The following is a 56,768-nucleotide window of genomic DNA, read 5'->3' on the forward strand; positions in this document are numbered from 1 at the left end:
GGTTTGGGGGGGTCTTTAAAGGGCGGACCTTTTTGGAGCATTTCTGTTAGCGTGGCGGCTTTAGCGGGGTCCATTTTGGCTAAAATTTTACCCATGTCCTTGGCTTCTAGGGTTGAGAGAATTTGGGCTGCTTGAGCGGGGGATAGGTCTTGTAAAATGGGCGCAGCCTTGGAGTCTTTCATTTTAGCATAGGTGCTGGCCAATTTGCTCTGGCTAGCCGCTTTGATTTCCTTGAGCAATTTTTCATTTTTAGCGATCAAGGCTTTGAGCTTTTTTTCGTTTTCCTCCTGCGTTTTTTTAAGGTTTGCCTCTTTATCTTCAAATTCTTTAAGTTTAATCCCTAGGGCTTTTTCGCGTTCCACCACTTTAGCGCTGCGTTGATCAAGCAGGCTTTGGGTTTGGTTTTGGAGAGTTTGGAGTGTGAGGGCACGCTCTTGGAGGGCCTGCAGTTGGCGATCGATCTCGGCTTTACGGGATTCAAAAATCGCGTTGCACTGCAAGAATTGCTGGGCGGGAGTTTCTTTTACTTGGGCGGGAGTTTCTTTTGCCAAGAGAAATGCGCCCATAAACCACACACACCATCTAAACATGCGCTCCCCTTTGGTTTTGGATAAATACACTCGCGCCAATGGCATCCATCTCTTTATGCTCTAGTTTTTTCAAGCGTGCTAACTCTTTTTGGGTCTGTAAAGTCTCTAAATAAAGAATTTTCTCATACTCCATGCTAGCCTCTTTGTAAGCTTCTTGCAAACGCGCCCCCTTTTGCTCTAGCTCGGCGATTGCGATCTGTGTCTGCGTGAGCGCGTAGCGGTAATTATGTTTCAGAGCGTTGAGCTGGGTAAAGCCATGCATACCTCCTTGGGCAGGCACGCTTAAGTCGCATAATTGTGCATTTAGGGCATGCAGTTCCTGCTCTTTATGCGCGATCTGAGCGCGGTTGTTGGCGATGTCAATTTGGGCGCGCTGCATGGCTTGGCGTTTGATTTTGAGCAGGGCTTTAAATTGGCTCATCGTAAAATCATTTTCTCTCGCTTGGGACTGGTGGAGATCGCACTGATTCTCACACCCACAAGCTCTTCTAGGGCGTTGACATAAATTTGTGCTGCTTGGGGCAAGTCCTGAAAATGGCATGCATCTGCGCTGCGTGTCCAGCCTGCAAAGCGTTTATAAAGGGGTTTGACTCCTTCTAGGGAGTGGGGCATGTGGCTGATAGTTTGCCCCTCTTTTTCATAACCCACACAGACTAGAATTTCTTCCAAGCCATCTAAGACATCTAGTTTCATCAAAACTAATTCTGTGCATCCATTGAGGCGACAGGCATAGCGCACTGCGACAGCATCAAAATACCCACAACGGCGCGCACGCTGGGTAGTCGTGCCAAATTCATGCCCTTTTTCACGCAACCACTCTCCCACAGCTCCTTTTTCTTCGCTAGGAAAAGGGCCATTGCCTACGCGCGTGCAATAGGCTTTAGCCACTCCAATGATCTTGTCAATGTCTTTCACGCTCAAACCACTCCCACTACACGCCCCCGCGCTAATCGTGGTAGAGCTAGTAACAAAGGGATAAGTGCCAAAATCAATGTCAAGCATACTCCCCTGTGCTCCCTCTAGTAAAATGCGCTTACCCTCTTGCACTCCCTCCCAGAGCATGCGCGTTGTGTCAGCGATGTAGGGGATAATAGTAGGCGCATAGGTGTGCAGATAATTTTCTAGCATCGAAGTGTCGTGTAAATGGGCGAGGGTAGCGATTTTCTCTTGTAAAATCTTAGGCTGGAGTAAATCCCCCATGCGCAAACCCACACGCCCAATTTTATCCTGATAGGCTGGCCCGATGCCCTTGCGTGTCGTGCCAATCGCGCTTTGGGCTTCTTGGCGACTCTCTAACATTTGGTGGTAGGGCAAAATCAAATGAGCGCGCTCGCTCACGAATAATCTGCCTTGTAGGTTGTCAAAGGGGGCAATTTCTTGAACTAACGCGTCCAAAGCAATCACCACGCCACTTCCAATGACATTCTTGCACTGAGGGTAGAGCACACCTGAGGGGATGAGGTGCAGGGCATAAGTACGTCCTTTAGCCACGATGGTGTGCCCTGCATTGTGCCCCCCTTGAAAACGCACCACAAAATCGTAGTCTTGTGCCAAGCGGTCTACTAACTTACCCTTGCCCTCATCGCCCCACTGTACCCCTACAACCACATCAGCCATCTTGATCCTTAACTTCTAAATTAGACAAAGAGCGATTGCACGCTTTCATTATGGTAAACACGGCGAATCACCTCTGCAAACAGGGGTGCAACGCTCAAAATCGTGATTTTTGGGTGAGGACCTTTGAGCGGAATCGAGTTACTCACCACCACCTCATCAAGATCACTCTCCTTAATGCGTTTGAGGGCATTGCCACTCAACACCGCATGCGTGCCCAACGCCATCACAGAGTGCGCACCTTTTGCCTTGAGCATACTAGCGGCCTTACAAATAGTTCCAGCTGTATCGATCATATCATCTACCAAAATCACATCGCGCCCCTTCACTTCCCCAATGATATTCATCACTTCTGATTCATTAGCTCTTTCACGCCGTTTATCCACGATAACCAAATCCATGCCAATTTGGCTAGCAAAATAACGCGCGCGCGCTACGCCCCCAATATCAGGGCTAGCCACCACGGGGTTCTTAAAATCCTTAGAACAAATATAATCTCTAAAAACAATCGATCCGTAAAGATTATCCACAGGAATGTTAAAAAAGCCCTGGATTTGCCCGGCATGCAAGTCCATAGTGATCACGCGATCGATGCACACGCTCTGCATCAAATCGGCCACCAGTTTGGCGCTAATAGGCACTCTGGGGGCGGCTTTGCGATCCTGTCTGGCATACCCAAAATAAGGCACAACGGCGGTGATGGAGTTGGCCGAAGAGCGGCGCAACGCATCTACCATGACCAAGAGCTCCATGAGATTATCGTTCACGGGTGCGCATGTGGGCTGCACAATGTAGACATCTCGGCCTCGCACCGATTCGCTGATTTGCACATTGATCTCTCCATCACTAAAACGCCCCAAGATGGCTTTAGAGAGCCCGACACTGAGATGTTTGGCAACTTCCTTACCAAAGCTAGGGTGTGCACTCCCGCAAAAAATCTTAAAGCTCCGTGTTCGCATACACATTCCTTTCATGGGGTGAAATAGGTTTTTCCCTTTTCCTGGAGTTCTTGATAGATCGCTTCAAAGTCCACACCATAAACGCGGGTATCGCCAATCACGCTGATAAAATTCGTGTCCTTATAAAAACGGGGCACTAAATGCCCGTGCAAGTGCGCGCTGATGCCCGCCCCCCCCGCATCCTTAAGATTAAAACCTAGATTGATGCCATCTGCCCCAAAAGCATAGAGTAATTGCACACCCTCATACATGCGCTTTTGTAAATGTTGCCAATCTTCCAAGCTCAAAAGTTCTGGGCTATCCACATGTTGGTGAGGGATCACCATGAAATGCCCTGGATTGTAAGGGTAGCGATTCATCACCACAAACACGCGCGCATCGCGATGCAGGACATGGTTACTTTTGTCTAAATGGGCCGTCTGACTGATGGCGCAAAACACACAACCCTGTGTGTGTGTGCCTTGTAGATAGGAGCTTCTCCATGGCGCGTAGAGTCGGTGCATGGTTGTCCTTTAAATATAATTGGGCGCGTCGTTGGCAAATAAAATAAGGTCTTGTGCCAGCGTAACGCTTTGGAGGGTTTGTTCTAATTGTGCCTTATCTTTTAAGAAAATCTTTTGAGGTTTGTGGATAGCTTGACCCAACACTTGAATGTTGAGCTCCCCAGTAATGATGGCGATGTCAAAGACCTTGTCGATCGCCTCGCCTAGCGTGGTATTAGACGCTTCATCGCTTTCTACCAGGCCTGGGGTTACAATCACCTTACGCCCTGGATAAAGACTACACAAACGCACCCCCTCTAGCATTCCCTTCAGATTGCCATTAAAACCATCGTCAATGATGATTTTGTTATGGGTATGCAGGACATGCAGGCGATGGGGGACGGGATTGAGTTTAGCAACTAAGCGTTGTAATTGTGCAATGGGGATACCAAAGTGAAAACCAACCATGACGGCCAAACTGATATTTTCCACATTAAAAACCCCTAAAATTTTGCTCTCAAAGGGAACCCATTTTTGATCTAAAAAGAGCTCAAAACGCGTGCCCTCCAAAGTGGCTTCCACCTGCCTAGTTTGGCCTGGATAGAAAGTAATTTTATCTTGATGTGCGGATAAAAAAGGTTCCAAAGCTTGACTCTTATAACAAAACGCCTGCTCTAAGCGCGCCGAATCGAGCAACTCGGCCTTGGTCTGGGCTACATTCTCCAAGGTCTTGAAATATTCAATATGCTGTTTACCCACTTCGGTGATGATGGCATAATGGGGTTGTAAAAATGTGGTGATTGCCTTGATATCTCCGGGTTGGCGCGCGCCCGCCTCCGCAATGTAGAGTGTGGCATTTTCTCCTAGATTTTGGTTAATATCACGACTCAAGCCCAGCAAGGTGTTCACACTTCCCGAGGCGCTGTAGGCAATGTATTTCCCCTGGAGGATCTGTTGTAGATAGCTTTTGACACTGGTTTTTCCAAAACTCCCCGTGATGGCGATGATTTTCAGATCAGACATACGCGTGAGCTTGTCTTGAGCCAAACGCACATACCCCTGTGCGCAACTTTTTTCAAAACCCCAAGAAGCCCCATGCACCAAGCACATCAGCACGACATAACGCCAAAAAGGCATTTCCCCCAAAAAATGTGCTACTAGCATGTCCAAAAGCAAAAAGAATAATAAGAGTGCGAAGAAACGCAACACGCGCGGAGTGAAAACGAGTCTTTTATCCAAATTCACAGCCCACAAGACCAGCCACGGAATCTGTATACCAATAACATAGAGAGCAAAAAACATCTTGATATGATTCAAATGGCTTACATGAGTCATAACAAAGATAGCTAGGGGCAACAATACATGGTAAAAATGCCAACGCCTTTTATGGTGTTTGGTAAGCACCCGTGCAAAGCTGTAGTGATACCATTGTAACAAAGTCATCAGGTAATAATTCAACCCTATAATAAACACCCATACTGCCCCTAACTCTAATGTCCCCATGATCACCCCTGCTTGGCCATGTATGGCGCGCTAAAATATTCCAAACAATGCTGCTGTACCAGGGCCCCCTGTTTTAAAAAAAAGTAATGATCTCCGGGCATAATGACCAAGCGGTTGTTAGGAATTAAGGTTGCAATCTGCTGCCCCGCTTTCAGAGGAGTTGTGTGGTCTTGTTCTCCCCATAAAATCAAAGTGTTCTTGGTGCAGGCGCTAAAATGTGCCCTAAAGTCCTCTTGAATGGTGTATTTAAAAGTTTCATACATGGCTGGATTTAAGCCTTGTGCGTCTGCACTTCTCAGCGTGCGATTGCTCACCCCTAATGCACGCAAACCTTTGGCCAATCGAATCTTTAGACGGGTTTTAAAAGACTTAGGCAACACAATCCCCGCGCTACTGAGCAAAACTAAGTCCTGACTGTAGCATAAAGTGGCGACCTTGCCCCCAAAACTATGCCCCACCATTAAATCTGGGACAATGCCTAAGGATTGGAAAAAAGCGTCGATGATGTGGGCGTAATCCTGTGGAGTGAGAAAAGTCTGGTTGGGGCTTTTACCAAAGCCGGGCAAATCGAGGTAAAAGTGCTGGTAATCTGTAAAATGGGTCTTAAAGGCGTGCTGCATTAATTCCTTAGAGCTCCCCCAACCGTGCAAAAACACCACGCTCTTAGGCGCGCTTTTATTATGCAGATCATAGGCAATCTCAAAATCGTGCCCTTGATATACTATCTTGCGTCTGGCCATCACTTGTTTTTTTGAATTTGGTTGATGTAGTGGTAGGTGATGGGAATGGGGGGGCTCTTGGGCAAGAGGACATTCTCGAGCACATCGTTAAAATTCTCAAAGAGATAGTGCGCTAAACTTCCCGGAATAGGGTTAATTTCGTTTAAAAAGATTTGATCGTCTATCACAAAAAAATCACAACGGATAATTGCCCCCACGAAAAAAGGTTCGTAAATGCGCTGGAAAAGTGCGCGCATTTGCGCTTCGAGCTGTGTGCTGATCTGTGCCTTAGCCACTTTCTGGGTGCGCCCAAAATCTAAATACTTTTCCTCAAATCCCAATAGCTCCTTCTTTTGGGGTTCCTCCACAATGGAAAAGATGTAACTGCCCCCCTCAACCATACAACCTGCCAAATTGTATTCTTTAATGCCCGCCTTGAAAGGCTCTATAATCACCTGATTATCAAATTCAAAGACCTCATCTAAAATGTATTCAATATCCTTAGACTCTTTGATCACGCCAATCCCAATTGAACTCCCCAAGCGACTGGGCTTGACAATGAGAGGCAACTCCAAAGTCTTGAGCGCATCACTTTGGTGTTTGTCCAGGAAGACATAGGGTAATACCTTGATTCCCCTCTCTTGGGCAAAAACCTTGGTGAGGTATTTGCTGTAACTGAGAATGCAGCCCTCCACTCTAGGCCCGATGAAAGGGATTTCAAAAAAATCCAACAGAGAGGCGAGTTTTCCATCCTCCCCATCGCCTCCGTGTATGAGATTGATGAGGGTAGAAAATGCCACCTGCTTACCCCCTAACAGACCTTGGGTGTAGAAACCATGGGGTTTTAAGAAGAGCTCAGGGCATTTGCGGTACTGACCGCTAGCAAAAAAACGAGAACGCATCTCCTTAGCCGGAATCAAGTAGAAGCGATGTGTCCCATCCAAGAAGATAAAATGCCCAATCTCTGCGCCCAAAACCTCCTTAAGCGCGATTGCACTGACGATACTAATTTCGTGTTCGTAGCTCTGCCCCCCGAACAAGACCCCATAAACCACAGACATCCTTTTGATCACGATAAGACAATCGCGCCCATTATAGCCAAATCCCTCTAAAGATTGCCTACAAATGCGCTAGCATTCTAAAGGTTTTTTAGGATAGAATGCGCCTTTGCAAACCTTAATTTTAAGTTGTGATTCTATGCAAACTAATATCTCCAAGGCGCTCTATGAAGCAAAAAAATTTCTCAAAGACAAGGGTGTGCGCACTGCGCTTGAATCGGAGCTGCTCTTAGCCCACCTGCTGGGTGTGGATCGGGTGTATCTGCATATACACGCGCAAGAGGAGCTTGATGATTTCGCTATGGAGCGCTTTATGCGCATGATCAAAGCCAGAGCCAGAGGCAAACCCATCGAATACATCACCCATGAGGTGAGCTTTTATAGTCGCCTTTTTTTTGTGGACGAGCGTGTCTTGATTCCTAGACCAGAGACGGAACTCTTGGTCCATCAGGCTTCTGAACTTATCCAAGAGTATGGCATTAAAAATGTGATCGATGTAGGAACAGGGAGCGGAGTGGTGGGCGTTAGCCTAGCTCTACAACATCCAAAAATTAGTGTAGTGGGCACGGATATTTCTATGGAAGCACTAGAAGTAGCCAGTATCAATATCACCACCTTCAGCCTGCAGGCGCGTGTTTCCCTAATGCACACCTCGCTCATCCAAGGTTTAGAGATTCCTGCACGCACTTTGGTAGTGAGCAACCCCCCCTACATTCCCCTAGACTATCCCTTAGACGATTCTGTGAGTTACGAACCTGAAATCGCACTCTATGGGGGTGAGGAAGGCGATGAAATTCTCAAAGCTCTCATCGATGAGGCTGCGAGCAAGCGGGTGAAATTCCTCGTCTGCGAAATGGGTGCGGATCAAAGGGCCTCGTTGAGCGAACATCTCGAGTTGAGAGGCTACCGCGGAACTTTCTATGTTGACTATGCCAAACTCGATCGCGGGTTTGTAGCCACACTCAGGAACTAATTGCGTTCCTTATAGTGCATGTACTCAAAGCTTTTGAGTAATGTGAACTTGTCATGGGCTAGCATCCCTAGGGCGGGCAGGGCAATACCGTTGAAAGTGTTATTTTTGACGATCGTGTAATGCAACATGTCTTTAAAGACAATTCGATCGCCCGCTTTCAAGGGGGTTTCAAAACAATAAGGGCCGATGAAATCCCCAGCTAGACAGCTTGCTCCCCCTAAAAAGTAGCTAAATGCCCCTATCTCACATGCCTCCTCTATGCTGCCATCTTTAGCTACCTTGAACAGATCTGGCTTATAGGGCATTTCCAAACAATCGGGCATGTGATTGGTGATGCTCACATCCAAGATCGCAATCTGTGCCCCATTGTGCACAATATCCACCACACTAGAGAGCAAAAAGCCGCTCTGCCAGCCTACTGCTTCTCCGGGTTCACAAAAAATCTCTTTGAGATTGGGATAATCTGCTTTGAGTGCTTGCACCGCTGATATCAAGACCTCTAGGGCATAACCCTCCTTAGTGATATGCTGCCCTCCGCCCATGTTCAGCCATTCCATCTGTACTAGAGTTGCACCAAAATGACGGCAGACATGCTCCAAGGTTTCTTGCAAAGCAGGCGCGTCCTGTTCACAATGGGTGTGGAAGTGCAATCCACTCACTCCCTCTAAACCATAGTGTGCCATACCCTCCACGAAGGCCTGAGGGGTGATACCCAAACGGCTATGGGGTGCGCAAGGGTTATAGATTATGGGTTGTACACGGCTGTGGAGAGGATTAATGCGCAGACCCATTTTAATGGGAGAAAGCCCCAATTTTTCTAGCTTCTTGTTTTTAGCGAACACCAAATCTTTATAGGTGTGGTATTGGGCAAAAGAATTAAAGATGATATGAGTTGCAATGGGCAAAATCTGCGCAATATCGCCGGGTTTAAAAGCAGGACTAAAGACACAGATTTCTTTGCCACTCTCTCTGGAGCCAAATTCTTCATAGGCTAGTAAAGCTTCATACACGCCACTTGCGCAACAACCATGCAAACTTGCACGCACCCACTCAAAACTCCGCCAGAAGGCAAAGCCCTTGAGTGCGAGTAAAATTTTGATGCCTGCTTCTCTCTGTGTTCGCTCCAAAATGCTTAAATTGTGCTGCAATTTCGCCAGTTCAAGCACATAACAGGGTGAGGGAATCGCGTGGTAATCTAACATTAAAGACTTTTAACAGGCAAGAATTGCTTAATAATGCGCTCAACATCTAAAGGATTGGATTTAGAAATGAAATCATCAGCATGCAGGGAGCGCGCCATTTCTTCATTGCTACTCCCACTCATCGAAGAATTCACAACAATGGGAATCTTTGCTGTCGTCGAGTCTGACTTCACACGCCTAATCACTTCAAATCCACTCGCTTCTGGCATCTCTAAATCCGTGATGATGAGTCCAATATCCCCAACGATCGTGTCTTTATCAAAGAGATAGTTTAAAAGCTGCTGCCCATTGATAAAATCGATGTGCTTGATGCCCAATTTGTCTAAAATCACCTGCATGGTCTTGACTACGCTGGGGGAATCGTCGGCAAATAAAACCACTTTATCGCTGTAGAGTTGTGAAAGTCTACTCAACTCTTCATGGCTCTCCTCCTCAATCCAAGGGAAGACATCGGTGAGCATCTTTTCAATGTCCACCACCTGCACCAGCCGCCCATCAAAATAACGGGTGCGACTCACTAACTTGGAATTACCCGTATTGCCTCCCACGCCCGCACTCTGCTCGATCTCTGTCCATTTCTTATTGAGAATACGATCGGCCTCATAGATTCGCACCCCAATGGTCCAGCGTGAAAACTCGCAAATCATAATAATATCGTTTTCATCGGGGCTTTTCTCGATTCTAAAGGGGCGCAGGTCTTTCTGCTTATTATTACTATCGTAGTAAAACCACTTCTTCATGTCAATGAGGGGAATTGTCAACTCCCTGATGATAATGAGCCCTTCGACCAGTGAGTTAGGTTCATGACTAATCATGGTCAAACTTCCATTGTATTTCACTACCTCGCGGATTTTAAAGACATTCACGGCATAAAGGTCTTTATTCTTGCCCAATCTAAAGCACAAGAGTTGCAACTCATTATTGCGGTGTAAATTAGTAACTTGATCGATATGGGCGAGGTTATTGGCCATAAACTCTCCTTAAACAGAATAAACGCATTATAGCATGGCTATACATTGAACCTAAAATGCATCACATCCCCATCTTGCACAATGTAATCCTTGCCCTCAATGCGCAACGCACCCTTTTCCTTGGCTCCTTGTTCTCCCCCGTAGGCGATAAAATCTTTGTAGGCAATGGTTTCAGCGCGGATAAAACCTTTTTCAAAGTCCTTGTGAATCACCCCTGCAGCTGTTGGTGCCTTAGACCCTTTGGCAATGGTCCAGGCGCGCACCTCCTTGACCCCAGCCGTGAAATAGCTCATCAGCCCTAGCGCATCAAAACCCAGGCGGATAATCTGATCCAACCCGCTCTGCTCCACGCCCAAACTCTGCAAAAACTCCTGTGCCTCCAGTTCCTCCATGCTCACAAGCTCTTCTTCAAGTTTGGCACACAGCCCCACAAAGCCCGTCTTCCTCGCTTTGGCTAGTTCCTGCACGCTTAAGGCATGCGCATTCAACGCACTCACATGCGCCTCATTTACATTGGCCACATAGATCATCGTCTTGGCACTTAAAAAACGCAGCTCTTGGTCGAGTTCTAAAAAAGTGGGGTGATCCTTTTGTGCGAATGCACTCGCGGGCCTTAATTCATTTAAATGCGCTAAAAGCGCGCGCGCAAGCTCCAACTGTGCCCCTGCCTCTTTAGAATTCTTAGCGAGCTTCTCTAGGCGTTCTAAGCGTTTTTGCAAAGACTGGATGTCGGCTAGAATGAGTTCGATTTCAATAGTTTCAATGTCCGCTAAAGGGTTGATCACAGAGTTGACATGCACCACATCGCTATCTTCAAAACAGCGCACCACATGCAAGATCACGGCGCATTCACGCACATGCGCTAAAAACTGATTTCCCAAGCCCTCACCCTGAGAAGCCCCCTTGATGAGCCCAGCGATGTCTACAAACTCTACGCTTGAGTGTTGGACACGCTCAGGCTTGACAATGCGCGCTAATTCACCCAAGCGCGCATCGGGCACATCTACAAGGGCTTTATTGGGATCGATGGTGCAGAAAGGGTAGTTAGCGCTTTGGGCTTGGGCACTGCGGGTGAGCGCGTTGAATAAACTCGATTTGCCCACATTGGGCAGACCTACGATTCCAATGGAGAGTCCCACTATTTTAAACTCTCTAACACAAATTCCACGCACATACGCACACCCGCTCCACTAGCACCCGGGGTATTCACATCCCAATCTTTTTCAATGTAAGCAGGTCCAGCGATGTCGATGTGCAACCATTTGTCTTTGTATTCCTCGCGGATAAACTCGTTTAAGAAGAGTCCTGCAGTCACCGCACCCCCATAGCGCACGGGAGTGATATTGGCAATATCTGCCATTTTGGAGTCTAGGAGTTTGCGCAAGTGGCGGTTAAAGGGCAATTTGGCGACCAATTCCCCACTTTTGAGCGCAGCGTGCTCAAATTGGCTTTTGAGTTCTTCATTATTGCCCATAATTCCACTAGTGTAAGAACCCAAGCCCACCACGCAAGCCCCCGTGAGAGTCGCAAAATCCACGAGAACATCGGGTTCTAAATCTTGGGCGAAGCTCAGACAATCGGCCAACACCAAGCGCCCTTCTGCATCAGTGTTGCGCACTTCAATTGTTTTGCCCTCTTTGGATCGCAAAATATCATCGGGACGGTAAGCATCTCCAGCGATCATGTTCTCAGCCAAACCTAACACAGCGTGCACTTCCGCTTCTACCTTTAGGTGGGCTAGAGCATTGATCGTGGCTAGCACTGCACACGCCCCGCCCTTGTCCGCTTTCATGGTGATCATGTATTCCGCGGTTTTAATACTTAACCCGCCACAATCATAGGTCAGGCCCTTGCCTACTAAAACAATCTTTTTCTTAGCATTCTTAGGCTTGTAGACCACATGCACGAGTTGAGGGGGGTTAGCAGAGGCGCGATTCACCGCTAAATAGGCGTTCATGCCCTTTTCTTTCAGATAATCCTCCCCGTGCACGAAACACTCTAGCCCGTTTTTCTCAGCTAAATCTTGGGCTTTTTTAGCGATGTAGGGTGCGCTGGCCACATCGGGGGGGGTGTTGACCAAATCGCGCGCTAAGTTCACATGTTCGACTAAAACATGGGCTTTGTGCAGGAGCTTTTCTAAATTGTGCTCTAGGGTTTTGACTTCGTGTTTAAACTCATGGGCTTCCCCTAAGGCTAATACGACTTCTTTCAAATGCACGGTCTCTTTTTTGCTCTTATACACTTCGTAATTGTAGAGCCCAAATTGCAATCCTGTAAAGATTGCTAACATGGTTTGCCCTAGGGGACATTCACCCCCATTGGTGTGCTTAGCCGCGTAGAGCCCTACTTTTACACTCTTAAAATGGTATTTTTTCAGCGTTTTAGTGGCTAAACACGCCGCCTCTCTAAAGAGATGCACATCATTGTGCGCCACTCCCACATACAACCTTTTATGGGCCTGATCTAAAAACACCCCCTCACCCTCGTAGTGGAAAGTTTCTAAAACTTCCTTATGATATACCCATGGGTGGTTGAGGTCTTTCTCCACCACAAACACAACGGCTACATCGGCTTTAGCCTGCTCAAAAGACGCATGGTCTAACTTAAACTGCAACATTACGATCCTTTCTTGAGTTTTAAGCCTTTTTGGACTCTTTGAATTTTTTTATCAATTTTCTTAGTGTGGGCTTGGAAATACCAGATGACAAACCCCAGCACGCAGACTAATAGTAATATAACAAGGTAGGGATAACGCTTAAGCACTTCGAGCACTTGGAAAATCTGCTCTCCAAAAAACCATGCCAACACAATCGTGATCGAAGCCCACACAAAAGCACTCAGTAGATTGATAATAGCAAATTTCAGTGCGCTATAACGCGTCAGCCCGATACTGATAGGAATGATGGTGCGCATGCCATACATGTAGCGTTGGATAAAGATCACAAACCAACCATATTTTTGCAAGAGCAAATGCGCTAGGGCGAGCTTACGCCGCTGTTTTTCTAACTTTTTATTGATGTAAGCTTTACTGGTGCGTCCGATGTAAAAATAGATCTGATCCCCAGTAAAACCTCCCAAGCCAGCGACTAAGATCGCCCATAAAAGATGCATATGCCCAGAATAGCATGCAATACCAGCCAAGATCAAGCCAATTTCGCCCTCCAAAATACTCCAAAAAAAGAGAATCAAATAACCCCAAGTGGGCGCATATTGGTTCCACAGCTCTATAATATAAGCTTCCATCAATGCCCACTTTGAAGATTTAGCATGGATACTCCAGAACGCTAAATGTATTGACTTTTTCTGCCATCTTATCTAAACCCCCTAACTCCTGCAAATTGATCAGAAAACATGCTTCCAAACACTTCGCTTGTAATCTCGCTAAAAGCTCTAAGCTGGCTAGGGCCGTGCCCCCTGTTGCGATTAAATCATCTATCAGCAAGACATGCGCGTCTTTGATCTCTCGAAATGCGTCTGTGTGCATCTCTACACTATCGCTACCATATTCGAGTTGATATTGTGCGCTAATTGTTTTAAAAGGCAATTTGCCTTTTTTGCGTATGGGCACAAAGCCCACCCCCAATGCATAAGCAAGTGCTGCACCCAAGATAAAGCCCCGCGCTTCAATACCCACCACAAAATCAATGCTGTGATGCTGGTAGCGCAGTTTTAAGGTGTCTATTAATCTGGAAAAGAGCACGGGATGGTTGATGAGCGGGGTGATATCTCTGAATAGAATACCACTCCTAGGATAGTCCTTGACTTCTCTAATAGTCTCTTGGAGTTGGGCTTTGAGTTTTTGAGTAAACATCGATCTCCTTACAATAACGCTTCAATTTTTTGTTCTAGCTCACGAATACGAGCTTTGTATTGATCGGTTTCGAGGCGGTATTGGGCGTTGCGCTGCTTGAGCACCTTGACTTCATCCTTGAGCGCATTCATTTCATGGGTCAAGATATCAATATTTCCTAGAGATCGTTGGAGCTGCAATTGGTGTTTTTGAATCAACACCTCCGCCTCCTGCAAGGTGAGCTTCATAGATGCAGCGTATTTTTCTTGTCGTTTAGCCACTGAGCGGTAGAAAAACGCACGAATAGCCATATAGGTAACAAACAACACAATGAGGGTGATGATCATCCATTGGGCTAGCATAGGCGGATGTCCTCTAATTTAGCGATTCGGCGCACATGCCGCCCTCCCTCAAATGCCGTGTGTAAAAACGCATGTAAAATGCTCTGCGCCACTCCAAAGCCAACCACATTCTGACCCAAGCAGAGCACATTAGCATCATTATGCAAGCGCGCCATTTTTGCCATGTAAGCATCCGTACACAGCGCCGCTCGTATGCGAGGTATTTTATTGCATGCGATGCTCATGCCAATCCCACTTCCACACACTAGAACCCCTACAGCTTCTTCGTGCAAATCCCGGGCAAGTTGCTGGGCAATATCGGGGTAATCTACTTGAGTGCCCCTGGGGGGTTTGTATATCTTAAGCCGTGCCTCTTCTTCTTTCAGAAGTCTCTCTAAAAACTCTGCTAAATCTAACCCTGCATGATCACAACCTAGTAACACTTCCATTCACTTCCCTTTAGCCGCCAACGCCTCTAAGCCCTGCAAACTCTTGAACATGCGCTTCCAACGCACTTTAAAGATTTCCTTAGGGCTATGCATGTCCTGGCTATTGGTTAAGTTAATACTAAAGTAGACAAACCATGGCGTGCCCACAATATGGCTATAGGACACACTTCCCCAAAAGCGTGAATCGCTGCTATCGTCCCGATTATCCCCGATCATGAAGAAGTGATCGGGCTTAACTTTGGTATAAAATACTACCTCATCACCCAAGTCCATCTCCTGCATGCTCACGGACATGCCCTTAGCACCAAATTGATGGTGGTAGAGAGCTCGCATGACCTGAAAAGTCTGATTGTTTCGGGCGTAAAAAATTCCTTTGTGCTCTGAAGCATAGGGAGCAAAGACAAAATCCCTCCCTAAAAACTGCTTAATTTTATGGTGAGGAAAGCGCTTAGTAATATAGGTGGGATCACTCTCACTCTCAAAAGGGCGCAGGTAAAAGCCGTCCTGATTGAAAATGACCTCATCACCCCCTACCGCAAAAAGGCGTTTGACATAGTAACCCTTATCTTGAGGGGGGATAAAGACCACCACCTCGCCCCGATTGGGGCGCTTCCCCTCTATCAAATGCCCATTTCCCTTAAAATCTGGCAAGAGCGGGATATCTAGCCATGGAAGTCTGGGGATACTGATTCCATAGGCAAACTTCTTTACAAAGAGCATATCCCCCTCATAGAGAGTCCCCACCATCGAACGCGAGGGGATAATGAAAGCTTGTGCGACGAAGAAGATCGCCAAAAGCACCAAGATAATTGTCCCCACCCAACTAGACGCAAAACGCGATAAGGTTTTTAGCATGAACGCTCCAACAAGCTAGATTGAGCAGCTAAAAGCGTGTTCTGCAAGAGGGCGCTAATGGTCATAGGCCCTACTCCGCCGGGTACAGGGGTAATGTAGCTGACTTTGTGGTGCACCGCTTCAAAATCCACATCGCCTACAACCTTATCCCCCTGCTTGCTAATCCCAATGTCCACCACCACTGCCCCCTCTTTGAGTAAATCTGGACCGATGAGTCCGGGTTTACCTACACCCACACACACAATATCTGCCTTTTGGGTGTACATGCGCAAATCCTTCGTGAGAATATGACATACACTCACGCTAGCCCCTGCATTGAGCATCAAGGAAGCTAGGGGCTTGCCAATAATATTGCTTGCCCCCACAATGACCACATCCTGTCCCCTAATGGGAACTTGATAATGTTCCAAAAGCTGCATGACCCCCATCGCTGTAGCCGGCAAAAAGCCCCTGAGCAGACTATCTGAATAAACCCGTCCCACATTGAGCGGGTGAAAACCATCTACATCCTTACTAGGATCGATGGCCTCCAAAATTTCGCGCGTATCCATGTGTGCGGGCAGAGGGAGTTGGACCAAAATTCCATGCACCTGCGAATCGTGGTTGAGTGTGCGCAAGATCTCTAAAAGTTCACTCTGCGGCGTAGACTCCCCTAGGCGCTGAATCTGACAGGTAATCCCCACCCGTGCACATGCCCTAGCTTTCATCTGCACATAAAGCTGGCTGGCTGGATTATCTCCCACCAACACCACCGCCAAAACAGGTGCCATGCCCAGGCGTGCCACCTCCTCTTGCAAAGTTTCCTCTTTGTGTTTTGCTAAGGCCTGCCCATTCAGTAAGACCATGTCCATCCTAAGAAATTTTTGCGCTATTATAGTCAAAATTCTCTGAAAGGGGCTGGTATGCGTCGAGCGATGATTGCATGGCTATGTTTAGGCGGATTTGGCATGGGTGCGCAGAACACACCCAAAAACAAAGACAACAGCTTCATCACCATTTTGGAGTATGGTAAAGAGCTATATAAGAACCCTAGAGACATCAGCTGTGTAAAATGCCACGGCTTATTAGGGGAGGAGCGAGTAATTACCCGCTATGTCCATCACAACAAAGAACGCATCTTCAGCGCCCCCCCCATCTACAACCTGAGCTTTGAGCGCTTCAAAAGTGCCCTAGAGCGGGGACGATCCATCATGCCTAAATACAACCTCACTCCTGATGAGATCAAGGCAATCTATTACTACATCACCTCCTCGCACAAGAACTAAGCTCCCTGCGCATCTTTATTATAGCGCTTGAACACTTCTTGACTCACCTTATAGCTGCAAAACTTGGGTCCGCACATGGAGCAAAATTCTGCTTCTTTAAATACTTCTTGAGGTAGAGCTTCATCGTGGTATTCACGCGCACGCTCTGGGTCAAGGGCGAGCTCAAACTGCTTGTTCCACTCGAAAGCGTAGCGCGCATCGCTCATCAAGTCATCGCGCACGCGTGCGTTTATCCGACCTCGTGCGATGTCGGCAGCATGGGCGGCGATTTTGTAGGCTAGAATCCCCTCTCTAACATCTTTGGCATTGGGCAAGCCTAGATGCTCTTTGGGCGTAACATAACAGAGCATTGCTACTCCTTTCCACGCGGCTACACATGCCCCAATCGCACTAGCGATATGATCGTAGCCAGCAGCAATGTCGGTAACCAAAGGTCCTAGCACATAAAAGGGAGCTTGGTTACAAAACTCCTGTTGGAGCTTGACATTGCGTTCGATCTGATTCAAGGGCACATGTCCAGGACCCTCAATCATCACCTGCACATCTTTTTTATAAGCGCGTTGTGCCAACTCACCCAATACTTTCAACTCGGCAAATTGGGCGGTGTCGCTCGCATCGGCTAAACAACCCGGGCGTAGCGAATCCCCCAAACTCAAACTCACATCGTATTGCTGACAAATGGCAAGAATATCATCAAAGGCATCATAAAAGGGGTTTTGTTTGTGATAATGCATCATCCAAGAGGCCATTAAACTCCCCCCTCGACTCACAATGCCCATTTTGCGCTTGCTCACAAAGGGCATGTGCTCAAGTAAAAACCCGCAGTGGATGGTAAAATAACTCACCCCCTGCTTAGCTTGTTTTTCTAATACCCCTAACATCGTGTCGATGTCTAGTTTCATCACATCGTTGTTCACATCGTGCAAAATTTGATACATCGGCACGGTGCCGATAGGCACACTGGAGGCATTGATAATCTCTTGGCGAATCGTATCTAAATCCCCCCCGGTGGAGAGATCCATCACCGTGTCTGCTCCGTATTTGATAGCCACTTGGAGTTTTTGTACTTCTTCATCCACCGAGTGGATGATGGCAGAACTGCCAATATTGGCGTTAATCTTAGTTTTTAACGCGATTCCAATGCCCATGGGCTCTAAATTTTGGTGTTGGATATTCGCCGGAATGATCAAACGCCCGCGTGCCACTTCAGAGCGTACCAATTCCGGACTAACTTCCTCCACATTGGCAATATAAGCCATCTCTTCGGTGATCACGCCCTTTTTAGCGTAGTGCAACTGGGTTTTAATGGGATCGTTGGCGCGTTTGGCGCAGTACTCACGACTCATGCTACTCCTTTATAGAAAAGTTCTCTAAGACTAGCACACTTTTGTATGCTATCTCTTAAGTGTTCCTATTGGTAGTATCTCTTAGAAAGGATTTGCGCGGAAATTCAATTTTAAGCTACTTTAAAATTTAGGGCATTATAATAAATACTTCGCAGAAAAGGTTGAGGTATTGGACTCTGATTTGAGCACTTTCAGACCAATGGGGCTTACTCTAATTTTGGCTGCAGCGGGGAAGGGGATGCGCTTTGCAGAGAGTTTGGGAAGGGCTGGTCTTAAAAAGCAATGGTTACTTGTGCGCGGAGTGCCCTTGTGGCAAAGGGTGTATGAACAATTTGAGCGTTTGGGGTGTTTTGAGCGCATTATTTTAGTGGTAAGTCATCGTATTGAGCAGGTGTATGTGCAGCAACGACTCCCAGATGCTCTTGTAGTGTTAGGGGGAAAGAGTCGTCAAGAGAGTGTGCGAAATGCCCTAGAGCATGTAGAAAGCCGCTTTGTAGTGGTGAGCGATGTAGCACGCTTTGGGCTAGACATGTGTGTTCTCTCTGAACTTTTGGAAAACATGCGTACCCACGCTCCAGAGGGTGTGGCCCCTGCCCTACCTCCTACAGATACTCTTGTCTATGAGCATAAACCCTTAATACGAGATCACGTTCTTTGTGTGCAAACCCCCCAGATTTGCTTGACTTCCGCACTCCAAAAAGCCTACACATTGGGTAGCTTTAGTGATGAAAGCAGCGCGTTGCTGCATTCGGGAGCGCGTGTGGAATTCATACAGGGTAGCCCTCATCTACACAAACTTACCAGTGCATGGGATTTGGCCATGCTCGCCCCCCTGCTAGACCCTCCTACCCAACGCGTTGGGATAGGTTTTGATGTGCATGCCTTTGAATCCAACAAGCCTTTAAAACTAGGAGGCGTGCTGATTGAACCTGGCGATTGCCAATACTTAGGGCTAAAAGCCCATAGCGATGGAGATGTGCTCTTACATGCGTTGAGCGATGCGCTCTTGGGAGCGATCCAGGGAGGAGACATTGGAATGTATTATAGCGATCAAGATAGGGCATTTATTAACTTGGATTCTACGATCATGGTCAAAGAACTCTATGGGTTAGCCCAAGGTATGGGGCATAGCGTAGAGAGTGTAGACCTCACGCTCCTAGCTCAAATTCCTAAAATCGAGCCTTATAGGGAACGCATCTGCCAAAGTGTAGCTAGTTTGTTACACATACGACCCCATCAAGTCAATCTTAAGGCTACAACAACAGAAAATCTTGGATTCATCGGAAGAAAGGAGGGCATGGGCGCGCAGGCGTTGGTGCAAACTAAAATCTGTCCCCCAAAAATGGCATGAAAAAAGTTGAAAAGGTATTGATTATCGAGGATGAAGTCCACCTAGCCCAAAGTATCTCCAATGCCCTAGCAGGCTTGGGTTATCGATGCCAGAGTGTGTCGAGCATCTTCCATAATTTCAAAGAGGATTACGATGTGGTGTTGGTATCCTCTAAAGTCTGTGTAGATCGCTGTGAACACTTTGTACGCAAGAATTCTAAGGCTATCACCATCATGATGGCTTCTTTTATCAGTGAGGATAGCGTGAATCGCCCCATTCAAGCAGGTGCACGCGATTACATCCTCAAGCCCTTTAAAATGGACGATCTGATCCGTAAGATTACCTATCACAAATCCTATCAGGAGACTTTGGCACGCGCGCGTGCCTACGACAAATATTTGGATTTTATGCTGACCCAACAAGATTTAAGCGCGCATGTAGAGCACCCTTTACCCCTTGTGGTGCATAGCCATACTCAGAGCAGCGCAGACCTCTTTGTCTTGAACTATGCGCGCATCCATCGTTTAGATTTGGAGTTTTTCTCGCTCAAGCACACTCCTTTGGAGTTAATGCAGGGAACATTTTATGCCACCCACCTAGAAACGCTTAAAGGCACGGAACGTGATAAATGCCTCAGAGCCCTGCGCGATAAACAAGCTATTCTCTCTTTTGTGGGCGCGGGCTCCTTGGATTTTGAGCCTGTTATTACCTTGGAAGCAGAGGAACCCTCTAGCATGCCTTTGGAGCTGCTCTCCATTCAGGACTATGAAAAGCATGCCATTGTGCAGTTTGGTCCCTTTTATACAGACACGCAACTGGCTAAACAACTAGGCATTAGCCGTAAATCTCTTTGGGAAAAACGCCGCCGCTATAATTTGCCTCGTAAATTCAACACCTAGCTTGTGCAAGCACCAATCCAAAATGCACCCGTACCCCAGCGTGTGCTAGGGTTTGCAGGGCTTGTTGCATGGTCGTCCCTGTGGTGAAAATATCATCGACTAAAAAGTAATCCCCTATTGTCCCCTTAAAAATAAAGTCTTTGGGGTGGCTTTGGCGAAAATTACGACTCCTCCCTGCATAAGCGATATTTTTAGTAGCCCTAAGTTGGTTATAGAGCGCAGGTAGCTTGTTTTCTTGACAAAACCCCCTGAGAATCACCGCACTATGAGAATAGGCTCTTTTGGGCATGTCATCAATGGCGATGCCTTGAAGTTTTGTGGGAAGTTGCAAAGAGGGCCTGATCTCTTTTTTAAAGGCTTGTCCCGCCCTGCGGGCTAAAAGGGCTAAAATCCGACTCCCGATATCATAATATTTGCTCTTTAAAAGCATTTCTATTTCATCATAGAAATAAAAACCATAGATAGCAATCCCCTCCATTTCGCGCACCAAAATCTGGGGTTCTAGGCGCGAATCGCAACGTGCACACACTAAGCCAAAGGGACGCACCCACCCTTCACAGAGCACACAGCGCATGGATTTTTTCAAGCACCACTTTATGCACCTCCTCCACACTCTTAGAAGCATCAATGGATTCTGTGCGCACTCCCAATAAAGCGCAAGCTTGTTTAAGGCGTTCTTGCACACTCATCAGAAAATCCACTCCTCTAACCTCGATTCCATCGGGATTTTTCGCGCGCAAACGCGATCTTAGTGTGCGCGAATCCAACTCTAATAACAAAACCATGTCGGGCAATAAGTCTACATTATGCGTGCGGTGTAGCTCCCATGCGTACTCTAAGCTATAGCCAGAATATGCCAAACCCGAAACAAGAGAGCGATCGCTGAAAATCCACTTATGTGCGTTGGGTTTGATCACCTCTTCTAAATGCAGAGCGCGATCGGTTAAAAAGAGGAGAAATTGAGTTTGGGGGGAAAGGGCGCAATGCAGGGCAGCATGGCGTAGTTGCACCCCTAAAGGCGTGCCCCCTGGTTCTAAACTAAAAATCGCCTCTGGAAAAAAGGGTTTAAGTAAATTAAGTTGAGTGCTCTTACCACTGGTATCCACCCCCTCAAGCGCGATCCACATGGCCCCTCTTTTGGATGAAATCCACCACACTGGCGGGCACTAGGTGGGTAATTTGCCCCTTGTGGGCTAAGATAGCACGCACGACAGAAGCACTGATAAAAGCGTTTTGCAAGGCGGGCATGAAATAGAGAGTTTCTAATTGTGGGTTCAAAGACTTGTTAGCATAACCCATTTGAAACTCGAATTCAAAATCACTCACCGCCCTAAGTCCTCTGATAATGTAGCGCGCGTTGCGTTCCCTGGCCAAATCCACTAGCAAACCCTCAAAGCCCACACACTCCACTCCTGTTAAAGGTGCAATGCTCAAGCGCATCATTTCCAGGCGTTCCTCTAAACTAAACATAGGTGATTTAGCCTTAGAGCGCGCGATAGCCACTACTAGCTCCCCAAAGAGCGCGCTAGCGCGCTGGATAATATCCAAATGTCCGTTAGTGATGGGATCAAAAGTGCCCGGATAAATGGCGCAGTGTTCTAACATGGTTGCCCCCAGCGCGTGTAAAGTTGATTTTCAATACCCAAAGCGTCTAACCACTTGCCCACTAGAAAAAGCTCCATGCTCTCTAGGTTTTTAGGCTGGGTGTAGTAGGTGAGCATGGGCGGAGCGATGATAACTTGCGCGCGCGCTAGAATGAGCAAGTTTTCTAGGGCGATACTATGCAGAGGTAGCTCTCTAGGGGCAATTACGAGTTTTTTTTGCTCCTTAAGCATCACGGCTGCAGTGCGACTCATCAATTCATCGCAAATGCCATGCGCGATCTTGGCGATGATATTTAAACTCGCAGGAATGATCGCCATGGCGTGTGCGCCAAAACTCCCCGAAGCGATGGGCGCATCAATTTGGGATTCTTCAAAGATTTCTAGGGGGCGTTGCCACTCTTTAAGCGTGCTTTTGAGATCGATCTTGGCCTCGGCGCGTGCTACGCGTTTAGCACTCCGGCTCACTACCACAAAGAGGGCGTATTCTTTGGGGACATGTTCTAAGAATTTGAGCGCGAGTTGTGTCCCACTTGCCCCACTGATTCCCACGACCAATTTCATAGTACCTCTCCTTTGAGTAGCCCCGTGATCTTTACCTGCACGCGCTTTTTACTCTCCACATTTAAAGCCTCGATCACCTGATTTAAGCTCCCATTTTGCAAAGCTTGTAGAGAGGTTTCTAAAGAGATCGATCCGCTAATGAGGGTCGCGCTAAAAATTTCATTCTTATAGACTAAAATCTTAGGGGCGACCTTGTCTACACTCAAAAGAGTATTTGCACCCAAAAAACTTTTGGTGCTACTATTATTGATGTAAGAGCTATCCAAAGGCATGGTATTGAATTGCTCAAAGGGCACACTGAGCACATAGGTGTTATGCGAATCCAGATTGACATCCTTTTTAAGGGCGCTTTTGGTTTTATACACCTGCATATCGGCGATTACTTGGTATTTGAGCAAGGCCTCACCCACACGCACCAAGCCCTCTTTCTTTAAGAATTGCTGGGGACGTAAGCTAAAGGGGGCTTGCGCATTGCTTTCATAGGGGGCTAAAAATGCGCGCAAACGCGCTATATCTCCGCTGGCTAGTTGCACCTGCACACGACTCACATGGAAATGGTAATGCTGGTAAAAATGTTCGTAAGCCTCTTGGATGTGCTGGGCAATGAGGTTCAGTGGATCAGCCAAAAGGAGCTGGATATACAAAAGGACAAGGCAGAGAGCGCGCATTAGCGACCTTTGATGAATAGTTTAGCTTCTTTTAAGAAGGTTGAAGGACGCAAATTCTGCTGCAAAGTGTTGAAATACACCCGTTCCTGTGTGCTGCACAAATACAATTCTTCTTTAGCGCGCGTAATAGCCACATAACAAAGGCGGCGTTCTTCCTCTAAATCTGCCTTGTAGTAGGGAAAAAAGCCCTCTTCAAAACCCACCACAAAGACTACTTTAAACTCCAATCCCTTAGCTGCGTGCACGCTCATGCAAGAGAGGGCTTGAGAGGTTTTAGGACTGGGTTCTTCCAAAATGCTTTGCTCTAAAAATCCCTCTAGGCTCGCCTCCGATTCCTCAAAATACTCTTCAAGCATGCTCTCTAATCCCTCGATGTGTTCTAATTCTTCATCTGAACAGCGCGCTTCTAGGGGCAGTGCTTGCAAGAGAGCGCGTAGCACGGCAGCACTTTTGTAAGAGGCCAAGAATTCTAACAGAGCGTATAGTTGCATCAATGCTTCGCGTGCACGCTTACCTAGCACCTCTCCTAAGAGATTTTGTTGATAGAGTTGGTAAATGCTTAAATGGTGTTTCTGAGAAAACCCTTTAAGCTTTTCCAGACTACTTACGCCAATGCCTCTAGGAGGAGTATTGAGAATGCGTGCCAAACAGCTCTCATCATCAGGGTTGACAATCAATTTCAAATAAGCGAGCAGATTCCTAATGATTGTGCGTTCAAAAAAACCCGTGCCTCCCACCACTCTATAGGGAATTTGCGCACGCCGCAAACTCTCTTCAATGCCCTTACACAGGGTGTTAAAGCGGTATAAGATGGCCATCTCATGGTAGGGTATCCCCCGCTTGGCACATTCTTGAATCGCGCTTGTGAGAAAACTATTTTCTTCGTGGGGATTGTGAAAGTGCTTGAAGAGTAGGCGTTGGTTGGCATGGGTAGGGTTGTGGCTGAAGAGGATTTTGGGGTGGCGGTGAAGATTGTGTTTAATCAGAGTGTTAGCGCATTGGACAATATCCTGAGAAGAGCGGTAGTTTTGCTCCAATTTGATCACTTTGGCTTGAGGGAATTGATCTTGGAAGTCTAGGATATTATTAATATCTGCCCCTCTAAAGCCATAAATACTCTGATCATCGTCGCCCACCACGCACAGATTTTGATGGGTGGTGCAGAGTTGTTGTAAAAGCTTGAATTGCAGAGGGTTGGTGTCTTGGTATTCATCCACCATAATAAAGGTGTAGCGTTGGCTAGTATAGATGGCTAATTCTGAGTTTGCTTCTAGCAGGGAATAGGGGAGGGCGAGCAAGTCGTCCAAATCGAGAAAATTATGTTGGCGCAATAAAGCTTGGTAAATTTGATAGGCTTTTTGGACATCTGGGTAGCAATCTTGCAAAACGACCTGGTGGTTTTTGAGCATGGAAATACTCTTGAGTGTGTGGGTTAGGTAGGCACGCTCTTCCATGTGAGGAGGCTTGAGTTTGAGAATCATCTCTTTGCTTAAGGTCTTGGCCTCTTGGGGAGAAATGAGTTTAAAATCCCTTCGCCCTAGCAAGTGGGCATGCTGCTTGAGAAAAAAAAGTCCAAATTGGTGAAAAGTCGTGAGTATGGGACTTATGCCATGTGTGTAACCGCAAGCACGTAAAAGCGCACTAGCACGCGTTTTCATCTCGCGCGCGGCTTTGTTGGTAAAAGTTAAGGTGAGAGTCTGTTCAGGGTGCACCTGTGCGTGGGCGAGCATGTAAGCTAGACGAGTGGTTAGGGTTTTGGTTTTTCCACTGCCCGCTCCAGCCAAAATGAGTAGGGGGCCTTCTAGGTGCATGCAGGCCTGCTGTTGAGGTGAATTAAGTCCCGCTAGGAGTTGGGCACTCATGGGGAGTCTTTTGAAGTGGAGTTAGTTTGGGATTTGAGGTCTTTGGAAGCAGCGTGAATACTTTGCAAAAGTTTGGGTGTTCGGAAATCCTGGCGATTTGTGGGCATTTGGAGCGCAAAATCGAGATATGTGGATTGGAATTTTTTATCCTTGATAGCTCCGAAGTGGTTTAAACTTGCCTCCAAATTGCCTGCTTGTTGGTAGAGCAATCCCAAACCATAGCGGATATCGTAATTACCGGGCAATTGAGTCTTGGCAAACTCCAAGATCAGAGCCGCATCGCTATAGCGCTTGAGGGCAATGTTGGCTAGGCTAGCAAGCATGAGGGGTTCTGCATCGATTTCTTGACGCTTATTAATGAGAAAATTGAAGATACCGATCGCCTTTTCATATTTCTTCTGAAAAATGCTGATCAGACCCAGCATACGCATGAGGTCCGTGCTAAGTTCTTTGTCTTGGGTTGCACTCAAATGCAGGGTCAATGTTTCTTCTTGCTGGTTTAATAGCCCGGTAATAAAGCCCAAGTAGATATACATCTTGCGGGCTAAGAGGGGTCCATGCATCAGTTCTTCCCAATCCATGTTTTTGTCAGTCAAAAAAGCATAAGCCCCCAACATTTGTTTAATATCAGCGCGGTATTTGAGCATCATTTGATAAAAAAGATTGGTGAGCATATTGTTGGGTTGCATGGCTTGCAGAGCTTTGAAACTGCTCACCAAGCGTCGTTTGTCCTGTGCCTGGTGCGCGTAGGCGATATTGAGCGCATAGTAAATTTTCAGAGGTCTTTGCACCCGATTAAGCCATTCTAAATCATCGTTATTCGCGTTATTGAGATAGGCAATGAAGGAATGCAAAAAAGCCCGCTGAATTTTGTCAGAAAAGCTCATGGCTTGAAAATCTGTAGTGAGATGTTTTAAAAAAGCACTGGTGTCTTCATAATTAAGTCGCCCGGCTAATACTGTAAAAATTCCTGCCAATACATTGCGACTATCTAAGTGATAGGATTTTTTGAAATGGAAACTTGCCTGATTAAAATCTTCTAATTGTGCGTAGACAAGCGCCATGTTGTAATGACTAACGGCATTATTGGGATTAGCTTGCAGGGCTAGTTTGAGTTGGTTTAAAGCGCTTCTTAAATGCGATTTCCCTATATCCTTAAGGGCTGCAATGGTGTATTGATTGGAAATACTGATATTGTTCCCCGTTTCTAGCGATTTGAGAGCTCTTTGAAAATCTTTAATGCCATCCGTATCTACAAAAGACACTCCCTCTTGAATGTTTTGGAGTCCACGCTTAACATCCACAAGTTTGAAGGGGGCGTAGTAGAAAAAAATCCGATAAATGGGTAACCCAATGCTCTCTCTAAAATTATTCTCCCAAAAGTCGCGTCGCACGGTGTTAATGTCAAAAAAACGCGCGTTGAGAACGGGAACAATAGGATAAGTGTCGCTGAGGATTTTCAACTCATTGGGATCATTGCTACCATGCTGGCTCAAAAAACCCAAAATATTACTAACTTCGGGAAAATCGCCTACTTTGAGGGAAATGATTTCCATGGCCATCAGTGCACTCAGATCGTCAGGATATTGATTTGCATAGCGTCTGAGATGCTCTAAAGCTTCCGTATAACGCCCCAATCTAGCATAGAGCAAGCCTAGTGCCTTTTGATCCTTGTGTGTGGCGATGGAATTGAGATTATCCAAAGCGTTTTTCGCATCTCCAAAGAGCAGGTATATCTTACTAGCCAAGCGTTGACGCGCGGGTTTGAAGACCGTTGAATTAGAGTGGGTGAGAGTGGAGAGCGTTTCAAAATAGTGCCCCCCATAGTAGAGACCTAGAGAATAGGCATAGGCATAAACAGGTTGGTGGGCAATTTCTGGGAGGTGTTGCATGGTGAGCTTGAGATAACGAGTGTAAAGGTCCATATTGTTGAGATAAAAAGAAGCCACCATGGCATTGATCGCATTTACACTGGTATTTTGTCCGGATTGAATTGCATTGTTGAAAGCAGCGAGCGCACCGGTGTAGTCGTGTTCGCGCATTTTAATCACGCCCAAATTGTGGTTAGCGATACTAGAGGACATGCGTGAAATATCATTGAAAATTTTGAGCGCCTCTTGGTGTTGTCCTCGTTGGTAAAGGATATCCGCCTTGGTAATGAGAGCATTGATCTCTTCCTCATTGCTCAAAGGAATGGAATTAGCGTCGCTCAAGGTGGGCAAATAGGCCAGTTCATCTTCTTGGGTGGATGCGCTTTTCTCGCGCTCTTTTTGAAGCTGGCCTTCTGTTTCTAATAATTCCTTGCGTTCATTACGGTGTTTGTAGTGAGTCATGATGGAGAGACCAACGATCAAAAGCACTAGAGCGAGCACCCCTCCCCCCACTCCGTAGAGCAGTTTGGGACGACTTTTGAGAGTTGTGATGGTGTCGGTAATACGCTCATAAGTAGTGTGGCTAAAAACTCCCCTAATCGCCTGAATCAAAGAGGGGAAGAGGGATTTCTTAGGGTTATTTTGAGGTTCGTCTACCATCTCACACCCAAGATTTTAAATAAGGTTCTAAAGCTTTGGGAACATGAATATCCCCATCGCGAGTCTGGTGGTTTTCCATGAGCGCGACTAAGGTGCGCCCGATAGCTAGAGAAGAACCATTGAGGGTATGCACTAGCGCGTTTTTCTTACCCTCTTTGTAGCGGATTTTAGCCCGTCGGGCTTGAAAATCGCGCGTATTAGACACCGAGCTGATTTCGCGATAACAATTCTGCCCAGGTAACCACACCTCAATATCCACTGTATTGCTCGCACTAAATCCCAAATCCCCACTGCAAAGTTGCACAAAACGATGAGGCAATTCTAGGGCGCAAAGAATCGCGCTAGCCGCTTCCAACATTTTTTCTTGCATGCGCGCACTCTCATCAGGGTGGGTGAGTGCGACCAATTCGACCTTGTCGAATTGATGTTGGCGGATCATTCCATGCGTGTCTTTAGACGCACTACCCGCTTCTTTGCGAAAGCAGGGCGTGCAGGCAGTCATCATGATGGGCAAATCTTCCACGCGTAAAATCTCATCGGCGTAGAGATTGGTCAAACTCACCTCAGAAGTGGGGATCAAAAATAAGGATTCGCCCTCAACCTTAAAAAGGTCTTCTTGAAACTTAGGCAACTGGCCTGTGCCAAAAAGGCTTGTGGTATTCACAATCACGGGTGGACTCACAATTTCAAACCCGCGCGCAGCATTGGAGTCGAGCATAAAATTTGCTAGAGCTCTATGCACCAAGGCCCCCTGCGCGCGTAAAACATTGAAACGACTCTTAGAGATTTTCACCGCACGCTCAAACTCGATCCAGCCATTTTTTTGAGCTAAAATATGGTGTTCTTGGGGAGGGAAATCAAAACTCTTGGGGGTTAGCACCCTTTTAATCTCTACATTATCTCTTTCGTCCTTACCAAAGGGGGTAGCAGGGTCGAGCAGATTGGGCAACCCTGCTAGAAGTGTGTCTAGTTTTTCTTCTAGGGTGTTGACTTGGGTTTGCAGGCGTGTTACTTTACTTTTGTTCTCCTCTAAAGAGGCTTTGAGATCGCTAGCTTGTGGGTCATTTTGGCGCTGGGTCTGAAAAAAATCCTTAGAAATCCTGTTTTGAAAGGCTTGCGCTTCTTCGAGCTGGAGTTTTTGAGCCTTAAACTCTAGTAATATCTCCTTTAAATCCAACAAGACTTGGGGGTCTACAAAGCGCTTTTGCAGATTCTCCACCACACCCTCAAAATCTTTCAACAACAACTTTTTATCAATCATGATTCTCTCCCACATGAGTTTGAGGGGTTCTAAAGCCCCATTCACGCGCCCACGCGTCTAAATATTCCTTGTGTACTTCCAAATGTAACACCCCCTTTTGCCCCTGCAAGCTATCGCTAATCTGCCCATTAGGCAGGGCGATAAAGCTATCCCCATAAAAACGCCAAGGCAAATTGTGTTTCACGCCCTGATAATACTCCTGGCGCACCATACCAATGCGATTGGCACGCGCGACCAACATTGAATTGCAAAAGGCGCGCGCGCTACACACCGCCCGCCAACGCTCAAAAGACTCAAAGGCACTCGCACTACTCAAGAGCACCATGTCTACTCCCTCCTCTTGCATTTTCAGCCACAGCGCGTCAAAATGCACCTCAAAACCAAAGAGCGCGGCGATTTTAATCCCCTCTAGCACAAAGCTAAGGGGGGGTTTAAAGTCTTGTTTGAGGTTAGCAAAAAAGCCCTGCTCGTCCCAGTGATCGAAGGCAATGAGGCGTTGCTGCGGTACAAATTCTGTATGTTCAGGGCTAATCCATGCCATCTCTTTGAGCAGACCATTAGGGTGCGCGCTCAAAGTGGGGATTACGAAATGTATGCCATTCTTGAAGGCGAGCTCTTGGAGTTGGGCTTGGCGGTTCTGGACTTGTGAGAGCGCATGCTCAGGGTCTTCTTGGAGCAAATCCAAGAAGAAAGAGCTTAAGATATATTCGGGGAAGAGACAGAGCGCACCCTGGGGGATTTGGGCTAGATTGGCCTTGATAAAGTCCTGTTCAAAGCGCGCCATTTGAAAAAGGGCTAGGTGCATGCCTGTTCCTGAGTGTTTTTTACCGCCAAAATGCAAGAAACGCTTTTATAGAGGTAGTGCTTTTTTTCCACCACTTCCAAACCTACCGCGTTCAACTCGTCTTCTAACTCGTCCACACTGATAAAGTCTTCAATGGAGGCAGGTAGGTAGGCATATGCGCTGTAATTGCGGCTGAGCAACATGCCAATGATAGGCAAAATCTTGGAGGTATAAAAATGTGCCAAAGTGCCCAAGATGCCGCGCTGATCGCAACGCATAAACTCTAACACGAGGAGCACGCCCCCCTTTTTGAGGGTGCGGCTAAATTCACGCAAAGCGGCATGCCGATCGAGCACATTACGCAAACCATAGGCGATGGTGATCAGGTCTAATTCTTCGTTTTGAAGAGGAGAGAGATTTTTGGCTTCCAAACATTCTAGCTGAATAGGAGCTTGTTTGGGAGCTTGTTTGGCGATTTTATCTTGAGCCAAGCGCAACATCTCTTCAGAAGGATCGATCCCATACATGCGCGCCAAACTTCCCTTATGCTCCAAATCTTGGACGATGTGTAAGAGCATATCGGCTGTGCCACAAGCCACATCACCCACCGCTAAATTTTGCAAGTCCCCCTTGAAGGCATAGACCCAACGCAACGCGCGCGCAATCGCGTCTTTGCGCCACTTTTCGTCCTGCCTGAAACTCAAAATGCGGTTGGTGGTGTCGTAGGTCTTGGCAATGGCATTAAACATGCCAATGATCTTTTTTTGGTCCTGTTCGCGCTCAGACTTCAAAAGAATTTCCCTACCACGCAAAAGACAATCACGATCATGCAGATTGTGGGCACTTCGTTAATCCAACGGAAAAACCGGCTGCTTTTGTAATGTGCATTTTTGCCCAGTTCGCGGATGAATTTCCGACACATAAAGTGATAATGTAGCAAGATGAGCACACAGAGTAATTTGAGGTGTAGCCACCCGTGGTGAAAAACTTCTGGAGCTAGAATATAGAGTAAAGCTAAACCGCTCAAGACTGAGATGATCATCGCGGGCATGGCGATATAGCTATAGAGTTTCTGTTCTTGCACCTGCACAATGGCCACAAACTCGTGTTTATCGCTATTTTCGCGGTGGTAGACCAATAGGCGCGGCAGATAAAACAGAGCTGCCATCCAGGAAATGATCCCAATTACATGCACAATCTTGAGCCAAAGATACCAATTTTCCATTTATTCTCCTAAAATCATATGCGCTTGCGCGCCCTTGAGGCTCACCCACACTCCATCGGGTTCCAGGGCTTGCTTTTCTAGTAACACAGCACACTTTTTAGCCCGCGCGCGTAAGCTATCCAGTTGCGCATAGGGCACAAAGCGCAATAAAGGCTCTTCAAAAATTTCGAGGGCTTGGGCAGCACGCATTTCCTGGATACAGAGTTGTACACTAGTCGCATAGGCTTTCATTAAACCTCCCACGCCTAGCAACACCCCCCCAAAGTAGCGCACCACGATGACCGCGCTTTGACATAATTCTTCATGGCGTAGGATTTCTAGCAAGCCTTGCGCGCTATGTTTAGGCTCTTTGGCCTCATGCAAAGCCTCCTCTAATCGTCCATTTTGCATGTGCCGATAGGCATAGACAATATGACGGGCTTTGTGATGTTCTTGGCGTAATTGCGCTAGGGTGTTCTCAAAGCACGCACTAGGCATTAGAAAGCCTAAAAAAAGAGAACCCTTTACGCGGTGTTTAGAGGTGAGTAGACGATTGACTTGGTGCATAGCTAGTGCTGTAAATAAATCTGCATTTTTTGATTGTCTAAAATTAATGTATTCTTGCCCCGCGTGATGGTGAAGAGACCTTGTAGATGATCGTAAAAGGCCAGCTCAAAGGCCATTAATTTTTCATTCTTACACACACGGCGCGAGATTCCCTTATCTTCAATGCGTAAATGATCGTCATCGCGGAAAGCATAACTGACAAAGTACTTGTTGCAATAAGCTGTCCCATAGGCGCGCAACTGCTTTTGATCAAATTCTATGCGGCCCATTGGACTGTTGGCAATCGCGCTGGAGAGTTTAGAATTAGCAGAGGTGTGGCGGCTACGCGCGATATCTTCTTGCAAACGCTGGATGTCATTTCTGATCATGGAGGCATCAGGGGGCAAGTCCTGCGCATTGAGGTTTTTTAGTTTAGCTTCCAACTCGGCTTTGAGTAGGTCTAATTTATTTTGGGGATTTGGGGTCGTTGTCGGGGAATTTGGAGGGGTAGATTGGGCTGGAGGAGGGGGAGTTGCTTGAGGGGTGAGCGCTTCTAAAATCAGATCATTTAAATTAAAGCTTTGTCCATCCATCACCACCCGCACGATGCGGTAATGGTTGTAACTAAAATCCTTACTAAAAAAACGCACTAAGAAACATCCGCTCAAAAATAAGGCGACCAGGCACAGCCCCACGCCCAAGCGCGCCCACCCAATCCCCGCTTTAATAGCACCCCTATTTTCTTGCACTCCATCCCTTTATGCGGTAAAATCTAATTATAGCACAAGCCCACCTGCATGTCCTGTACAAACGCGCCCAAGCGCGCCAACATGTGTGTAGGATTTTCTAGGTGTGTTTCTATGAGATTCACCACAGCAGAGCCCACAATGACTCCACCGGCCCCCATTTGTAAAGCTTGTTGGGCGTGTTCAGACTTCGAAATACCAAAACCTAGTAAGCAAGGAGTTTGTGTGAGAGTTTTTAGATCATTGATCAAGTTATGGGTCTGGGGGCTGATACTGGCATGGGTGCCTGTTACCCCTATGCGTGCCAGGACATAGATATATGCAGTGCTCGAGCGCGCGATGTGCTCTAAAGTTGGTGGACGCGCATTGGGGCTGGCGATAAAGACAGGGGCAATGCAGTGTTTATGCGCGCTGTGCACATACGCATCGCTCTCACACATGGGCACATCGGCAACTAATACACTATCTACACCACTCTGTGCGCAGGCGTGGTAAAAATCCTCTATCCCAAAGCGGTGTACTAGATTAGCATAGAGCAAGAGTCCTATGGGAATACGAGCATTATAGGCGCGTACTTTCTCCAACAAGGCAAAATTGGCGCGCATATTGATAGGATTTTGCAATGCCCTGAGATGACTTTTTTGAATGGTGGGTCCATCGGCAATAGGGTCTGAAAAGGCAAATCCTAGTTCTAACGCGTCAACTCCCGCATCAATTAAGGTTTTGATGATCTCAAAACTCATCTCATAGGAGGGATCACCCAATGTAACAAAGGGCACAAACACTCCCTTGTTTTCTCGGAATATTTTCTGATATCTCATGAGTTTGCCTTGAGCGCGTCTTGCACACTTGCTAGGTCCTTATCTCCCCGTCCACTTAGATTCACTACAATCAAAGTTTCCTGGGTACACTCGCGCGCCATTTTAAGCGCGTAGGCTAGAGCGTGTGCACTTTCTAAAGCAGGAATAATTCCCTCTTTTTGACACAAGAGCGCAAAGGCCTCTAAAGCCTCTTGATCGCTCACAGCTACATAGTGCGCTGCTCCACTTGCTTTCAGATAGCTATGCTCTGGACCCACGCCCGGATAATCTAGGCCTGCTGAAAGACTATGACTTTCTTGAATTTGCCCCTGATCATCTTGTAAAATGTAAGTCCTGCACCCATGCAAGATGCCCACACCCCCTTTGCACAATACTGCGCCGTGTTTAGGGGTATCTAATCCCAAACCTGCGGGTTCTACGCCTATAAGTTGCACCTGTGGAGTGTCTAAAAAAGCTGAAAACATGCCAATGGCATTAGAACCCCCGCCCACGCATGCAAGTACCATGTCGGGCAATCTGCCCTCTTTATCTAAAATCTGGGTCTTTGTTTCTGCGCCAATCATACTTTGAAAATGTTTCACCATGCGCGGATAGGGGTGAGGCCCCGCAGCTGTGCCTAGCAGATAATGGGTAGTGGCATACGAACCAGACCAATCGCGCAGAGCCTGGTTAATCGCGTCTTTAAGGGTCGCACTACCGCTATCAACCCCCACGACCTCAGCTCCCATTAAGCGCATGCGAAAAACATTGGGCGCTTGGCGTTGCATATCCTTCTCTCCCATGTAGATCACGCATTCCAGTCCTAAGAGAGCGCAGGCAATAGCAGTGGCTACCCCATGCTGGCCTGCACCTGTTTCGGCAATCACACGTGTTTTACCCATTCGTTTGGCGAGCAAGGCCTGCCCCAAAGCCTGATTAGTCTTGTGTGCCCCGCCATGGATCAAATCCTCACGCTTTAAATACATTTTTACTTTGGGATTAGGGCAAAAGTTTTTGACCAAAGTGAGCGGGCTTGGCCGCCCTACAAAGTCACGCAAGAGCGCATTAAAATCATCTTGAAATGCACTATCTGACAAGCACGCTATAAAGGCCTCTTCTAATTCTTGCAATGCGGGCACTAGAATCTCGGGCACAAAACAGCCCCCAAACTCCCCAAAATACGCCTGTTTCTCTGTTTGCATACGCAACCCTCTTGCTGAAATAACCCCTCAGTATCAAGTTAGCAAAATGGTATCATTTCTCCGTGAGAATTTGCATCTTATGACCCTTGAGCTCTACATAGAGTTCTTTTGGACCATCAGAGGCATAGGTAAGCTTTTTATTTTTATATGCCTTATAGTCTTGGTTAAAAGCGATTCTGAAAAGCCGCTTATGGTTCGCATTGGGATAAGGGGTGATATTAATCCCCGAGAAACGCACGGTCTTGGCCTCATTTTTGGCAAACACTTGGGTCTTGAATTTCTCATATGTCTTGAAATCCATGCCATTGGCATGCCTAAAATCGGGGGCGTAAAAATTCATATAACCTACCAGATCGTTATTTGCCCATGCGCTACGCCAGGTGTAAAGAGCACTCAGAAGGTGTGCAAGTTCATCCTTAGTGGCGTATTTGAGCTCGCCCTCATACACGAGGAGTAAAGCCTTTTTTCCCTTGACACGCTCTCCATAATCCTTAAGCATGGCATTTTCGATTGCAACACAGCCCTTGGTGTTAAGATCGTCGCGATTCCCATTGAGAGGCAAACCATGAATCCAAATCCCATGACCTGTGCGTTTGAGTGCCATGTCAAACGGGTTAGGGTAATTGGTTTCCAACGCAAAGGGTCCATAGTAGGCATTCAAGCCAGTGAGCTTTTTAAGGATACGATACACCCCAATGGGTGTCGCCTTGTCCCCCTCACTCTTTTTTTCTCCAGCCTTAGGCCCTACTAAGGCTTTGCTCTCATTCACTTTAACAATTTTCTCCCCTTCCAAAGCGTAGAGAATGAGTTTTGGATCTGCCTTGTTAATCACAAACAAATAATCCAAATTTTCGTAATAACCAAAGCTAATATCGCGGTTTTCCAAAGCATCTTCCCAAAATTCTCGTTGGGTTAAATAGGACTGCAAGAGTCGCTCAATGGAGTCGATTCCCTTTTCTTGGTAGGCTTTCACAAACCCCATCAGGGTGTCTGCGTGCAGGCCCATCATGCCCATCAACACAGACGACAACGCCCCCAAGCACATCTTTTTTACGCGCATCAAACACCTCTTACAAATCACAAAGTCTACTTTCATTCTAGCATATAGCCCATTTTTTTCAGCTGATCTAGCTCCTGACTCCAATTTTTACGCACCACCACCTCCAAGCGCAAAAACACCTTCTTGCCTCCAAAGGCCTGCATCTGTAAACGGGCTTGTTTGCCGATCTTTTTGATTACCCACGCGCCCTTGCCCACCACCATTTTTTGTTGACTCTCTTTTTCTACAATGATCTGTGCGTGGATGCGATCGATATGCGCATCTTCTACGAAGCGCACAATGCACACATCGCTCGCATAGGGAATCTCTTCGCTCAAATGCGCGAAAACTTGTTCACGAATCATCTCCTGATAAATCTCTTTTGTCTGTGCATCGCTGATAAGCTCAGGATCATAGTAGAAAGGGGCAATGGGCAGGAGCTTGGCAATCTTTTGTAGCAAGATGTCTAAATTTTTACATTTGGTCGCGCTCAAGGGCACTAGAGCGTTGAATGTGGAGTTATAGGCCTGATAAGGCTGTATTTTGGCCAGCAATTGAGCATGTGTGAGAGTATCAATTTTATTGAGTGCAACAATGTGGGGCTTGTCGCCACAAAGGGCTAAAAAATCTTGGTAGGCTTGTAAACCCTCATGCACGCTGGTTACAAATACGCAAAGATCACATGTTTGCAGGGCGCGCGCACTCTCTGCTTGCATAGCCCGATCTAAGAGTTTTTGAGGGGTGGTAAGCCCGGGCGTGTCCAAAAAGATCATCTGACATGCCACACCTTGCGCGTCGCTAAAGGGCACAATGGCTTTTAAAGCCCTGCGTGTGGCATTGGCCTTGTGCGAAACAAGGGCGATTTTCTCCTGCAAAAGCGCGTTAAGCAAAGTGCTCTTGCCCGCATTAGGTCGCCCAAGCAGGGCGATAAAACCAGCCTTAGTCATCAGAGAATAAAGCGGGCTAAATCCACATTTTCTACGAGATTTTGAAGCTTCTCACTCACCTGCTCTTTAGTGATGGTTACACTCTGCCCCTTATAAGCAGACGCGTTAAAGCTAATGTCTTCTAGTACCTTTTCGATGGTGGTGTGTAGGCGGCGCGCGCCGATGTCCTCCGTGCTTTGGTTAGCTAAAAAAGAAAGTCTGGCCAACTCTCTGAGGGCCTCAGGCTCAAAGACGAGCTCCACACCCTCTACGGCTAGAAGGGCTTGATACTGCTTGATAATAGAACTCTTGGTGCGTGTGAGAATAGCATACATGATCTCCTCAGAGAGACTCTCCAATTCCACGCGCAGGGGGAAACGCCCCTGTAACTCGGGGATGAGATCGCTAGGCTTACTCAAGTGAAACGCCCCTGCAGCAATAAAGAGAATGTGATCGGTTGCCACAGGGCCGTATTTAGTGTTGATCACACTGCCCTCCACAATGGGCAAGAGATCGCGTTGCACCCCTTCTTTACTGGGGTCCTGCCTACTCCCCTCCTTAACCCCTACGGCAATCTTATCGATCTCATCGATGAAGATCACTCCTGATTGAGCGGCGCGTTGCACACCCTCCATTTGCACCCGCTCCATGTCTAAGATTGTCTGTGAAACATCATGGCGCAAGGCTTCTTTGGCCTCTTTGATGGTCATCTCCTTGCTCACCTTTTCGCCTTCTCTGTTGAGCACCTTGATGATACTCTCTTGCACCTTGATGATCTCAGGAGGGACATTGAAATCTCCCTCCAAATGTTTCTTATGCAATTCGATCTCAATCTTAACATGATCTAGGACTGTGCCCCTGACCTTTTCTTTTGTCTTTTCAAAATTGATCGCATATTCTTCTTTTTTAGCATCACTCACGCCGTTGGGCAGGGCAGGCAGCAATTTCTTAGTGATTGTTTCTACAATGAGCTCTTCAATCTTTTCCTTATTCTTTTCCTTTTGCTCACTCTCTACCAAATTAATGCTAGTTGCCACTAAATCGCGCACCATCGATTCCACATCGCGCCCCACAAATCCCACCTCTGTATACTTGCTAGCTTCCACTTTGATAAAGGGCAAGCCCATCATCTTGGCCATGCGCCTTGCGATCTCGGTTTTACCCACTCCCGTTGAACCAATCATTAAAATATTCTTAGGTGTCACCTCTTCTTGGAGTTCCTTACTCAGCTGTAGACGCCGCCAGCGATTACGCAGAGCAATGGCAATCATCTTTTTAGCGTCCTGTTGCTCAATGATATAATCATCTAAGTAAGTCACAATCTCTTGAGGGGTCATATTCAATTTATCAGCATCCATCCTCAAAGCTCCAAGATTTTGATGTGTTCATTGGTATAAATGCACAAATTGCCCGCGATTTTAAGCGATTCTTCCACGAGAGTTCTAGGAGGCAGGGTAGCAAACTTGTCCAGAGCGCGCGCCGCACTCAAGGCATAATTCCCTCCACTTCCAATGGCGGCAATCTTACTATCCTCAGGTTCGACTACATCCCCCGTCCCGCTCAAGATAAAAATGGATTGTTTGTTAAGCACGATCATCATCGCCTCTAAGCGGCGCAGAAACTTATCCTTACGCCACTCCTTGCTAAAATCTACCACGCTTTTAAACAAATCCCCCTTTTTACCCTCTAAAATGCGCTCAAACATGTCAAATAAAGTGAAAGCATCTGCCGTGCTCCCTGCAAATCCACTCAAAATCTGTCCATGGTGCAAGGTGCGGATTTTAGTGGCGTTCCCTTTAAGCACACAATTCCCAAAGCTCACCTGTCCATCACCCCCGATGATGGCGTAATCTTTGCCTTCAAAATGCGTTTTATATCCTAAAATCGTGGTCGCGTGGAACATGCCCTACTCAGCCACCACATCAATCTTAAGCACTCCAGTGATGCCATGCCCTAGTTTAACATCAATCTCATAAATACCTGTGCTTTTGATGGGGGTTTTCAAATCTAAACTCTTTTTATCCAGCTCCAAAGGGTGCTTGGCGTGCAGGGCTTCTACTACTTCCTCTTTAGTGATCGAGCCAAATAATGCCCCATTGGCCCCAACTTTCTTGATAATTTGCAAAGTAATGCCTTCGAGTTTCTGGGCAATTTCTTGCTTGGTAGCGAGTTCTTGTGCTTCTAATTCCGCGCGTTTTTTCTGCAACGCTTTGTACTTATTGAGGGCTTCTTTAGTAGCAAGTTGGGCGAGTTTTTTGGCAATGAGAAAATTATTTCCATAGCCATCTTTGACCTCACACACATCGCCCGCCTTGCCTAAGTTCTTGACATCTTGTAGCAATAACACTTTCATAGAGACACTCCTTATGACGCTAAAAGCCCCCATTCTAGCCCGTTTAAGTTTAAGATAGCTTAAATCTACACACTTCCATGCTACAATGAAGCTTTGTAAAAGGAGTTTGATGGATAGAATGGCAGAAGGTCTATTTGTAGAGGCATTGCAAAATGTAGGTGTGGAGGTGTACAAAACCCTTAAAACTAGCGATGCCCAATACACAAACCAACTTAACCCGACTGCAGATATGCAACTTGACCTAGATGTCAAGGTAGATACCTTGATCTTTGAGGCGTGCTTGAGGCTTGAGCATGTTGTAGGAGTGATGAGTGAGGAGCGCTCAGAAGCGCACTACAAAGGGGGGCAGCAGGGGTTTTTAGTGGCTTTTGACCCCTTGGATGGCTCTAGTGTAGTGGGGGCTAATTTTCTAGTGGGTAGCATTTTTGGGATTTATGCCAGCACTCCTGAGGGTTTTGCCAACAAGCAAATTGCTAAAAATCTGGTCATGGGGGCTTATCTGCTCTATGGGGCTAAGCTTGAACTGGTAGTGGCAACGCAGACCCAAGTGGTACATTATCTTTACCACGAAGCGCAAGGCACATGGGTAAATAAGGGCACAATGCACTTGCAAGATCGAGGGAAGAGTATCGCACCTGGAGGGAGTTGGCAGTATTTTAGCCCAGAGTATCGGGCGTTTTTAGATCGCTTTTTTGCTCAAGGGTATCGTCTGCGCTATAGTGGTAGCATGGTCGCTGATGTGCACCATCTCCTGCACAAGGAGGGAGGGATTTTCTGTTACCCAGCCACACAGGACGCGCCTAAGGGCAAATTACGCAAACTCTTTGAGGTCTATCCCCTAGCTTTTATGGTGGAGAGAGCGGGAGGGAATGCCCTAGATGGGCATGGCAAGCGCCTTTTAGAGACAGAATTAGAGAGTTTGCATGACAAGAGTTCCTGCTTTTTAGGGTCTAAGGTTGAAATGCAAACCCTTTAGGAGTTTGGATGGAAGATAATTTTGAGCAGGCGTTGCAATCCCACCTTCAAGAGGTACTGGCCTGCCAAAAGCGCAAGGGTGTGGGGTCATGTTTGCAGTGTGGTGTCGTGCTTACATGCAAGCAGCGCCAAGCCTATGTCCAGAGTGTTTACATGAGCATGAACAAAGGGCAGCAGGGCAGTTTCGAGTTTTAGGAGAGCGCATGAATTGTCGGTTATTGAGAGCTGTTGTCGTATTAGTTGGTCTAACAGGAGGGCTTCATGCAGAAAAAGATGGATTTTACGCGAGCACGGGGTTTCAATACAGCCTGGTTAAAACAACCATCACGGGGAGTTTTGGAGTTCCAGAAGGTTGGGGCATTAGTGCAGGGCAGAGCAATATGTATGGTTTGACATTCCAGGGTGGCTATAAGTATTTCTTTGGGAAAGGGGAAAGGCGTAATGGCGTGCGGGGCTATGCGTTCTACAGCTATGGCTATGATAACCCCACTTTTAATGGCATTCGTCTTAATAATAATGTCTATGGTGTGGGTGCAGACTACCTCTTTGATTTCCTAGACAATGTGCGCATCCAAGCGGGCTTTTTTATAGGGTTGGGCTTTGCAGGGAGCTCATGGAGCACCAACCGAGCGGATGCTTTTAAGGCCCTATTGCGTTACCCCAACACCGCTATGAACACCAGTTACTTCCAAGTTCCCATGCAATGGGGTTTGCGCGTGAACATGCACAAGCATCATGGGTTTGAAATGGGGGTAAAAATCCCTTTGGTGCGCAATTACTATTTTAAGACCCTCGTGAATGGAGGTGTGAGCGGTCTCACTTTCCAGAGAAGTGCGGTCTTTTTTACCCACTATGTCTATAATTTTTAGAGATGGGCATGCCTCTTGCTTGGCTTTAGTAAGCGCGGTAATTTTTAGACATTCCATAAGTGATTAAGGGGCTATTGTGGTAGATGTGCATGCGAGGCGCTGGCGGGCGTTTAAGGACAACAGACGGGCGTTGTGGGCACTCATTATTTTCATTGTTCTCTTTGTGCTCTGCTTAGGGGCGGAATTGTGGGTGAATGACAAGCCCCTATTTATCTATAAAGACCACAAAGCCTACTTCCCTATTTTTAAAGATTATCCAGAAACCACCTTTGGGGGGGATTTTTACACCAGCGCGGATTACAACGATCCTTATGTCAAAAATCATTTGCTCAAAGATGCTTTTGTGATCCGCCCCCTCATTCCCTATTCCTATGACACTATTGTGATGGATTTAAAGCAGAGCGCACCCACGCCCCCTAGCTGGGAACATTGGCTGGGCACAGATGATCAAGCCCGCGATGTGTTGGCGAGATTAGTCTATGGGTATCGGGTTTCCATTCTCTTTGCACTCTTGCTGAGTGCCTTTAGCGTGGTGGTGGGGGTGGCTGTGGGGGCATTGCAGGGCTATTATGGCGGACTCTTAGACCTCTTGGGGCAACGCTTCATTGAGATTTGGAGTGGGATTCCCATGCTCTTTTTGCTCATCATTCTCTCTAGCATGTTCACCCCCAGCTTTTGGTGGCTTTTACTCTTGGTACTAGCCTTTTCTTGGATGGGTTTAGCCCAAGTGGTGCGCACAGAGTTTTTAAGAGGGCGCAACATGGACTATGTCAGGGCTTCTTATGCGCTAGGGGTGAGCGATGCGCGCGTGATCTTTTACCACATCTTACCCAATGCGATGGTGGCCACTACAACCTATATCCCCTTTATCATGGCTGGGAGTATCGGAGCGTTGGCGAGCCTCGATTTCTTGGGTTTTGGCATGCCCATTGGGAGCGCGTCCTTAGGAGAGCTTTTAGAGCAGGGCAAAAACAATCTCTACGCCCCGCATTTGGCCCTTGTAGGCTTTTTTGCCATCGCGCTATTGTTATCCATCTTGGTTTTCATTGGGGAAGGAGTGAGAGATGCCTTTGATGCCACCAACTTCAAATAAACCTTTGCTACGCCTAGATCGCGTGCATGCAAAGGTGGGAGAAGATTTTTTGCTCAAAGACATTAATTTGAGCGTAGAGCCAGGGCAGAGGGTAGCCTTAGTGGGGGAGAGTGGGAGCGGGAAGAGTTCACTTGCCCGCCTCATTTTGCAGCTTGTGCCCTTTGTGCGCCCTTTAAGCGGGAAAGTTCTCTTTGAAAATACCGACCTGCTCACCCTCAAACCCACTGCCCTGCGCAATATTCGGGGCAAGGATATCGCCTACATCGCCCAAGAGCCCCTAAGTGCGCTCAACCCCCTACACAAGATCAAAACCCAAATTACCGAGAGTTTGCGCCTACATAAAACCTATCCCAAACAAGAATTTACTACGCGTCTTGAGGAAGTGATGAATCAGGTAGGCTTAGGGCTGGATTTGTTAGAACGCTACCCCTACCAACTCAGCGGGGGGCAAAACCAGCGTGTGGCGATTGCCATGAGCATTATCAACCGCCCCAAACTTCTAATTTGCGACGAGCCCACCACTGCCCTAGACGCGCAAGTGCAATTACAAATTTTAGAACTACTCAAAACTCTAAGCGTGCAAAACCAAATGGCGATCTTGCTTATCAGCCATGATCTAGGCGCGGTGCAGTGGTTAGCTGAGTATGTTTATGTCTTGCAAGGGGGGCAATTATGCGAGCACAACGATCTCAATACCCTATTTACCTGCCCTACTCATCCCACCACCCAAATGCTCTTAGAAGCCCGCCACCTGCTACGCAAAAAAAGCTTAGAACAAGGGGAAGAAACCCTAAGATTGCAAAATTTTGGAGTGCATTATGTGCAAAAACGCTTTTTGGGAGCTCATAAGGTGCGCGTTGCTATCCAGGGGGTGAATTTAAACCTGCATGCTAGGCAGACTCTAGGGATCATCGGAGAGTCTGGCAGTGGAAAAAGCTCGCTAGCTTTAGGAATTTTAAAACTCATCGCCTCCGTGGGCGAGCAATTTGTGCTAGGCCAAAGCGTGCACCAGCTCAATCGCAAGACCTTTAAACCTTTTAGAAAATCTCTACAAATGGTATTTCAAAATCCCTATGCCTCGCTAAATCCACGCTGGAGCGTGCAAGAGATTTTGCTAGAAGCCTTTCATGGGGCAGGCATTAAGGGGAGTGTGGAGGTGGCCCAAAAGAGTTTAGAGGCGGTGGGCTTGGAAGCCAAACATTTAACATACTACCCCTTTGAGCTCAGTGGTGGGCAACGCCAGAGGGTAGCCATCGCGCGTGCGATTATTGTGCACCCGCAGGTGGTTGTGATGGATGAACCTACTTCCGCACTGGACAAGAGTATGCAAAAGGTGGTATTGGGCTTGCTACTGGAGCTACAAGAAAAGCTCAATCTGAGCTATCTGTTTATCAGCCATGATTTAGATGTAATTGAAAGCATTTGCGACTCTGTTTTGGTAGTAGAAAAGGGGCAGGTGATAGAGAGTGGGAGTGTGGCGGATGTCTTTAATGCGCCAAAACATCCTTATACTAAGAGACTTTTAGAAACGCGGCTTGACTTTTTAGATAAGTCCTGCTAAAATTGTGGTTTTTGCGGGAATAGCTCAGTGGTAGAGCACGACCTTGCCAAGGTCGGGGCCGCGGGTTCGATCCCCGTTTCCCGCTCCATTTTTGATTTTAGAGAGGCAATTGATGTTGCGTGTGGCTAAGCTTGCGGGTGTGGGTGCGTGCGCGGGAATTTTGATGGCGGGTTGTGCGTCGCCTTTTCCTTTGGGTAACCTTTTTACAGGTGTTAAGCTTCCAGTTTCAGGCAATGGTGAATCTGGATCTAAAACCGGTGAAGCCAGTTGTGGTAGTATCCTTGGCCTCTTCGCTTTCGGGGATTGTTCTGTAGAAAAAGCGGCTAAAGAAGGTGGCATTAAAACCATTAAGTCAGTGGATCGTAAAGTTTTCAATGTAATTGGGCTTTATGGCCACTACACGACTATTGTAAAGGGCGATTAAACACCCTTTAAACACCGTTGCAACGGCGTTTGCACGCCCAGGTGGTGGAATAGGTAGACACAAGGGACTTAAAATCCCTCGGTAGCAATACCGTGCCGGTTCAAGTCCGGCTTTGGGCACCATGGCGACATAGCCAAGTGGTAAGGCATGGGTCTGCAAAACCTTGATTCCCCGGTTCGAATCCGGGTGTCGCCTCCAGATTTACCACGCTAATTTTTGCATTTGTCGCGGGAGATGGCTGAGTGGTTGAAAGCGGCGGTCTTGAAAACCGTTGAGGGTCACACCTCCGGGGGTTCGAATCCCTCTCTCCCGGCCAGCTTCTATTGATAGGCATCCATGGGTCATTCCGTCCTTAGTCTCTCTGTTCCCCTGTTTGTTATTTTCATGGTAATCTTTACTAAACGCGTCGCACTCTCGCTTTTCAGTGGCATGGTGCTGAGCGCACTGCTCATGACCAATGGGCATTTGTGGGATATTGTCCTCTACATTTACCACAAAATTGGTGCTGTTTTTTATCACACCACGCCCCAGGGCGTGCAACTAAATTTGAATAGTCTATTCGTCTTTGGTTTTCTAATTATCCTAGGTATTTTAAGCCAGATTATCGCTGCCTCTGGGGCGATCAATTCCTTTGTGCAACGGGCTAGAACCTATGTTAAAAACGCGCGCCAATCAGAGGGTATCGCCCTCTTTGCGGGCCTAGTAATTTTTATTGATGACTATTTTAATGCGCTCATTGTGGGCCAAATTAGCAAGTCTCTCAACGATGCCCATCAAAGTAGTCGGGAGCGTTTGGCTTATATCATCGACTCCACCTCTGCGCCCGTGTGCTTACTAGTGCCCATCTCTAGTTGGGGGGCTTATATCGTGGGGGTGATGCAAAATGAGGGTTCACCCTTGCTCAAAGATAGCTTTGCACTGCTCTTGAGTAGTATTGGATGCAATTACTACGCATGGTTTGCCATTTTCGCCGTGTTTTTGACCATTGTGTGGCAAATTAACTTGCCTGCCATGCAGAAATATCAAAATGTTGGTGTAAAAGATTTTCAAAAGTTTGATCTAGCAAAGCGCACGCAAAATGCCCCCATCTCCGTATTACTCCTGAGTATCATCACACTCATCATGAGCATTACAACCCTGATTATCTACACGGGATATAGTGCCAGCGATCACAAGGATTTATTGAGCATTTTTCAAAATACAGACACCGCCTTTGCCCTCTTTTTTGGTGGTCTTTTTTCTCTAGGATCTGGGGCGATCTTGGCATATCGATATTTACCCAAAAAAGCTTTTCCTTCCCTCTTCATCAAGGGTTTTAAGAGTATGATTGGAGCAATCTGGGTTTTAATCTTGGCGTGGGCTATTGGGCCGATGATTCGCGATGATTTGCAAACAGGACTGTATTTAGCTAGTTTAATCCAGCATTTTCAAGGGGTGTTTTTGCTCATGCCCTTGCTTTTATTTCTCATCTCAGGTTTCATCGCTTTTAGCACGGGTACAAGTTGGGGAGCGTTTGCTATCATGTTGCCCATTGGAGCAGGGATGGTAAGTGTGGTGGGGGGGGATATTGTGCTGGTTGTTGCCGCAATCTTGAGCGGAGCGGTTTATGGCGATCACGCCTCCCCTATTTCTGACACAACCATTCTCTCTGCTACTGGGGCTGGTTGCTCGGTGCAGAGTCATTTTTTAACCCAGTTGCCCTATGCCACTCTCACAGCCGGATGTGCGATGATAGCCTTCTTGGTGGCCTCACTCACTCTCTCCAAAGCAATAGGGTTTTTAGTAGGTTTGGGATTGCTCATGGGACTTTTCTATTTTCTCAGGTGCGCCCACTCCGTGCGTTAAATAACTTCCTACGCACACGATTTGGAATTACAATTTGTAACGACAAGCGGGTATTTTTTTCGCTTGGCAATCTTTGTTTACTGATAGTGTTAACTAGACTAGATACAACATTTTCACATTGGGAATATAACTAAGGAGCGATTATGAGCAAAAAGATGAAGGCCGCGGTGGTCAAACAATTTGGAGGTCCCCTCTTTGTAGAAGAAGTAGATGTCCCAAAAGTTGGAGAGGGGGATGTTTTGGTCAAGATTGAGGCGTGTGGGGTCTGCCATACCGATCTGCATGCTATAGATGGAGATTGGCCCGTTAAACCAAAATTGCCTCTCATCCCCGGGCATGAAGGTGTGGGTTATGTGGTAGAGGTAGGCAAGGGTGTCAAGCATATTAAGGAAGGCGATGCAGTGGGCATTCCCTGGCTTTATAGCGCATGCGGGCATTGCACCCACTGTATGGCTGGCTGGGAGACTCTGTGTGAAAAACAAGACAATGCGGGGTATTCTGTCAATGGTGGGTATGCGGAATACGCTTTGGCTGACGCTAACTATGTTGGTGTGCTCAAAAAAGACACTAACTTTTTAAACATCGCTCCCATTTTGTGCGCTGGGGTTACGGTGTATAAGGGACTTAAAATGACAGACACCAAGCCCGGGCAGTGGGTTACCATCTCTGGCATTGGCGGACTGGGGCATTTAGCCGTGCAATATGCCAAAGCGATGGGCTTGAATGTAGCTGCGGTGGATGTTTCTGATGACAAGCTAGAGTTAGCCAAAAAATACGGGGCTAGCGTGGTGGCTAATGCTAAAGATCTAGGCGAACAGGGCACGATTGATAAAATCGTAAAAGAAACAGAAGGGGGCACACATGGGGTTTTGGTAACCGCTGTGCACCCTGTAGCCTTTAAACAAGCTCTGGGTTTTGTGCGCCGTGGGGGGACCGTGGCGATGAATGGGCTACCTCCGGGTGATTTTCCCGTGAATATCTTTAATCTCATTTTAAATGGTATCACTCTGCGTGGCTCCATTGTGGGCACACGCTTAGATCTGCAAGAAGCCATTAACTTTGCTGAGGAACAGAAGGTCAAAGCCCATGTGGCTCCTGCCAAGCTTGAAGACATCAATGCCATTTTTGATCGCATGAAAAAAGGCGCGATCGATGGGCGTATGGTGCTAGATTTTCGCCATGGACATTAATTTAAGGAGAAGATGTATGAGTATTTACAAAGACAGTAAGCAAATTTTCAAGCCCCGTTATGAAAACTACATTGGCGGGGAGTGGGTCAAACCTGTAAAGGGACAATACAAATCCAATAAGAGCCCCATCAATGGAGAAGTGCTCTGTGAAGTGCCCCTATCCTCTGCGGAGGACATTGAAAAGGCTTTGGATGCCGCCCACAAGGCTAAGGACGCATGGGCAGCCACCCCTGTGGATGCTAGGGCACGCGTGTTATTCCAGATTGCTGATAGAATGGAAGCCAACTTAGAAAAGCTTGCGTATGCGGAAACTTGGGACAATGGCAAACCCATTAGAGAGACACTGAACGCGGATATTCCCCTAGCCATTGATCATTTCCGCTATTTTGCCAGCTGTATCCGTGCCCAAGAGGGAGGTATTAGCGACATCAATCCGGAACTCGTGGCCTACCATTTTCACGAACCTTTGGGTGTAGTAGGGCAAATTATCCCTTGGAACTTCCCCTTGTTGATGGCCGCTTGGAAGTTTGCCCCTGCTCTAGCTGCAGGCAATACTTTGGTGCTCAAACCTGCTTCAGCCACGCCCGCTAGTCTGTTGGTGCTTTTAGAGATTATTGGGGATTTGCTCCCCGCTGGAGTGGTGAATGTGGTCAATGGCAGTGGGGGACAGATTGGCAAACATCTCGCCACCAGCCCCAAAATTTCTAAAGTCGCTTTCACCGGCTCGACGGCTGTAGGGAGGCAGATCATGCAATTTGCTACCGAAAATATCATCCCCTGCACGCTTGAGCTGGGAGGCAAGAGTCCCAATATTTTCTTCCCGGATATTTACGAGCACGAAGATGCATTTTTAGACAAGGCCATTGAGGGCTTGGTGCTCTTTGCACTCAATCAAGGGGAGGTGTGTACCTGCCCCTCGCGCGCTTTAGTGCATGAAAAGATCTATGACTCTTTTATTCAAAAGGTCTTAGAACGGGTCAAAGCGATCAAAATGGGTAATCCGCTCGAGCTAGACACCATGATGGGTGCACAAGTGGATGAAAACCAAGTTAACACTATCTTAAACTATATGCAAGTGGCCAAAGAGGAGGGTGCAGAGTGCCTCATTGGTGGGGGTAAAAACCACGTAAAGGGGCTAGAAAATGGTTGTTACATCCAGCCCACCATCTACAAGGGGCATAATAAAATGCGCATCTTCCAAGAAGAGATTTTTGGCCCCGTCTTAGCCTTGACTACCTTTAAAGACGAAAAAGAAGCTTTAGAAATTGCTAATGATACCATGTTTGGCTTGGGCGCAGCGGTGTGGACAAGGGACATCAACCGCGCTTATCATTTTGGGCGCGCGATCAAAGCCGGGCGTGTGTGGACCAACTGCTACCATGTCTATCCCGCCCACGCCGCCTTTGGGGGTTATAAGCAAAGTGGAATTGGGCGCGAGGGGCATAAAATGATGCTCGAACACTACCAACAGACTAAAAATATTTTGGTCAGCTACAGCCCCAATAAGCTAGGATTCTTCTAATGCCTGAGCGCGTAATAGCCACCCCACAAGCCCGCGATTTTATCGCACAGCTTAAAATTGCTCATCCGGGGGGTTTTATTTTCTACCACTCCTGTGGGTGCTGTGAGGGGAGTGTGGTGTATGCCTATGCTAAAGAGGATTTTAAGCTTGGGCAAAATGATGTGTGCTTGGGGGAGGTGGAAGGGGTGGGCTTCTACCTGCACACCAAACAACAAGAATATCAAGGGCATACCCAGCTCATTTTAGATGTGCAGGATATCGAAGGGAGCGAATTTTCCATAGAATATGGCACGGGTAAAAGCTTTAATCTCAAAAGCCGCGTATTCACTCCCCAAGAGTTGACACAATTAGAAGCTCAAAGGGCCTAAATCTCTCTCAAGCCATGGGAATGCTTGGCCACATGCAAGTAAAAGGCACAATGTACAAGGGTTGGGGCGTCAACCCTTGGAGTGGAAACCACAAAAATCCCCTGCGAGATGGGTTTTGGATAATACCATAACTCTTAGGGGGAGTAGCTCCCAGTTTTCAGCTGTAGATGATGTATCAAATGGAGGCGGCGCACCAAACACGGCGCTCCTTACCCGTGCAGATATCTATGTTTAAACCCATCGCCTCAAGCTCTTTGGGGCTGTGTTTCTTTTTCATCTTAGCTAAATGCCTGCGTACCTGCTCGCGCATGTGGGAAAACTCTTTCCAACTCATCTTTTTTAAATTTGTTTGAGCGCTTTGGCTAAACGCCTCTTTAAACTCTTTCTGGTGCTCTTCATCAAGTGCCCTCAAGCGTTTCACCACTTCCATCCTGTAATTTAGAGCCTGACTAGCCGGAAGAGTGCCTGCGATTTTAATGAGCTGCTCATCGCTCAACTTAGTAAAATCCTGCCCCCAAGCCAGCCCCGTAGCCAAAGAAGCCAACATTAAGGCGCGTTTGTACATGTTCATCCTTTCAATGTATTGTCCAAACATTGTAACATGGATTGCGCGCATTGTAAATTTGGTCTTTTTTAGAACCTTTAAGCTGCAATGCCCAGCAAAGAATCAAAATGGATAAAGAATGGGGTTATTGGCTTTATGTGCAAGGCGAAACTATCAAGTTTTTCCCCGACCTCTCTGAGGAAGACATCAATGCCTATTTTGCTATCAAACATCCTAAAACTCCTCAATAATTTACTCTGAGTTTAAAAATCCAAACTACACCAAAACCCATGAGAGATACACAAAAGACTTTTGCGAGGGTGTCAGTTTTTATCTTTAATCTATGCCTTTCTTGGCACAGCCTACACGCCTTAGAACCCAAAGAGCGCAAGCGGTGGTGAAAAAATAGATGGATGGCTATTGGAAAGAATATTGGAGAGAACATGGGTATACAACTCAAGATCCCAATCTATGCACTTTTTTTGATAACGCACAATGGGTAGCGACCATCCATGACAACATAAATTCACACACGGGGACAAAAATCTCCATGATAAACCCAATAAGACGGATTCCTATACTTTGATTTTTTATCAGGGTTGTACTGCGTTGAATTCCGCTAGACCCGCTCCTGATGGTCTACACGCATGCGTGGGCATTTTACACAATGGGCAATTATCTAAGGGATGTTTCTCAGATGCAATTATATCCATTAAGGTTAAAAATAATCTCTTGGTTGTCTCGAAGGAAGCCGCAGACCTTGTAGACGATCACTACTACAAAGACCAATACGCTTTTAAAATGTTAAGTGGGCGTTTTACCTAAAAACTTATAGCACAAAGGTTTTTTTCTGCCACGACTCCGATCTACAAGGATACCCCCATGGAGATGCTAGCAAGGCAAGGAGGGGCTGGATGATTTCCTAGGAACATATGCAGACAACGGATACGGAGATTTTGGTAATGCTACGCTCTTGTATAAGTTAAGGCTTGCATGCTTTGCAAAAGGTAGGTGCAAGTTTCTCAATTTCAAGGCACTGCAAGAGGCATGCAAAAAGTATAGCTCAGATTCAGAGCGGGATCACTGCCTTTTTAGTGCCGACTAGAAGAACATGGACAAACAAGGAACAAAATGAAATTTCTCATCTTTCTACTATTAACCTTACTCTTAAATGCTACGGATAATACAGACGATGGCGAGATTGTTAGCGATGGGTCTTACAAAATTCTACATGCTAAAAACACAGAATACATTATCACTCAAGGCGATGTTTCTGACTCCAAAGTTTTAAAGGTCAATACAGATTTAAAGGACTCTCAAGGGCGTTCCTTTTGGGATAAGGTCTTTGTCTATAATCCTAAGGATTGCCAGAAACTCATAAAACTAGACCCTAATAACCCACAAGAAATGGAGGATTACCCGGGGTATTTTCTTTACTACAAGCCTACCTTATTGCTAGCAACTAGAGAAGGTCCTAACCCTGAATCTCCGGGTTTAGCGCGCGTCCTTGATGTCAAACTCAAAGACGATGTTTTTACCATAACACCCATTTTGCTATGGGAGTTCTTGAGTGCTTTAAAAGGCGATTTAGCAAAATCCCAACGGCTACACATTTGGTATAGTGATGATGATTGGTATCCGCCCAATCCACCCTTCAGCGGTTGGATGATCAGAAGACTTAAGTTTTTAGATGACCGCACAGCCACTTATGCCCTAGATGCTAAGGGCAAGCATACAGACGATGTCTATCGCCCCTTTAAATACGCTAATAGCAAAACCATTCCCAACCTCCATATCTGCCCCTACAGCGCAAAAACTCTCTTAGAAGCCATCCAAAAGAGACATCCGGAGTGGAAAAGCGATTCCTCACCTCACTCACAATAATCATCCAAGTCCTCTCCCACACACAAAATATCCCTCCCATGCCCCTCGTATGCGCGCGCTTTTTTGGCATCTTTTGGCACCCCCAAGCCTTTTTTGTACAATTTTGCTAACGATAGATAACAATAGGCATTCCCCATGTCTGCGCATTTTTGGTAGTAATGTGCTGCCTTTTTGTAATCGCGTGGGATGCGGGGAGTATAGGAGGGTGGTGCAGGAACTTTTTGGTACTCTTCCCAGTTCCTATAAAACAAGCCACCATAAAAATAGGTGTCGCCTAATTCTTTATAGCTATAGTCATCTCCCAAAGCCCCCGCTAATGTTAAATACTCCACACTCTTTTTAAATGCGCCCGCACAGCTCTTGAATGTCTCATATTCACACTTTCCTTGATACATCCCTGCCAAGCTTGCATACCCCAGCGCGTCCCCTAACTCCCCTGCCTTTTTGTAATACTCCATAGCTTTATTCTCATCTACATACTGTCCCATGTTGGTGTAGGCATTGGCATTCCCCATAGCCGCCGCCTTTTGAAAATACGCCACCGCTTTATGCCTATTTTCTAGGATAGTCCCCGTGCTAAGATTGCTGCTCTCATCTTGATAAATCAATCCCAGCTCATTATAGGCTTGGCTATCCCCCTTTGCCCCTGCTTTTTCTAGCACCGCTACTGCCTTAAGATAGTATTGCTTGGCTTTTTTAAAACTACGCTCAAATCTGAAATCGCCCGCAGCATGATAGTAGCCTAGTGTTGTGTAGGCATTAAAGTCGCCCATCTCCCCCGCCTTTTCAAGATAAGACGACCCCTTTTGAAAAATTTTTTGCTTGTATTGGACTTCTTGGGAGTATTGGCTAAAGTCTTTAAGACTGCAAGTATGGTTGCTCCATTGAACTCTAAGATAAAGAAATCCAACTCTTTCATAGATATCTGCCCTCTTTGGGTTCAACTCTAGGGCTTTGTTAGCATATGACAGTGCTTTCTCGCAAGCAAAAGGCTCTCCCTTAGCATTTTTGGCTATTCTGCCATCTGCGACCATGTCTGCTAGCTCAAGATAGGCATCTGCTATCCCCATCTCTCCGGCTTTCTTAAAGTAGTTAAAGGCTTTTTTGCCCTTTATATCCATATTTACATATTGCCCATAGTAATACATCAATCCCAAATGATAGAACGCCTGCGCCTCTCCTCTTTGTGCCCCTTGTTTGTAAAGTCTAAAGGCTTTGGGGTAGTCTTTTCTCTTGTAAGCTGCCTCTGCTTGTTCTAAAAGTGTTGCCTGAGCGCCCAGCACACCCACCACTAAAAGCACCACGATAAGATATTTTCTTAACATTATCATCTCCTAATTGTTTGAGAATTAAACCAAAGGACTTAAACTTTTTAGATAACTACCATAGGTTTTAGAATGATGAGATTAGTTAAAATTTGTCTTATGTGGATAAGTTGGATTGCCCTAATTTACGCCCAAGAAGCCACCCCAACCCAAATTGATTTCCCCGGGCATGTCAATTCTGAGTGCGTTTTAAAATTTATCTCTTTAGTGGAGCATAGCTCTTTTAATTTCAAGCAGTGGGATAGCGATCACAAGGGCATTAAGTGGCTTAAAGGTCATATCTCCTACTACATAGACACATGGGATCAAGACCGTATTATGGCTAAATTGTATTTCAACTGGCAACAAGACCCCAAGCACCCTAGATTCTTAGGCACGGGCACCATAGGTTGGGCAAACTATAATCTTAAAACGCACACATTGCAAGATTTATACGGAGATAATCTCGCTTTCCCCTTACAATACGCCCGCCAACTAGAAACATGTTTGCAATTTTGCGACGCCAGCCAAACTAAAACCTTGCAGGCACGCTTTAAAGATCAAAATCTGCAAATCCACCCCCTAAAAGTCATCACGGGCAAGGGCAGGGCGTATTTTTACTCTGCTCCTAATAAGCATTGCAAGATCAACAATCTCTTTTTAATCCCCAAAGATAGGGTATATCTTTTACAACAACAAGGCGCATTTGCTTTTGTAGCTTTTAGGCGTAAAAATGGGGAGATTGTTAAGTTGTGGATCAAGAGTGTCAGAATATCAAGCTTACCCCAATCACAACAAGGCTTAAAAAACATGAGTAAGAACGACAAATAGACAGGATTTATCACAAATAATTAATAGCAAAGGAGTTTAGATGCGCTATGTTATTGGCACTAGATATGATGAATCAATCAAGTGCCCTTATTCCAAACCTTTAAGCCTAAACCCCCCAAGAAGCGCATTTATTAAGGACGATCAAGGCGTATGAAACCATGCAAGTTTTGCTAGTTTTGAGTGGGAGCATTCCCGGATTTTAATTGTGCAGAGACTTTAAATGTTCCCGTCCCTAACACTACCACAAGCGTGCAGAGTTTTTAAACTTATGGGATTTTGTCTATACCCCTCTATTTAAAAAAACGCCAAGAGGGCGTGGATATTCTCAAGACCTTAGAAAACTTGCCAGAAAGCCAACCAATGAATAAAAATGTGAGGGCAGACTTAAAGATTTTTTAAACAGATCAGACTTAGACAACCTCCTAGAACTCTTGACTTTTCTACTCTATTTGGAGGCAAGTGAAACAAAAGTAGCGCCTGATTACACAAAGAGTTTTGATGAAAATAGGCAAAAAACTTACCGCGTTTTCAGCTAAAAGTTCTTGGGCATGGATTTTAATTAGAGGTCTACTACGATTTGCTAGACTCTGATGATGAATCTTTGGAACAACAAAAGGGCTAAAAGATGCGCGCACATATTAAGAGATTATGGGCGAAGCAACCTCCCTCCAAGAGCGAAGAGCATTACTCCGATTCCAAGTTTTTAAACACGCTAAAACACCTCTTAATCTTGTGGGGTTTGTGCTTGGCATGGCTTGTGGCTGAGGAGACAATAAAGATCGATGGGCAAGCCATCTTAGAACAAAACCACATTCTAGGCAAGGTGGTTAAATCTGTGGATACTGATAGTTTTAAGGTGCTTGTTGTAGATTACAAGGGCAAATGGGCGGCATGGTGGGTGGATAAAAGAGACCTTGAGCTAGCCAATAAACCCCTCCCTAGCGACTATGGTTATGGTTCGCATGTTAGCCAAACATACGATGAAATAGCCGCCCACAACCAAGCCATGCCCCTAAAGATGTACCAACTCCTCATCAGTGGGGCAAAAAATCCTCAGGCACACACACCTGTTTTTAAAGAAACCTTGCTTTCTTTAAAACCCTTGCAGGGCACGCCTTGGAAGAGTGTTATCTTTGATGGTCCGAGTGTGTGGCTGATGGACACAACTACCACCCAAGCTATAGAAGTGCAACAAGCCTTTGGAGAACATGCCACTCTCTTTAATGAAATCAATACGCATGCCCAAGAATTACGCGCTAAAAACGCCCCCCTCCTCTTTGGCTCTTTTTTTAAAGTGCTGCCTAAACCCTGTTTAGATCACTTCCCCTCAACAAACCCCCAAGCCCCCGATCTCTATTTCATTTTGAGTTTTGGGCATAACCACAAAAATCTCTACCAACGCACGCAAGAAATCCTTAAAAAATTCCCCACCATTATCAAGCACTACCGCGTGCATGTTTTCCTTATAAACAATGTGGGGGAGTTGTCTGCAACTTACCACTACTTCAAAGAAAGATTCCATGCCACCTCTACTAAAGGTGCTTGTAAGATACCACATGGCCCCCTAGAAGAAGTGCCTAAAGGTGCTGAAGAAGTGGGCAATACGGGTAGAGATTGGCAAACATTTCTCTTTGGCGTTATAGACAACAGCCGCCACGAACTTGCAAGAAACCCCAATAAAACAGGGGCATATTTACACAACAACAACCCCACTCCACTTATTTACAATCCTAAAATAGGGCTCATCAGCGCGCGCGATTTTTTAAAGAGTTTAGACACTCCTAAACCCCCTACAAAAGCGCAGGGTCTAGATGCTTACAAGATTTTAAAAAAGGCTAACTTGAGTCATGCGCCTTTCCAAATCACGCTCTTGCAAGACAAGCAAAGCTATGATAAAAGCGTGTGGTTTTACAGCCCACAAGCCAAGCTGTGGTTTAAGCCCGGGCGTGTGCGTGGGTTGCATAAAGACGATCAAGCTCTCTTGAATGATTTGAAAGAGGAGGCATCGGGCTATAATTATGTGAAGACCTATGCCAAACCCCTAAAAACCTTTTTTAGCAAAGCCCACACCATCGATCTTGTGCCTAAAAATGCTAAGAGAGGTTTTTATGTGATTGTGCAGGCTTCGCCCGATTTTACTGATGACCTTGCAAAGAGTAATAACACCCCCATCAACCTAGTTTCTAAAATCCTAGAAAAGTTCCAACAAGGGAATGCGATGCATGTCATTTTAGTGGGATCATTGAACCGATTGCCCGTTTATGATTGTGGCGAATACTATTGTAATGGGAATGACGACACTAGGGTTGCTGAGGCTTGTTTTAATGCAGTTAGCAAAGCACGCAACATGGCTGAAAAACTCAATGTGATAAAAAAAGGTTGTGGCATTCATGGAGAGGATGGCTACTCTTATTTCAAAAATAAAGAGCCCGGGAAGAGTGCCATTGCTCATAACACCACCAATTTAATAGATGATGGCAATGGCATGTTGGAAGTCCAAGGCTGGAATCATTTGAATGAGTTATTGCCAGACCCTAATCAAGAGTAAGCTAGGACTAGCACACTCCAAGGATTTTAATTAAAACTTTAAAACAAGGATTAGACAATGTGCAGAAATATTAAACGATTATCTAAGTTTTTACACACACTCAAGTGTCTTTTGATCTTATGGAGCTTGTGTTTGGCATGCCTTGTGGCTAAGAAGATACAAGGGATCGATGGGCAAGCTATTCTAGAGCAAAATCACATTCTAGGCAAGGTGGTTAAATCTGTGGAAACAAGTCTATATCACGATGGTTACTCTTATAGTCCGGGTTATAAAATGCTCATCGTGGATTACAAGGGCAAATGGAGCGCGTGGTGGATAGATAAACAGACGCTTAGGCTGACTAATAAAAGACCAGATAATTACTATGGCGCTCTCCCAGACAATGAAATAGCAGCTCACAACCAAGCCATGCCCTTAAAGATGTATAACCTCCTGACAAACACGAAAGGCACTTCTTTCACTAATTTTATTGACTTTGATGAAACCCTACTTTCTTTAAAGCCCTTGCAAGGCACGGATTGGCAGAGTGCTACTTTTGATGGCCCTAGTGTGTGGCTTATGGATGAAAACACCACCCAAGCCATAGAAGTTACGCAAGCTTTTGGAGATAATGCTGCTCTTTTTAATCAAATCAACACGCGTGCCCAGCAATTAGATGCCAAAAACGCCCCCCTTCTCTTTGGCTCTTTTTTTGAGGTGTTGCCTAAATCCTGTTTGGATCACTTCCCCTCTACTAACCCCAAAGCCCCCGATCTCTATCTTGTTTTAAATTTTGATAATTCTGATCTGCATTACACCAATCTCTACCAACGCACCAAAGAAATCCTTGACAAATTCCCCATCATTGTAAAACGCTACCGCGTGCATGTCTTTGCCTTAGAGCGGGACATTAGCTATTGTGATACGCAAGAGGTGAGCGATAAACCAGATCCCTATGGCAACTATAACACCTTTGATCAAGCCCACCCTCCCTGTGAAACTCTTTTTAAAACTTACCAACAGCTTAAAGAACAATTCCACGCCACTTCCATTAAAGGCGCTTGTGGTGTCCCCGATGGTCCGCTCGCAGAAGAACCCAAAGGTTCTAAAAAAGTGGGCGATACGGGCAGAGGTTGGGAGACCTTTCTCTTTGGCATTGCAGAAAAACACAATGAGACACCGGGATATATAGACAACAACAACCCCACCCCCTATATTTACAACCCTAAAATAGGGCTCATCAGCGCGCGTGATTTTTTACAGAGTTTAGACACCCCTATGGGAAATAAGCCTCCCAAAAAAGCGCAGGATTTGAGTGCCTACAAGGTTGTAAAAAAGGCTAGCTTGAGACATGCCCCCTTTCAAATCGTGTTGCTCCAAGACAAACAAAACCATGAG

61 protein-coding genes and 4 tRNA genes (1 of these 65 running past the window's edge) are annotated in these 56,768 nt (G+C 46.4%); 24 read left to right on the forward strand and 41 right to left on the reverse strand.

Annotated elements, in window-relative coordinates; translation table 11 throughout:
* The 8 genes from C6H04_RS00975 to C6H04_RS01010 all read right to left on the reverse strand — a co-directional run.
* Positions 1–590: MotE family protein (locus C6H04_RS00975; RefSeq protein ID WP_233711805.1), on the reverse strand; the 590-nt coding region annotated here is incomplete at its 3' end.
* Positions 583–1,011, reverse strand: coding sequence for a flagellar FliJ family protein (locus tag C6H04_RS00980; protein ID WP_104695590.1), 429 nt, complete (start codon positions 1,009–1,011; stop codon positions 583–585). The genes C6H04_RS00980 and C6H04_RS00975, both read right to left, overlap by 8 nt.
* On the reverse strand, positions 1,008–2,213 hold the full coding sequence (locus tag C6H04_RS00985) for an adenylosuccinate synthase (protein WP_199767065.1): 1,206 nt from the start codon (positions 2,211–2,213) through the stop codon (positions 1,008–1,010). Before C6H04_RS00985 ends, C6H04_RS00980 begins: the two co-directional genes overlap by 4 nt.
* Before the next feature lie 14 nt (positions 2,214–2,227).
* Positions 2,228–3,163 (reverse strand): ribose-phosphate pyrophosphokinase, encoded by a 936-nt coding sequence (locus C6H04_RS00990; RefSeq protein ID WP_104695592.1) that lies wholly within the window; start codon positions 3,161–3,163, stop codon positions 2,228–2,230.
* 11 nt (positions 3,164–3,174) lie between these two features.
* The gene (locus C6H04_RS00995; RefSeq protein WP_104732083.1) at positions 3,175–3,666 is read right to left on the reverse strand and encodes an HIT family protein; all 492 of its coding nucleotides are present in this window, start codon (positions 3,664–3,666) and stop codon (positions 3,175–3,177) included.
* Positions 3,667–3,675: 9 nt separating this feature from the next.
* Entirely contained in the window at positions 3,676–5,148 is a 1,473-nt protein-coding gene (locus C6H04_RS01000; RefSeq protein ID WP_104695594.1) for a Mur ligase family protein, read from the reverse strand.
* A gap of 2 nt (positions 5,149–5,150) precedes the next feature.
* Positions 5,151–5,888 (reverse strand): EstV family lipase, encoded by a 738-nt coding sequence (gene estV, locus C6H04_RS01005; RefSeq protein ID WP_104732084.1) that lies wholly within the window; start codon positions 5,886–5,888, stop codon positions 5,151–5,153.
* Positions 5,888–6,922, reverse strand: coding sequence for a D-alanine--D-alanine ligase (locus C6H04_RS01010; RefSeq protein ID WP_104732085.1), 1,035 nt, complete (start codon positions 6,920–6,922; stop codon positions 5,888–5,890). Before C6H04_RS01010 ends, estV begins: the two co-directional genes overlap by 1 nt.
* A gap of 142 nt (positions 6,923–7,064) precedes the next feature.
* Here C6H04_RS01010 and prmC point away from each other — a divergent pair, with 142 nt between their 5' ends.
* Positions 7,065–7,898 (forward strand): peptide chain release factor N(5)-glutamine methyltransferase, encoded by an 834-nt coding sequence (prmC, locus tag C6H04_RS01015; protein ID WP_104695642.1) that lies wholly within the window; start codon positions 7,065–7,067, stop codon positions 7,896–7,898.
* On the opposite strand, the gene nspC is transcribed toward prmC, so the two are convergent.
* From nspC to C6H04_RS01065, 10 genes are read right to left on the reverse strand one after another with little or no spacing between them, the layout of a single operon-like run.
* Positions 7,895–9,100, reverse strand: coding sequence for a carboxynorspermidine decarboxylase (nspC, locus tag C6H04_RS01020; protein ID WP_104732086.1), 1,206 nt, complete (start codon positions 9,098–9,100; stop codon positions 7,895–7,897). The two genes, prmC and nspC, sit on opposite strands and share 4 nt — an antisense overlap.
* Positions 9,100–10,071, reverse strand: coding sequence for a chemotaxis protein (locus tag C6H04_RS01025; RefSeq protein WP_104732087.1), 972 nt, complete (start codon positions 10,069–10,071; stop codon positions 9,100–9,102). Before C6H04_RS01025 ends, nspC begins: the two co-directional genes overlap by 1 nt.
* A 38-nt stretch (positions 10,072–10,109) precedes the next feature.
* Complete coding sequence (gene ychF, locus C6H04_RS01030) at positions 10,110–11,210, reverse strand: redox-regulated ATPase YchF (protein ID WP_104732088.1); 1,101 nt, start codon at positions 11,208–11,210, stop codon at positions 10,110–10,112.
* Entirely contained in the window at positions 11,210–12,688 is a 1,479-nt protein-coding gene (locus tag C6H04_RS01035; protein ID WP_104732089.1) for a leucyl aminopeptidase, read from the reverse strand. Before C6H04_RS01035 ends, ychF begins: the two co-directional genes overlap by 1 nt.
* A complete protein-coding gene (locus tag C6H04_RS01040; RefSeq protein WP_104695601.1) occupies positions 12,688–13,314 on the reverse strand; it encodes a DedA family protein in 627 nt (208 codons plus the stop codon). The genes C6H04_RS01035 and C6H04_RS01040 overlap by 1 nt, the downstream gene beginning before the upstream one ends.
* Before the next feature lie 19 nt (positions 13,315–13,333).
* Complete coding sequence (apt, locus tag C6H04_RS01045; RefSeq protein WP_104732090.1) at positions 13,334–13,882, reverse strand: adenine phosphoribosyltransferase; 549 nt, start codon at positions 13,880–13,882, stop codon at positions 13,334–13,336.
* A gap of 8 nt (positions 13,883–13,890) precedes the next feature.
* A complete protein-coding gene (locus C6H04_RS01050) occupies positions 13,891–14,223 on the reverse strand; it encodes a hypothetical protein (RefSeq protein WP_104695603.1) in 333 nt (110 codons plus the stop codon).
* Entirely contained in the window at positions 14,217–14,651 is a 435-nt protein-coding gene (gene rpiB / locus C6H04_RS01055; RefSeq protein WP_104695604.1) for a ribose 5-phosphate isomerase B, read from the reverse strand. Before rpiB ends, C6H04_RS01050 begins: the two co-directional genes overlap by 7 nt.
* Positions 14,652–15,506 carry a signal peptidase I gene (lepB, locus tag C6H04_RS01060; protein ID WP_104695605.1) on the reverse strand — a complete coding sequence of 285 codons (855 nt, stop codon included), beginning with the start codon at positions 15,504–15,506 and terminating at the stop codon, positions 14,652–14,654.
* Positions 15,500–16,351 (reverse strand): bifunctional 5,10-methylenetetrahydrofolate dehydrogenase/5,10-methenyltetrahydrofolate cyclohydrolase, encoded by an 852-nt coding sequence (locus tag C6H04_RS01065; RefSeq protein ID WP_104732091.1) that lies wholly within the window; start codon positions 16,349–16,351, stop codon positions 15,500–15,502. The genes lepB and C6H04_RS01065 overlap by 7 nt, the downstream gene beginning before the upstream one ends.
* A 102-nt stretch (positions 16,352–16,453) precedes the next feature.
* Here C6H04_RS01065 and C6H04_RS01070 point away from each other — a divergent pair, with 102 nt between their 5' ends.
* Positions 16,454–16,771, forward strand: coding sequence for a c-type cytochrome (locus tag C6H04_RS01070; protein WP_104695643.1), 318 nt, complete (start codon positions 16,454–16,456; stop codon positions 16,769–16,771).
* Here C6H04_RS01070 and thiC read toward each other — a convergent pair.
* Entirely contained in the window at positions 16,768–18,117 is a 1,350-nt protein-coding gene (gene thiC / locus C6H04_RS01075) for a phosphomethylpyrimidine synthase ThiC (RefSeq protein ID WP_104695607.1), read from the reverse strand. The genes C6H04_RS01070 and thiC overlap by 4 nt on opposite strands.
* A 169-nt stretch (positions 18,118–18,286) precedes the next feature.
* Here thiC and ispF point away from each other — a divergent pair, with 169 nt between their 5' ends.
* Both ispF and C6H04_RS01085 read left to right on the forward strand, forming a co-directional pair.
* Positions 18,287–19,468, forward strand: coding sequence for a 2-C-methyl-D-erythritol 2,4-cyclodiphosphate synthase (ispF, locus tag C6H04_RS01080; RefSeq protein ID WP_233711806.1), 1,182 nt, complete (start codon positions 18,287–18,289; stop codon positions 19,466–19,468).
* Positions 19,465–20,346: a response regulator gene (locus tag C6H04_RS01085; protein WP_104695608.1), complete on the forward strand. Its 882-nt coding sequence runs from the start codon at positions 19,465–19,467 to the stop codon at positions 20,344–20,346. The genes ispF and C6H04_RS01085 overlap by 4 nt, the downstream gene beginning before the upstream one ends.
* Here C6H04_RS01085 and C6H04_RS01090 read toward each other — a convergent pair.
* From C6H04_RS01090 to rplI, 20 genes are read right to left on the reverse strand one after another with little or no spacing between them, the layout of a single operon-like run.
* Positions 20,336–20,932, reverse strand: coding sequence for a ComF family protein (locus C6H04_RS01090; protein WP_324726186.1), 597 nt, complete (start codon positions 20,930–20,932; stop codon positions 20,336–20,338). The genes C6H04_RS01085 and C6H04_RS01090 overlap by 11 nt on opposite strands.
* Entirely contained in the window at positions 20,901–21,473 is a 573-nt protein-coding gene (gene tmk, locus C6H04_RS01095; RefSeq protein WP_104695610.1) for a dTMP kinase, read from the reverse strand. Before tmk ends, C6H04_RS01090 begins: the two co-directional genes overlap by 32 nt.
* Positions 21,457–21,963: a pantetheine-phosphate adenylyltransferase gene (gene coaD / locus C6H04_RS01100; protein ID WP_199766029.1), complete on the reverse strand. Its 507-nt coding sequence runs from the start codon at positions 21,961–21,963 to the stop codon at positions 21,457–21,459. The genes tmk and coaD overlap by 17 nt, the downstream gene beginning before the upstream one ends.
* Positions 21,945–22,511 (reverse strand): UbiX family flavin prenyltransferase, encoded by a 567-nt coding sequence (locus C6H04_RS01105; RefSeq protein WP_104695612.1) that lies wholly within the window; start codon positions 22,509–22,511, stop codon positions 21,945–21,947. The genes coaD and C6H04_RS01105 overlap by 19 nt, the downstream gene beginning before the upstream one ends.
* The gene (gene flgA / locus C6H04_RS01110) at positions 22,508–23,179 is read right to left on the reverse strand and encodes a flagellar basal body P-ring formation chaperone FlgA (RefSeq protein ID WP_104732092.1); all 672 of its coding nucleotides are present in this window, start codon (positions 23,177–23,179) and stop codon (positions 22,508–22,510) included. Before flgA ends, C6H04_RS01105 begins: the two co-directional genes overlap by 4 nt.
* Complete coding sequence (locus C6H04_RS01115; protein WP_104732093.1) at positions 23,179–25,041, reverse strand: ATP-dependent helicase; 1,863 nt, start codon at positions 25,039–25,041, stop codon at positions 23,179–23,181. The genes flgA and C6H04_RS01115 overlap by 1 nt, the downstream gene beginning before the upstream one ends.
* Positions 25,038–27,572 carry a tetratricopeptide repeat protein gene (locus C6H04_RS01120; protein WP_158653799.1) on the reverse strand — a complete coding sequence of 845 codons (2,535 nt, stop codon included), beginning with the start codon at positions 27,570–27,572 and terminating at the stop codon, positions 25,038–25,040. The genes C6H04_RS01115 and C6H04_RS01120 overlap by 4 nt, the downstream gene beginning before the upstream one ends.
* 1 nt (position 27,573) lies before the next feature.
* The gene (gene serS, locus C6H04_RS01125) at positions 27,574–28,833 is read right to left on the reverse strand and encodes a serine--tRNA ligase (RefSeq protein ID WP_104695615.1); all 1,260 of its coding nucleotides are present in this window, start codon (positions 28,831–28,833) and stop codon (positions 27,574–27,576) included.
* Positions 28,826–29,638 carry a carbon-nitrogen hydrolase family protein gene (locus tag C6H04_RS01130; RefSeq protein WP_104732094.1) on the reverse strand — a complete coding sequence of 271 codons (813 nt, stop codon included), beginning with the start codon at positions 29,636–29,638 and terminating at the stop codon, positions 28,826–28,828. The genes serS and C6H04_RS01130 overlap by 8 nt, the downstream gene beginning before the upstream one ends.
* On the reverse strand, positions 29,629–30,408 hold the full coding sequence (ubiE, locus tag C6H04_RS01135) for a bifunctional demethylmenaquinone methyltransferase/2-methoxy-6-polyprenyl-1,4-benzoquinol methylase UbiE (RefSeq protein ID WP_199766024.1): 780 nt from the start codon (positions 30,406–30,408) through the stop codon (positions 29,629–29,631). The genes C6H04_RS01130 and ubiE overlap by 10 nt, the downstream gene beginning before the upstream one ends.
* A complete protein-coding gene (hemJ, locus tag C6H04_RS01140; protein WP_104695618.1) occupies positions 30,405–30,842 on the reverse strand; it encodes a protoporphyrinogen oxidase HemJ in 438 nt (145 codons plus the stop codon). Before hemJ ends, ubiE begins: the two co-directional genes overlap by 4 nt.
* Positions 30,843–31,388: a YigZ family protein gene (locus tag C6H04_RS01145; RefSeq protein ID WP_104732095.1), complete on the reverse strand. Its 546-nt coding sequence runs from the start codon at positions 31,386–31,388 to the stop codon at positions 30,843–30,845.
* A gap of 2 nt (positions 31,389–31,390) precedes the next feature.
* Positions 31,391–32,116, reverse strand: a complete 726-nt coding sequence (locus tag C6H04_RS01150; RefSeq protein WP_233709751.1) for an META domain-containing protein — start codon at positions 32,114–32,116, stop codon at positions 31,391–31,393.
* A gap of 23 nt (positions 32,117–32,139) precedes the next feature.
* A complete protein-coding gene (gene trpA / locus C6H04_RS01155) occupies positions 32,140–32,934 on the reverse strand; it encodes a tryptophan synthase subunit alpha (protein WP_104732096.1) in 795 nt (264 codons plus the stop codon).
* Positions 32,931–34,115, reverse strand: coding sequence for a tryptophan synthase subunit beta (gene trpB, locus C6H04_RS01160; RefSeq protein WP_104732097.1), 1,185 nt, complete (start codon positions 34,113–34,115; stop codon positions 32,931–32,933). Before trpB ends, trpA begins: the two co-directional genes overlap by 4 nt.
* Positions 34,116–34,167: 52 nt before the next feature.
* Complete coding sequence (locus tag C6H04_RS01165; RefSeq protein ID WP_199766023.1) at positions 34,168–35,175, reverse strand: L,D-transpeptidase Cds6 family protein; 1,008 nt, start codon at positions 35,173–35,175, stop codon at positions 34,168–34,170.
* A 32-nt stretch (positions 35,176–35,207) separates the two neighbouring features.
* A complete protein-coding gene (gene era, locus C6H04_RS01170; RefSeq protein WP_199767066.1) occupies positions 35,208–36,104 on the reverse strand; it encodes a GTPase Era in 897 nt (298 codons plus the stop codon).
* Entirely contained in the window at positions 36,101–37,417 is a 1,317-nt protein-coding gene (hslU, locus tag C6H04_RS01175) for an ATP-dependent protease ATPase subunit HslU (protein ID WP_199767067.1), read from the reverse strand. Before hslU ends, era begins: the two co-directional genes overlap by 4 nt.
* Before the next feature lie 23 nt (positions 37,418–37,440).
* Positions 37,441–37,983, reverse strand: coding sequence for an ATP-dependent protease subunit HslV (gene hslV / locus C6H04_RS01180; protein WP_104695624.1), 543 nt, complete (start codon positions 37,981–37,983; stop codon positions 37,441–37,443).
* A 3-nt stretch (positions 37,984–37,986) separates the two neighbouring features.
* On the reverse strand, positions 37,987–38,433 hold the full coding sequence (gene rplI / locus C6H04_RS01185) for a 50S ribosomal protein L9 (RefSeq protein WP_104695625.1): 447 nt from the start codon (positions 38,431–38,433) through the stop codon (positions 37,987–37,989).
* Positions 38,434–38,542: 109 nt separating this feature from the next.
* On the opposite strand from rplI, the gene C6H04_RS01190 reads away from it, so the two are divergent.
* The 14 genes from C6H04_RS01190 (at position 38,543) to C6H04_RS01255 (ending at position 48,280) form a co-directional block, all read left to right on the forward strand.
* Complete coding sequence (locus C6H04_RS01190) at positions 38,543–39,409, forward strand: class 1 fructose-bisphosphatase (protein ID WP_233711807.1); 867 nt, start codon at positions 38,543–38,545, stop codon at positions 39,407–39,409.
* 8 nt (positions 39,410–39,417) lie between these two features.
* A complete protein-coding gene (locus C6H04_RS01195; protein WP_104695626.1) occupies positions 39,418–39,603 on the forward strand; it encodes a hypothetical protein in 186 nt (61 codons plus the stop codon).
* Positions 39,604–39,611: 8 nt separating this feature from the next.
* Entirely contained in the window at positions 39,612–40,277 is a 666-nt protein-coding gene (locus C6H04_RS01200; RefSeq protein WP_104732100.1) for an outer membrane protein, read from the forward strand.
* Between the two features lie 76 nt (positions 40,278–40,353).
* Entirely contained in the window at positions 40,354–41,370 is a 1,017-nt protein-coding gene (locus C6H04_RS01205) for an ABC transporter permease (RefSeq protein WP_104695648.1), read from the forward strand.
* Between the two features lie 4 nt (positions 41,371–41,374).
* Positions 41,375–42,931 (forward strand): dipeptide ABC transporter ATP-binding protein, encoded by a 1,557-nt coding sequence (locus C6H04_RS01210; RefSeq protein WP_411710052.1) that lies wholly within the window; start codon positions 41,375–41,377, stop codon positions 42,929–42,931.
* A gap of 13 nt (positions 42,932–42,944) precedes the next feature.
* Positions 42,945–43,019 (forward strand) — tRNA-Gly (locus C6H04_RS01215).
* Positions 43,020–43,043: 24 nt separating this feature from the next.
* On the forward strand, positions 43,044–43,355 hold the full coding sequence (locus C6H04_RS01220) for a TRL-like family protein (protein WP_104732101.1): 312 nt from the start codon (positions 43,044–43,046) through the stop codon (positions 43,353–43,355).
* A gap of 35 nt (positions 43,356–43,390) precedes the next feature.
* Positions 43,391–43,477, forward strand: a tRNA-Leu gene (locus C6H04_RS01225).
* Between the two features lies 1 nt (position 43,478).
* Positions 43,479–43,553, forward strand: a tRNA-Cys gene (locus C6H04_RS01230).
* A gap of 30 nt (positions 43,554–43,583) precedes the next feature.
* Positions 43,584–43,671: transfer RNA gene (locus tag C6H04_RS01235), tRNA-Ser, on the forward strand.
* Between the two features lie 20 nt (positions 43,672–43,691).
* A complete protein-coding gene (locus C6H04_RS01240) occupies positions 43,692–45,200 on the forward strand; it encodes a Na+/H+ antiporter NhaC family protein (protein ID WP_104732102.1) in 1,509 nt (502 codons plus the stop codon).
* Between the two features lie 143 nt (positions 45,201–45,343).
* The gene (gene adhP / locus C6H04_RS01245) at positions 45,344–46,390 is read left to right on the forward strand and encodes an alcohol dehydrogenase AdhP (protein ID WP_104732103.1); all 1,047 of its coding nucleotides are present in this window, start codon (positions 45,344–45,346) and stop codon (positions 46,388–46,390) included.
* 16 nt (positions 46,391–46,406) lie between these two features.
* Positions 46,407–47,912, forward strand: coding sequence for an aldehyde dehydrogenase family protein (locus C6H04_RS01250; RefSeq protein ID WP_104732104.1), 1,506 nt, complete (start codon positions 46,407–46,409; stop codon positions 47,910–47,912).
* Entirely contained in the window at positions 47,912–48,280 is a 369-nt protein-coding gene (locus tag C6H04_RS01255) for a DUF779 domain-containing protein (protein WP_104732105.1), read from the forward strand. Before C6H04_RS01250 ends, C6H04_RS01255 begins: the two co-directional genes overlap by 1 nt.
* Positions 48,281–48,455: 175 nt before the next feature.
* On the opposite strand, the gene C6H04_RS01260 is transcribed toward C6H04_RS01255, so the two are convergent.
* The gene (locus C6H04_RS01260; protein WP_104695634.1) at positions 48,456–48,845 is read right to left on the reverse strand and encodes a DUF1104 domain-containing protein; all 390 of its coding nucleotides are present in this window, start codon (positions 48,843–48,845) and stop codon (positions 48,456–48,458) included.
* A gap of 107 nt (positions 48,846–48,952) precedes the next feature.
* On the opposite strand from C6H04_RS01260, the gene C6H04_RS08260 reads away from it, so the two are divergent.
* The 3 genes from C6H04_RS08260 to C6H04_RS01265 all read left to right on the forward strand — a co-directional run bounded on the left by C6H04_RS08260 (position 48,953) and on the right by C6H04_RS01265 (position 50,708).
* Positions 48,953–49,075 carry a hypothetical protein gene (locus C6H04_RS08260; RefSeq protein ID WP_267892213.1) on the forward strand — a complete coding sequence of 41 codons (123 nt, stop codon included), beginning with the start codon at positions 48,953–48,955 and terminating at the stop codon, positions 49,073–49,075.
* A gap of 358 nt (positions 49,076–49,433) precedes the next feature.
* Positions 49,434–49,649 carry a hypothetical protein gene (locus tag C6H04_RS07875; RefSeq protein ID WP_158652989.1) on the forward strand — a complete coding sequence of 72 codons (216 nt, stop codon included), beginning with the start codon at positions 49,434–49,436 and terminating at the stop codon, positions 49,647–49,649.
* Between the two features lie 306 nt (positions 49,650–49,955).
* A complete protein-coding gene (locus C6H04_RS01265; protein WP_104732106.1) occupies positions 49,956–50,708 on the forward strand; it encodes a hypothetical protein in 753 nt (250 codons plus the stop codon).
* Here C6H04_RS01265 and C6H04_RS01270 read toward each other — a convergent pair.
* Positions 50,696–52,033 carry a tetratricopeptide repeat protein gene (locus C6H04_RS01270; protein WP_158653800.1) on the reverse strand — a complete coding sequence of 446 codons (1,338 nt, stop codon included), beginning with the start codon at positions 52,031–52,033 and terminating at the stop codon, positions 50,696–50,698. The two genes, C6H04_RS01265 and C6H04_RS01270, sit on opposite strands and share 13 nt — an antisense overlap.
* A gap of 72 nt (positions 52,034–52,105) precedes the next feature.
* Between C6H04_RS01270 and C6H04_RS01275 the strand changes: the two genes are divergently transcribed.
* From C6H04_RS01275 to C6H04_RS01285, 3 genes are all read left to right on the forward strand, one after another.
* Positions 52,106–52,843, forward strand: coding sequence for a hypothetical protein (locus C6H04_RS01275; RefSeq protein WP_104732108.1), 738 nt, complete (start codon positions 52,106–52,108; stop codon positions 52,841–52,843).
* 625 nt (positions 52,844–53,468) lie between these two features.
* Positions 53,469–55,391, forward strand: coding sequence for a hypothetical protein (locus C6H04_RS01280; RefSeq protein WP_233711808.1), 1,923 nt, complete (start codon positions 53,469–53,471; stop codon positions 55,389–55,391).
* Between the two features lie 57 nt (positions 55,392–55,448).
* Positions 55,449–56,768: the 5' portion of a hypothetical protein gene (locus tag C6H04_RS01285; protein WP_104732109.1), read on the forward strand. 636 nt of this gene lie beyond the right edge of the window; the window shows 1,320 of its 1,956 coding nt (coding positions 1–1,320); the start codon lies at positions 55,449–55,451; its stop codon lies beyond the right edge, outside the window.

This window comes from Helicobacter salomonis (assembly GCF_900197775.1).
In the GTDB taxonomy this organism is placed as follows: Bacteria; Campylobacterota; Campylobacteria; order Campylobacterales; family Helicobacteraceae; genus Helicobacter; species Helicobacter salomonis.

Excerpts from the sequence above, each read along its gene's own strand:
- C6H04_RS00980 (WP_104695590.1), bottom strand. The coding sequence starts at position 1,011 with ATGAGCCAATTTAAAGCCCTGCTCAAAATCAAACGCCAAGCCATGCAG.
- C6H04_RS00990 (WP_104695592.1), bottom strand. The coding sequence starts at position 3,163 with ATGCGAACACGGAGCTTTAAGATTTTTTGCGGGAGTGCACACCCTAGC.
- C6H04_RS00995 (WP_104732083.1), bottom strand. The coding sequence starts at position 3,666 with ATGCACCGACTCTACGCGCCATGGAGAAGCTCCTATCTACAAGGCACA.
- C6H04_RS01000 (WP_104695594.1), bottom strand. The coding sequence starts at position 5,148 with ATGGGGACATTAGAGTTAGGGGCAGTATGGGTGTTTATTATAGGGTTG.
- estV (WP_104732084.1), bottom strand. The coding sequence starts at position 5,888 with ATGGCCAGACGCAAGATAGTATATCAAGGGCACGATTTTGAGATTGCC.
- prmC (WP_104695642.1), top strand. The coding sequence starts at position 7,065 with ATGCAAACTAATATCTCCAAGGCGCTCTATGAAGCAAAAAAATTTCTC.
- nspC (WP_104732086.1), bottom strand. The coding sequence starts at position 9,100 with ATGTTAGATTACCACGCGATTCCCTCACCCTGTTATGTGCTTGAACTG.
- C6H04_RS01025 (WP_104732087.1), bottom strand. The coding sequence starts at position 10,071 with ATGGCCAATAACCTCGCCCATATCGATCAAGTTACTAATTTACACCGC.
- C6H04_RS01035 (WP_104732089.1), bottom strand. The coding sequence starts at position 12,688 with ATGTTGCAGTTTAAGTTAGACCATGCGTCTTTTGAGCAGGCTAAAGCC.
- C6H04_RS01040 (WP_104695601.1), bottom strand. The coding sequence starts at position 13,314 with ATGGAAGCTTATATTATAGAGCTGTGGAACCAATATGCGCCCACTTGG.
- apt (WP_104732090.1), bottom strand. The coding sequence starts at position 13,882 with ATGTTTACTCAAAAACTCAAAGCCCAACTCCAAGAGACTATTAGAGAA.
- C6H04_RS01050 (WP_104695603.1), bottom strand. The coding sequence starts at position 14,223 with ATGCTAGCCCAATGGATGATCATCACCCTCATTGTGTTGTTTGTTACC.
- rpiB (WP_104695604.1), bottom strand. The coding sequence starts at position 14,651 with ATGGAAGTGTTACTAGGTTGTGATCATGCAGGGTTAGATTTAGCAGAG.
- lepB (WP_104695605.1), bottom strand. The coding sequence starts at position 15,506 with ATGCTAAAAACCTTATCGCGTTTTGCGTCTAGTTGGGTGGGGACAATT.
- C6H04_RS01065 (WP_104732091.1), bottom strand. The coding sequence starts at position 16,351 with ATGGTCTTACTGAATGGGCAGGCCTTAGCAAAACACAAAGAGGAAACT.
- C6H04_RS01070 (WP_104695643.1), top strand. The coding sequence starts at position 16,454 with ATGGGTGCGCAGAACACACCCAAAAACAAAGACAACAGCTTCATCACC.
- thiC (WP_104695607.1), bottom strand. The coding sequence starts at position 18,117 with ATGAGTCGTGAGTACTGCGCCAAACGCGCCAACGATCCCATTAAAACC.
- C6H04_RS01085 (WP_104695608.1), top strand. The coding sequence starts at position 19,465 with ATGAAAAAAGTTGAAAAGGTATTGATTATCGAGGATGAAGTCCACCTA.
- tmk (WP_104695610.1), bottom strand. The coding sequence starts at position 21,473 with ATGTGGATCGCGCTTGAGGGGGTGGATACCAGTGGTAAGAGCACTCAA.
- C6H04_RS01105 (WP_104695612.1), bottom strand. The coding sequence starts at position 22,511 with ATGAAATTGGTCGTGGGAATCAGTGGGGCAAGTGGGACACAACTCGCG.
- flgA (WP_104732092.1), bottom strand. The coding sequence starts at position 23,179 with ATGCGCGCTCTCTGCCTTGTCCTTTTGTATATCCAGCTCCTTTTGGCT.
- C6H04_RS01115 (WP_104732093.1), bottom strand. The coding sequence starts at position 25,041 with ATGAGTGCCCAACTCCTAGCGGGACTTAATTCACCTCAACAGCAGGCC.
- C6H04_RS01120 (WP_158653799.1), bottom strand. The coding sequence starts at position 27,572 with ATGGTAGACGAACCTCAAAATAACCCTAAGAAATCCCTCTTCCCCTCT.
- serS (WP_104695615.1), bottom strand. The coding sequence starts at position 28,833 with ATGATTGATAAAAAGTTGTTGTTGAAAGATTTTGAGGGTGTGGTGGAG.
- C6H04_RS01130 (WP_104732094.1), bottom strand. The coding sequence starts at position 29,638 with ATGCACCTAGCCCTTTTTCAAATGGCGCGCTTTGAACAGGACTTTATC.
- hemJ (WP_104695618.1), bottom strand. The coding sequence starts at position 30,842 with ATGGAAAATTGGTATCTTTGGCTCAAGATTGTGCATGTAATTGGGATC.
- C6H04_RS01145 (WP_104732095.1), bottom strand. The coding sequence starts at position 31,388 with ATGCACCAAGTCAATCGTCTACTCACCTCTAAACACCGCGTAAAGGGT.
- trpA (WP_104732096.1), bottom strand. The coding sequence starts at position 32,934 with ATGAGATATCAGAAAATATTCCGAGAAAACAAGGGAGTGTTTGTGCCC.
- trpB (WP_104732097.1), bottom strand. The coding sequence starts at position 34,115 with ATGCAAACAGAGAAACAGGCGTATTTTGGGGAGTTTGGGGGCTGTTTT.
- C6H04_RS01165 (WP_199766023.1), bottom strand. The coding sequence starts at position 35,175 with ATGCGCGTAAAAAAGATGTGCTTGGGGGCGTTGTCGTCTGTGTTGATG.
- hslU (WP_199767067.1), bottom strand. The coding sequence starts at position 37,417 with ATGACCCCTCAAGAGATTGTGACTTACTTAGATGATTATATCATTGAG.
- hslV (WP_104695624.1), bottom strand. The coding sequence starts at position 37,983 with ATGTTCCACGCGACCACGATTTTAGGATATAAAACGCATTTTGAAGGC.
- rplI (WP_104695625.1), bottom strand. The coding sequence starts at position 38,433 with ATGAAAGTGTTATTGCTACAAGATGTCAAGAACTTAGGCAAGGCGGGC.
- C6H04_RS01190 (WP_233711807.1), top strand. The coding sequence starts at position 38,543 with ATGGATAGAATGGCAGAAGGTCTATTTGTAGAGGCATTGCAAAATGTA.
- C6H04_RS01195 (WP_104695626.1), top strand. The coding sequence starts at position 39,418 with ATGGAAGATAATTTTGAGCAGGCGTTGCAATCCCACCTTCAAGAGGTA.
- C6H04_RS01200 (WP_104732100.1), top strand. The coding sequence starts at position 39,612 with ATGAATTGTCGGTTATTGAGAGCTGTTGTCGTATTAGTTGGTCTAACA.
- C6H04_RS01220 (WP_104732101.1), top strand. The coding sequence starts at position 43,044 with ATGTTGCGTGTGGCTAAGCTTGCGGGTGTGGGTGCGTGCGCGGGAATT.
- C6H04_RS01240 (WP_104732102.1), top strand. The coding sequence starts at position 43,692 with ATGGGTCATTCCGTCCTTAGTCTCTCTGTTCCCCTGTTTGTTATTTTC.
- adhP (WP_104732103.1), top strand. The coding sequence starts at position 45,344 with ATGAGCAAAAAGATGAAGGCCGCGGTGGTCAAACAATTTGGAGGTCCC.
- C6H04_RS01250 (WP_104732104.1), top strand. The coding sequence starts at position 46,407 with ATGAGTATTTACAAAGACAGTAAGCAAATTTTCAAGCCCCGTTATGAA.
- C6H04_RS01255 (WP_104732105.1), top strand. The coding sequence starts at position 47,912 with ATGCCTGAGCGCGTAATAGCCACCCCACAAGCCCGCGATTTTATCGCA.
- C6H04_RS01260 (WP_104695634.1), bottom strand. The coding sequence starts at position 48,845 with ATGTACAAACGCGCCTTAATGTTGGCTTCTTTGGCTACGGGGCTGGCT.
- C6H04_RS08260 (WP_267892213.1), top strand. The coding sequence starts at position 48,953 with ATGGATAAAGAATGGGGTTATTGGCTTTATGTGCAAGGCGAAACTATC.
- C6H04_RS01265 (WP_104732106.1), top strand. The coding sequence starts at position 49,956 with ATGAAATTTCTCATCTTTCTACTATTAACCTTACTCTTAAATGCTACG.
- C6H04_RS01270 (WP_158653800.1), bottom strand. The coding sequence starts at position 52,033 with ATGTTAAGAAAATATCTTATCGTGGTGCTTTTAGTGGTGGGTGTGCTG.
- C6H04_RS01275 (WP_104732108.1), top strand. The coding sequence starts at position 52,106 with ATGATGAGATTAGTTAAAATTTGTCTTATGTGGATAAGTTGGATTGCC.
- C6H04_RS01280 (WP_233711808.1), top strand. The coding sequence starts at position 53,469 with ATGCGCGCACATATTAAGAGATTATGGGCGAAGCAACCTCCCTCCAAG.